General features: G+C 63.9%; 59 protein-coding genes and 1 tRNA gene (1 of these 60 running past the window's edge). 23 read left to right on the top strand and 37 right to left on the bottom strand.

Annotation, left to right across the window (positions count from 1 at the left end; genetic code table 11):
* Both C493_RS05830 and C493_RS05825 read left to right on the top strand, forming a co-directional pair.
* On the top strand, positions 1-1,109 hold the 3' portion of the coding sequence (locus tag C493_RS05830; RefSeq protein WP_007258487.1) for an L-aspartate oxidase. It extends 421 nt beyond the left edge of the window; only the last 1,109 of its 1,530 coding nucleotides appear in the window; its start codon lies beyond the left edge, outside the window; it ends in the stop codon at positions 1,107-1,109.
* Positions 1,110-1,162: 53 nt separating this feature from the next.
* Positions 1,163-1,441: a hypothetical protein gene (locus C493_RS05825; protein WP_206537585.1), complete on the top strand. Its 279-nt coding sequence runs from the start codon at positions 1,163-1,165 to the stop codon at positions 1,439-1,441.
* Positions 1,442-1,491: 50 nt separating this feature from the next.
* Here C493_RS05825 and C493_RS05820 read toward each other — a convergent pair whose 3' ends face one another.
* The 4 genes from C493_RS05820 to C493_RS05805 all read right to left on the bottom strand — a co-directional run bounded on the left by C493_RS05820 (position 1,492) and on the right by C493_RS05805 (position 4,200).
* Entirely contained in the window at positions 1,492-2,592 is a 1,101-nt protein-coding gene (locus tag C493_RS05820; RefSeq protein WP_007258485.1) for an archaeosine biosynthesis radical SAM protein RaSEA, read from the bottom strand.
* A 167-nt stretch (positions 2,593-2,759) separates the two neighbouring features.
* Complete coding sequence (locus tag C493_RS05815; protein ID WP_007258484.1) at positions 2,760-3,029, bottom strand: HalOD1 output domain-containing protein; 270 nt, start codon at positions 3,027-3,029, stop codon at positions 2,760-2,762.
* A gap of 105 nt (positions 3,030-3,134) precedes the next feature.
* Positions 3,135-3,509, bottom strand: a complete 375-nt coding sequence (locus C493_RS23745; protein WP_241430877.1) for a helix-turn-helix domain-containing protein — start codon at positions 3,507-3,509, stop codon at positions 3,135-3,137.
* Positions 3,510-4,008: 499 nt separating this feature from the next.
* Positions 4,009-4,200: an HVO_0649 family zinc finger protein gene (locus C493_RS05805; RefSeq protein ID WP_007258482.1), complete on the bottom strand. Its 192-nt coding sequence runs from the start codon at positions 4,198-4,200 to the stop codon at positions 4,009-4,011.
* A 102-nt stretch (positions 4,201-4,302) separates the two neighbouring features.
* On the opposite strand from C493_RS05805, the gene C493_RS05800 reads away from it, so the two are divergent.
* From C493_RS05800 to C493_RS05790, 3 genes are all read left to right on the top strand, one after another.
* Positions 4,303-6,240 carry a bacterio-opsin activator domain-containing protein gene (locus C493_RS05800; protein WP_007258481.1) on the top strand — a complete coding sequence of 646 codons (1,938 nt, stop codon included), beginning with the start codon at positions 4,303-4,305 and terminating at the stop codon, positions 6,238-6,240.
* A 96-nt stretch (positions 6,241-6,336) separates the two neighbouring features.
* Positions 6,337-6,531, top strand: a complete 195-nt coding sequence (locus tag C493_RS05795; protein WP_007258480.1) for a DUF1328 family protein — start codon at positions 6,337-6,339, stop codon at positions 6,529-6,531.
* A gap of 313 nt (positions 6,532-6,844) precedes the next feature.
* On the top strand, positions 6,845-8,764 hold the full coding sequence (locus tag C493_RS05790) for an aldehyde ferredoxin oxidoreductase family protein (RefSeq protein WP_007258479.1): 1,920 nt from the start codon (positions 6,845-6,847) through the stop codon (positions 8,762-8,764).
* A 61-nt stretch (positions 8,765-8,825) separates the two neighbouring features.
* Here the strand turns inward: C493_RS05790 and C493_RS05785 are convergent, their stop codons facing one another.
* On the bottom strand, positions 8,826-10,175 hold the full coding sequence (locus tag C493_RS05785; protein WP_007258478.1) for a hypothetical protein: 1,350 nt from the start codon (positions 10,173-10,175) through the stop codon (positions 8,826-8,828).
* Between the two features lie 218 nt (positions 10,176-10,393).
* Between C493_RS05785 and C493_RS05780 the strand changes: the two genes are divergently transcribed.
* Positions 10,394-11,050 carry a hypothetical protein gene (locus C493_RS05780; RefSeq protein WP_007258477.1) on the top strand — a complete coding sequence of 219 codons (657 nt, stop codon included), beginning with the start codon at positions 10,394-10,396 and terminating at the stop codon, positions 11,048-11,050.
* 138 nt (positions 11,051-11,188) lie between these two features.
* Here C493_RS05780 and C493_RS05775 read toward each other — a convergent pair whose 3' ends face one another.
* A complete protein-coding gene (locus tag C493_RS05775) occupies positions 11,189-11,578 on the bottom strand; it encodes a winged helix-turn-helix domain-containing protein (protein ID WP_049889168.1) in 390 nt (129 codons plus the stop codon).
* A 204-nt stretch (positions 11,579-11,782) separates the two neighbouring features.
* Between C493_RS05775 and C493_RS05770 the strand changes: the two genes are divergently transcribed.
* Entirely contained in the window at positions 11,783-12,445 is a 663-nt protein-coding gene (locus C493_RS05770) for a helix-turn-helix domain-containing protein (protein WP_007258475.1), read from the top strand.
* A 128-nt stretch (positions 12,446-12,573) separates the two neighbouring features.
* On the top strand, positions 12,574-12,723 hold the full coding sequence (locus C493_RS05765; RefSeq protein ID WP_007258474.1) for a DUF7560 family zinc ribbon protein: 150 nt from the start codon (positions 12,574-12,576) through the stop codon (positions 12,721-12,723).
* Between the two features lie 36 nt (positions 12,724-12,759).
* Here the strand turns inward: C493_RS05765 and C493_RS05760 are convergent, their stop codons facing one another.
* The 11 genes from C493_RS05760 to C493_RS05715 form a co-directional block, all read right to left on the bottom strand.
* Positions 12,760-13,212 (bottom strand): pyridoxamine 5'-phosphate oxidase family protein, encoded by a 453-nt coding sequence (locus tag C493_RS05760; protein ID WP_049889161.1) that lies wholly within the window; start codon positions 13,210-13,212, stop codon positions 12,760-12,762.
* A 98-nt stretch (positions 13,213-13,310) separates the two neighbouring features.
* Positions 13,311-13,685: a hypothetical protein gene (locus C493_RS05755; protein WP_007258472.1), complete on the bottom strand. Its 375-nt coding sequence runs from the start codon at positions 13,683-13,685 to the stop codon at positions 13,311-13,313.
* Entirely contained in the window at positions 13,686-13,952 is a 267-nt protein-coding gene (locus tag C493_RS05750) for a hypothetical protein (protein ID WP_007258471.1), read from the bottom strand.
* 60 nt (positions 13,953-14,012) lie between these two features.
* Positions 14,013-14,357, bottom strand: coding sequence for an AzlD family protein (locus tag C493_RS05745; RefSeq protein ID WP_007258470.1), 345 nt, complete (start codon positions 14,355-14,357; stop codon positions 14,013-14,015).
* Complete coding sequence (locus C493_RS05740; RefSeq protein WP_007258469.1) at positions 14,347-15,183, bottom strand: AzlC family ABC transporter permease; 837 nt, start codon at positions 15,181-15,183, stop codon at positions 14,347-14,349. The genes C493_RS05745 and C493_RS05740 overlap by 11 nt, the downstream gene beginning before the upstream one ends.
* Positions 15,184-15,362: 179 nt before the next feature.
* A complete protein-coding gene (locus tag C493_RS05735) occupies positions 15,363-15,587 on the bottom strand; it encodes a hypothetical protein (RefSeq protein WP_007258468.1) in 225 nt (74 codons plus the stop codon).
* A 61-nt stretch (positions 15,588-15,648) separates the two neighbouring features.
* Positions 15,649-15,954 carry a ubiquitin-like small modifier protein 1 gene (locus tag C493_RS05730; protein ID WP_007258467.1) on the bottom strand — a complete coding sequence of 102 codons (306 nt, stop codon included), beginning with the start codon at positions 15,952-15,954 and terminating at the stop codon, positions 15,649-15,651.
* A gap of 111 nt (positions 15,955-16,065) precedes the next feature.
* Positions 16,066-16,413, bottom strand: a complete 348-nt coding sequence (locus C493_RS05725) for a hypothetical protein (protein ID WP_007258466.1) — start codon at positions 16,411-16,413, stop codon at positions 16,066-16,068.
* Between the two features lie 75 nt (positions 16,414-16,488).
* Positions 16,489-16,650, bottom strand: coding sequence for a hypothetical protein (locus C493_RS22560; RefSeq protein ID WP_007258465.1), 162 nt, complete (start codon positions 16,648-16,650; stop codon positions 16,489-16,491).
* 91 nt (positions 16,651-16,741) lie between these two features.
* Complete coding sequence (locus C493_RS05720) at positions 16,742-17,128, bottom strand: hypothetical protein (RefSeq protein ID WP_007258464.1); 387 nt, start codon at positions 17,126-17,128, stop codon at positions 16,742-16,744.
* A 95-nt stretch (positions 17,129-17,223) separates the two neighbouring features.
* Positions 17,224-18,084 (bottom strand): GNAT family N-acetyltransferase, encoded by an 861-nt coding sequence (locus C493_RS05715; RefSeq protein WP_049889160.1) that lies wholly within the window; start codon positions 18,082-18,084, stop codon positions 17,224-17,226.
* Between the two features lie 1,089 nt (positions 18,085-19,173).
* On the opposite strand from C493_RS05715, the gene C493_RS05710 reads away from it, so the two are divergent.
* The 4 genes from C493_RS05710 to C493_RS05695 all read left to right on the top strand — a co-directional run bounded on the left by C493_RS05710 (position 19,174) and on the right by C493_RS05695 (position 25,061).
* Complete coding sequence (locus tag C493_RS05710; protein WP_007258462.1) at positions 19,174-20,202, top strand: Cdc6/Cdc18 family protein; 1,029 nt, start codon at positions 19,174-19,176, stop codon at positions 20,200-20,202.
* A gap of 170 nt (positions 20,203-20,372) precedes the next feature.
* Positions 20,373-22,931, top strand: coding sequence for a PAS domain-containing protein (locus C493_RS05705; protein WP_007258461.1), 2,559 nt, complete (start codon positions 20,373-20,375; stop codon positions 22,929-22,931).
* Positions 22,924-23,385: a response regulator gene (locus tag C493_RS05700; RefSeq protein WP_007258460.1), complete on the top strand. Its 462-nt coding sequence runs from the start codon at positions 22,924-22,926 to the stop codon at positions 23,383-23,385. Before C493_RS05705 ends, C493_RS05700 begins: the two co-directional genes overlap by 8 nt.
* On the top strand, positions 23,382-25,061 hold the full coding sequence (locus C493_RS05695) for a bacterio-opsin activator domain-containing protein (RefSeq protein WP_007258459.1): 1,680 nt from the start codon (positions 23,382-23,384) through the stop codon (positions 25,059-25,061). Before C493_RS05700 ends, C493_RS05695 begins: the two co-directional genes overlap by 4 nt.
* Before the next feature lie 69 nt (positions 25,062-25,130).
* Here the strand turns inward: C493_RS05695 and C493_RS05690 are convergent, their stop codons facing one another.
* The gene (locus tag C493_RS05690; RefSeq protein ID WP_007258458.1) at positions 25,131-26,048 is read right to left on the bottom strand and encodes a formyltransferase family protein; all 918 of its coding nucleotides are present in this window, start codon (positions 26,046-26,048) and stop codon (positions 25,131-25,133) included.
* A gap of 382 nt (positions 26,049-26,430) precedes the next feature.
* Positions 26,431-28,188, bottom strand: coding sequence for an archaeosine synthase subunit alpha (gene arcS, locus C493_RS05685; protein WP_007258457.1), 1,758 nt, complete (start codon positions 28,186-28,188; stop codon positions 26,431-26,433).
* A gap of 384 nt (positions 28,189-28,572) precedes the next feature.
* On the opposite strand from arcS, the gene C493_RS05680 reads away from it, so the two are divergent.
* Positions 28,573-29,490, top strand: a complete 918-nt coding sequence (locus C493_RS05680; RefSeq protein ID WP_007258456.1) for a DMT family transporter — start codon at positions 28,573-28,575, stop codon at positions 29,488-29,490.
* 27 nt (positions 29,491-29,517) lie between these two features.
* Here the strand turns inward: C493_RS05680 and C493_RS05675 are convergent, their stop codons facing one another.
* A complete protein-coding gene (locus C493_RS05675; RefSeq protein WP_007258455.1) occupies positions 29,518-29,880 on the bottom strand; it encodes a hypothetical protein in 363 nt (120 codons plus the stop codon).
* A gap of 96 nt (positions 29,881-29,976) precedes the next feature.
* Between C493_RS05675 and C493_RS05670 the strand changes: the two genes are divergently transcribed.
* Entirely contained in the window at positions 29,977-30,450 is a 474-nt protein-coding gene (locus C493_RS05670) for an Lrp/AsnC family transcriptional regulator (protein WP_007258454.1), read from the top strand.
* A gap of 110 nt (positions 30,451-30,560) precedes the next feature.
* On the top strand, positions 30,561-30,890 hold the full coding sequence (locus C493_RS05665) for a HalOD1 output domain-containing protein (protein WP_007258453.1): 330 nt from the start codon (positions 30,561-30,563) through the stop codon (positions 30,888-30,890).
* A 101-nt stretch (positions 30,891-30,991) separates the two neighbouring features.
* Here C493_RS05665 and tnpA read toward each other — a convergent pair whose 3' ends face one another.
* Positions 30,992-31,399 carry an IS200/IS605-like element ISNin1 family transposase gene (gene tnpA, locus C493_RS05660; protein WP_049889159.1) on the bottom strand — a complete coding sequence of 136 codons (408 nt, stop codon included), beginning with the start codon at positions 31,397-31,399 and terminating at the stop codon, positions 30,992-30,994.
* A 44-nt stretch (positions 31,400-31,443) separates the two neighbouring features.
* Here tnpA and C493_RS05655 point away from each other — a divergent pair, with 44 nt between their 5' ends.
* Positions 31,444-32,748 carry an RNA-guided endonuclease TnpB family protein gene (locus C493_RS05655; RefSeq protein ID WP_007258451.1) on the top strand — a complete coding sequence of 435 codons (1,305 nt, stop codon included), beginning with the start codon at positions 31,444-31,446 and terminating at the stop codon, positions 32,746-32,748.
* Between the two features lie 157 nt (positions 32,749-32,905).
* Complete coding sequence (locus tag C493_RS05650) at positions 32,906-33,505, top strand: nitrous oxide reductase accessory protein NosL (protein WP_007258450.1); 600 nt, start codon at positions 32,906-32,908, stop codon at positions 33,503-33,505.
* A 145-nt stretch (positions 33,506-33,650) separates the two neighbouring features.
* Here the strand turns inward: C493_RS05650 and C493_RS05645 are convergent, their stop codons facing one another.
* The 4 genes from C493_RS05645 to tgtA form a co-directional block, all read right to left on the bottom strand.
* The gene (locus tag C493_RS05645) at positions 33,651-34,529 is read right to left on the bottom strand and encodes an ABC transporter permease (RefSeq protein WP_007258449.1); all 879 of its coding nucleotides are present in this window, start codon (positions 34,527-34,529) and stop codon (positions 33,651-33,653) included.
* Positions 34,526-35,260, bottom strand: a complete 735-nt coding sequence (locus C493_RS05640) for an ABC transporter ATP-binding protein (protein ID WP_007258448.1) — start codon at positions 35,258-35,260, stop codon at positions 34,526-34,528. The genes C493_RS05645 and C493_RS05640 overlap by 4 nt, the downstream gene beginning before the upstream one ends.
* Entirely contained in the window at positions 35,253-37,190 is a 1,938-nt protein-coding gene (locus tag C493_RS05635; protein WP_007258447.1) for a NosD domain-containing protein, read from the bottom strand. The genes C493_RS05640 and C493_RS05635 overlap by 8 nt, the downstream gene beginning before the upstream one ends.
* Before the next feature lie 159 nt (positions 37,191-37,349).
* The gene (gene tgtA / locus C493_RS05630) at positions 37,350-38,831 is read right to left on the bottom strand and encodes a tRNA guanosine(15) transglycosylase TgtA (protein ID WP_049889167.1); all 1,482 of its coding nucleotides are present in this window, start codon (positions 38,829-38,831) and stop codon (positions 37,350-37,352) included.
* 254 nt (positions 38,832-39,085) lie between these two features.
* On the opposite strand from tgtA, the gene C493_RS05625 reads away from it, so the two are divergent.
* Positions 39,086-40,504: a hypothetical protein gene (locus C493_RS05625; protein WP_007258445.1), complete on the top strand. Its 1,419-nt coding sequence runs from the start codon at positions 39,086-39,088 to the stop codon at positions 40,502-40,504.
* A 369-nt stretch (positions 40,505-40,873) separates the two neighbouring features.
* A complete protein-coding gene (locus C493_RS05620; RefSeq protein WP_007258444.1) occupies positions 40,874-42,169 on the top strand; it encodes a hypothetical protein in 1,296 nt (431 codons plus the stop codon).
* 177 nt (positions 42,170-42,346) lie between these two features.
* Here C493_RS05620 and C493_RS05615 read toward each other — a convergent pair whose 3' ends face one another.
* The gene (locus C493_RS05615; RefSeq protein ID WP_007258443.1) at positions 42,347-42,901 is read right to left on the bottom strand and encodes an NUDIX hydrolase; all 555 of its coding nucleotides are present in this window, start codon (positions 42,899-42,901) and stop codon (positions 42,347-42,349) included.
* 176 nt (positions 42,902-43,077) lie between these two features.
* Between C493_RS05615 and C493_RS05610 the strand changes: the two genes are divergently transcribed.
* Entirely contained in the window at positions 43,078-43,353 is a 276-nt protein-coding gene (locus tag C493_RS05610; RefSeq protein WP_007258442.1) for a PadR family transcriptional regulator, read from the top strand.
* A gap of 434 nt (positions 43,354-43,787) precedes the next feature.
* On the opposite strand, the gene C493_RS05605 is transcribed toward C493_RS05610, so the two are convergent.
* The 5 genes from C493_RS05605 to C493_RS05585 all read right to left on the bottom strand — a co-directional run bounded on the left by C493_RS05605 (position 43,788) and on the right by C493_RS05585 (position 48,277).
* Positions 43,788-45,236, bottom strand: a complete 1,449-nt coding sequence (locus tag C493_RS05605) for a DUF4397 domain-containing protein (RefSeq protein WP_007258441.1) — start codon at positions 45,234-45,236, stop codon at positions 43,788-43,790.
* A gap of 312 nt (positions 45,237-45,548) precedes the next feature.
* On the bottom strand, positions 45,549-46,280 hold the full coding sequence (locus tag C493_RS05600) for a hypothetical protein (RefSeq protein ID WP_007258440.1): 732 nt from the start codon (positions 46,278-46,280) through the stop codon (positions 45,549-45,551).
* 67 nt (positions 46,281-46,347) lie between these two features.
* Positions 46,348-47,595, bottom strand: coding sequence for a polysaccharide deacetylase family protein (locus C493_RS05595; RefSeq protein WP_049889158.1), 1,248 nt, complete (start codon positions 47,593-47,595; stop codon positions 46,348-46,350).
* Between the two features lie 95 nt (positions 47,596-47,690).
* Positions 47,691-47,954 (bottom strand): twin-arginine translocation signal domain-containing protein, encoded by a 264-nt coding sequence (locus C493_RS05590; RefSeq protein ID WP_049889166.1) that lies wholly within the window; start codon positions 47,952-47,954, stop codon positions 47,691-47,693.
* A 74-nt stretch (positions 47,955-48,028) separates the two neighbouring features.
* On the bottom strand, positions 48,029-48,277 hold the full coding sequence (locus C493_RS05585; protein ID WP_007258437.1) for a hypothetical protein: 249 nt from the start codon (positions 48,275-48,277) through the stop codon (positions 48,029-48,031).
* Between the two features lie 124 nt (positions 48,278-48,401).
* Here C493_RS05585 and C493_RS05580 point away from each other — a divergent pair, with 124 nt between their 5' ends.
* Positions 48,402-48,809, top strand: a complete 408-nt coding sequence (locus tag C493_RS05580; protein ID WP_007258436.1) for a TIGR03618 family F420-dependent PPOX class oxidoreductase — start codon at positions 48,402-48,404, stop codon at positions 48,807-48,809.
* A gap of 19 nt (positions 48,810-48,828) precedes the next feature.
* Here the strand turns inward: C493_RS05580 and C493_RS05575 are convergent, their stop codons facing one another.
* From C493_RS05575 to C493_RS05560, 4 genes are all read right to left on the bottom strand, one after another.
* Positions 48,829-49,032, bottom strand: a complete 204-nt coding sequence (locus C493_RS05575; protein ID WP_049889157.1) for a hypothetical protein — start codon at positions 49,030-49,032, stop codon at positions 48,829-48,831.
* 342 nt (positions 49,033-49,374) lie between these two features.
* Positions 49,375-49,851 (bottom strand): Lrp/AsnC family transcriptional regulator, encoded by a 477-nt coding sequence (locus C493_RS05570; RefSeq protein WP_007258434.1) that lies wholly within the window; start codon positions 49,849-49,851, stop codon positions 49,375-49,377.
* A gap of 189 nt (positions 49,852-50,040) precedes the next feature.
* On the bottom strand, positions 50,041-51,270 hold the full coding sequence (locus tag C493_RS05565; RefSeq protein ID WP_007258433.1) for an RNA-guided endonuclease InsQ/TnpB family protein: 1,230 nt from the start codon (positions 51,268-51,270) through the stop codon (positions 50,041-50,043).
* A gap of 171 nt (positions 51,271-51,441) precedes the next feature.
* A complete protein-coding gene (locus tag C493_RS05560; protein ID WP_152421102.1) occupies positions 51,442-52,695 on the bottom strand; it encodes a hypothetical protein in 1,254 nt (417 codons plus the stop codon).
* Positions 52,696-53,200: 505 nt separating this feature from the next.
* Between C493_RS05560 and C493_RS05555 the strand changes: the two genes are divergently transcribed.
* On the top strand, positions 53,201-53,350 hold the full coding sequence (locus C493_RS05555) for a hypothetical protein (protein ID WP_007258431.1): 150 nt from the start codon (positions 53,201-53,203) through the stop codon (positions 53,348-53,350).
* Positions 53,351-53,733: 383 nt separating this feature from the next.
* Here C493_RS05555 and C493_RS05550 read toward each other — a convergent pair.
* Together C493_RS05550 and trmY are read right to left on the bottom strand one after the other, a co-directional pair.
* Positions 53,734-53,806 (bottom strand) — tRNA-Pro (locus C493_RS05550).
* Between the two features lie 103 nt (positions 53,807-53,909).
* Positions 53,910-54,506: a tRNA (pseudouridine(54)-N(1))-methyltransferase TrmY gene (gene trmY / locus C493_RS05545; protein WP_007258430.1), complete on the bottom strand. Its 597-nt coding sequence runs from the start codon at positions 54,504-54,506 to the stop codon at positions 53,910-53,912.
* A gap of 269 nt (positions 54,507-54,775) precedes the next feature.
* Between trmY and C493_RS23350 the strand changes: the two genes are divergently transcribed.
* Entirely contained in the window at positions 54,776-54,949 is a 174-nt protein-coding gene (locus C493_RS23350; protein WP_007258429.1) for an HVO_A0556 family zinc finger protein, read from the top strand.
* Positions 54,950-55,205 lie beyond the last annotated feature (256 nt).

Raw genomic sequence — 55,205 nt, 5'->3', positions numbered from 1 at the left:
TGCGGCCGTTCCTGAACCACGTCGACGGCCACGAGAACATCGACGTGCGCCAGGATACGGCCGCACTGGATCTCGTTACACACGAGGGGCGGGTTCACGGCGTCCTCACCGACGAGGAGCCGACCGGCCACCCGATCTTCGCCGGCGCGACCGTCCTCGCGACCGGAGGGGTCGGCGCGCTCTACACGCGCTCGACCAACCCCGACGACGCGACCGGCGACGGGATCGCCATGGCCGCGCTCGCGGGCGCCGACGTGGCCGACCTCGAGTACGTCCAGTTCCATCCGACGGCGTACGCGGGTGACGATCCGTTCTTGCTCTCCGAAGCCCTGCGCGGCGAGGGTGCGGTCCTGCGAAACGGGGACGGCGAGCGCTTCATGGACGACTACCACCCGCTGGGCGACCTCGCCCCGCGAGACGTCGTCGCCCGCGCCGTCGAAACCGAACGCGAGGAAACCGGCGACGTCGTCCTCGACGTGCGCACCCTCGAGGGCGAGTTCGCCGAAGAGTACCCGGCCATCGCCGAGAAGTGCCGCGACCGCGGAATCGAGGGCGAAGAGATCCCCGTCGCGCCCTGCGAGCACTTCCTCTGTGGCGGGATCGACGTCGACGACCGCGGACGGACCACCCTGGATCGGCTCTACGCTGTCGGCGAGTGCGCCCGCACGGGTGTCCACGGCGCGAACCGGCTGGCGAGCACGAGCCTGCTCGAGGGGCTGGTCTGGGGGCTGCGAGCGGGAGAAGACGCCGCAGAGTTCGACGTCGAGGCGGAAATCGTCGAGGCACCCGACCTCCGAAACAGCGACCCCGACCTGCCCGAGCGCTTCGCCGCCGAGAAGTCGATCCGGTTGAAGCGCACGATGGACGAGTATCTGGGTCTCGAGCGAGATCCCGACGAGATCGCCCGTGCCAGCGCCGTCCTCCGGCGACTCAAGGGCGAGATCGACGCCTATATTCGCACGCGGACGGCTCGAGACCTCTACGAACTCCGCAACGCCTGCGTCACCGCGCTGTTGATCGCCCGCGCCGCGAGCGAGAACGCGGAGTCGACCGGGTGTCATTACGTCGGCGAGGGAGACGAAGAAAAAGCGACTCGAGCGTCGCGGTAGCCAACGACGTTCCGGAGGCGGAATTTTTGGTGCTGGCCGACCACACGGGTATCGTGACGACTGATCCGACGATTCCGATGGGTGACGTTCGGCAGGCGGATCCCGGGAGTGACCGTCAGGGGGCGTTCAAACGAGGGTGGACGGCTGCCGTCAAGGACCTCAACGACGGAGAGGAGTCATCGAAGTACTCCGACGGTCCGCCACCGGAGGAGCTGACGTGGGACAATCTCGGCTATCGTCTCGGAAGCCTGTTCGGCGAAACCGATGATGACCTGCGTCAGGAACTCTTCGAGTGGTGCGTAAAAAAGCAAACCGAAGAACAGGAACGCTAATTCCGTCCACTGGAAGGTGTCAGCTCGATCACTTCCCGCAGTAGCTCGCACTATCGCGTCAGCGGCTGGTTGAAGCTTCGCTCGCGCTCCATTACGGTTTCCCAGGTCAGTTCGCACTCACAGGAGACTTGTTCGAAGACGGTTGGATCCTGCCGGAGGCCGAAGTCCTTGATCGCCTTCTGGACCAGGTCGTCACACTCCTGGCAGTTGTGCGGGCCGCGGTCGGAGCCGTGGCCGACGGGATCTGAGACGACGATGGCGTCGATGTCGGCGGTCTCCTCTAAGACGTGGGCGACCGACCAGAGCCACGGCGGGCGGTAGCCGTCGTTGAAGTAGAGTTCGTCGACCATCGTGTAGCGCTGGACGTTACACGGGTTCATCGAGACGGTGTGACAGCCGTCGACGTCGGCACAGCGCTCGATCGAGGCGATCATGTCCTCGACGGCCTCCGACTCCGTCAGAAACGGCGGCTTCATCAGCAGATACGCCTTGATGCCGGCGTCCGCGTCGTCGCCTGCCTCGGCGTCGGCCGTCGCGGCCTCGGCGCAGGCGTCCTCGAAGTCCGCGAAGTCGAAGTACTTGTTCACGCAGTCGTGACGGACGCGGTCCGTGGCCGTCTCGAGGCCGATCGCGATGTCGGTATCGATCCCGTACTGCGTGAAGTCGCCGATCTTCTCGCGGTCGACGAAATCCGGCAGGGACTCTAAGACGATGCGCTCGCGGTCGGCGAAGGTCTCGGCGATGGCGCGGCGACTCTCGGCGTCGACCTCGCGCTCGTCTAAGAACGAGCCGGAGGTGTAGATCTTGATGAGTTCGGCCGGCTCGTCGGCGTTTTCTGACTCGTGCTCGAGGCAGACGTCGATCTGGTTCATCAGCGCCTCGTGGGAGACGGAGCCGCCGTCGACGCTCTCGGCGACGTACCCGCACATCGTACAGCCGCCGGCGCGGGCCCAGCGACAGCCGCCGGTATTGAGGATGATCGTCAGGCTGTTTTTGACTCCGGTTGGGGTGTTGTCCTCGTCGAGCCAGACGCGCGTCGGTTCGTGGGGGTCGTAGCTCGCTTCCTTGCGCGAGCGGATCTCCCGCATCACCTGATTGTGGGCGTCCATGCCCTTGCCCTGCTCGTAGACCTCGGGCGTGGGTTTACTCATTGGGAGGGGAAAGCGGTCCAGCGCGTAAAGCGCCTTCGTCTGGAGGCTCGCGACCAGCGGCATTCCGTTCGCGTTCGGTCGATGGGGTCGCCTTTGACTATCGTAGCCACCGAAACAATTTACACACTGACCGCGACGCTGTCCTGCGATCAGTTGTGCATTTACTTTCAGTGGCTACTACACGTTTCGGAGACGTCGATCGCGCCGTCGTCTCCGACGCGAACGTCGTACCCGCAGTACGTAAACCGAACCGCCGCTCCGGTCTGCGTGCCGCCGGCCGTCGACTGACTGATCGAATCCAACGCTTCCGGATCGATGGCGTCGTATAGCGGGGGGAGCGATAGCGGGTCCGTTCCCTCGAGGTCGGCGACCCGTTCGACGACGGCCAGACTCGTCGGTTGATCGGAAAGACTCGGAGCGAAGTTCGCGTCACTCATTACTGGACGAATCGGCCTTGCGGTCCTCGAATCTGTCGTCGTATTCTTCTTCCGTTTATATCGGGTCGGGAATCGAACGGCCGCCGTCGGTGTCGAACGCCGATCTCACTCGTCGAATACTTGCGCGAACACTTCGGCCAGAATCCGCCGCAGATGCGTCGACAGCGTCGACGAGGAGATTCCGAGTTCGTCGGCGACCGCTTGCGCGCTGGCTCCGTCCCGCTCGTAGTACCCCATTCGAGCCGCGGTGCGGGCGACCTCCCGCTGGCGTTCGGTCAGGGAGAACTCGTCGCCGTCACCGTAGCTAGTGCGCGCTTGCGGTCCGGTGCTGTACAGTTTCTTGAGATTCCACCGGACGTCCTCCTCGCGGCAGTACTGCCAGTAGTCACCGAGGTGTTCCCTGTCGGCCGCGTGAAGTCGTATCGTCCAACCTCGTTCGGCGTTCTGAATCGAGAGCACCTGCAGACCGATGTCGGCCATTTTCGGGTAGGTGAATTTCGTGGCCGAGCTATGGTATACCTGATACAAGCGACAGTCCGCAAATTCCATCGTCACTTGCCACTCGTCGACGGTGTGATCGGTCGCGAGCGCGGATTCGATCGTCTGGTAACTACAGTCAGATATCGAGTAGAACATGATCGGTCCGGCTCGTTCGTGGAACGGTAGCGGTTGCGATTCGATCGTTATATCCGCGTCCGAAGCGGTCCGAATCGTCGGAGTCAGCGAGAGATTGGGATGAGAAATAGTCATCTCAGCGATGAAATTCTGCGCCACTACTCCCACCTCGAGGTAGCGATCGCGCGGGAAACGGTCCCGACGGGTCCGAAACGCACCGACCGCGACGCTCGAGGGTCCTCGCTCGATTCCGGTTCGGCTCTCGGATCGGCTGACCGATCGAACGGCTGGGTCCGCGCTACCGGTACGAGCCGACGAACGCGTTGCTTCTCGGGGTTACACGACACGATAATAACCGTGGGGGCTACTCGAGTCGCATCTCCCGCGTTTCGACGGCGTCGCAGGCGGGACAGACGAACTGGTACGTGACGCGACCGCCGGTCGTCGTGACGCGCCATCCCCCATCGGCGTCGACGTAGCCACAGGCTCGACAGACGGCCTCCGATTCGTCGAATTTCTCCCGGAGCTGTTCGAACGGTGAGCGGTACGCACTCATATGACACTATACAGCATGGCAGACAATAACATTCACTGTGGGCCAGTTGAACCGTCCGTTCGATCACCGTGGTTCTTAGGGCATCGGCAGCCAATGACGACTATGAACACTGGCGATGCGAGGGATAGCGACGAGGGCGTGAGGTCGCCGGCAGCCGCCGCACTCGAGGCCGTGGTCGACCCCATCGTCGCGATCAGCGAGGGAACGATCACGTACGCCAACGGGGCGGCGCGGGACGCGTTCGATCTCCCGGTGGAATCGAGTGACGGTGAAGACCGCGGCGAAACGTGGGACGCGGCTGCACACCTCCAGTCCTGGCCGCGACTCGAGACGGCGATCGGCGAGACGACGGTCGGCACCGCTCGTCGCGTTTCGTTTCCGGGCGATTGGGACCAGTACGAAGCGCGGGTCCATCGGTCGACCGAGGGCGCGACGATCACGTTCGAACCGGCCCGCGGGGAGACCGAGGGCGCCGTTTCGGGTGGCGGTGCGAGCGTTCTCGGCGCGCGAGACCGTGCGGTCAAAGAACGCACGATCAACGAAGCGCCGGTTGGAATCACCATCTCCGATCCCGCACTCGAGGACAATCCGCTGGTGTACATCAACGACGCCTACCAGGAGATCACCGGCTACGGCTACGACGAGGTCGTCGGCCGAAACTGCCGGTTCCTCCAGGGGGAGGACTCGAGCGAGGCGGCGATCGCCGAGATGGCGGCGGCGATCGACGAAGATCGCCCCGTTACGGTCGAGTTGAAGAACTACCGCAAGGACGGCACCGAGTTCTGGAACGAGGTCACCATCGCGCCCGTTCGCGACGAAACGGGAACGGTGACCCACTACGTCGGCTTCCAGAACGACGTCACCGCCCGCAAGGAGGCCGAACTCGAACTCGAGGCTCGAACCGAGGAACTCGAGTACACCCTCGATCGGGTCGAGGGGCTGATCGGCGACGTGACCGACGCCGTCGCGGGATCGACGGATCGATCCGCGCTCGAGGCGGCCGTCTGCGATCGGATCGTCGACGAAGCGACCTACGACGGCGCGTGGATCGGCGAGCGAAACCCCGCCACGGGAACGATCGGCGTCCGAGCGGCCACCGGCGAGACGCCCGCCGAGCCGGTCGCGATGTCCGGTGACCACCCCGCAGCCGCGGCCCTCGCCGCCGACGACGCCGCGACCGCGACGGTCGAGGGTACCACCCGCGCGGCGTTTCCGCTCACGTACAACGGCATCGAGTACGGCGTCCTCACCGTCCGACTCGGCGACGATCGCGGGATCGACGACCGCGAAGCGGTCGTTCTCTCGGCGCTGGCCCGCGCGGTCGCAAGCGGCGTCAACGCCCGCGAGACGAGCCGCGTCCTCGAGACCGACGCCGTCGTCGCCGTCGATCTCGCGCTGTCCGATCGATCCGTCGCCCCCGTTGCGCTCACTGCAGCCGTCGACTGCCGACTCGCGTACCGACGGTCGGTGCATCGAACCGGCGACGAGACGGCGTCGCTGTTCACCGCGACCGGAGCCGACGCCACGAGCGAGGCGCTCACTGCGGCCGCCGAGGACGCCGGGTTCGACTGTCGCGTCGTCGTCGAACGCGACGACGAGTGTCTGATCGAACTCTCCGGCGGCGACGACCTCGTCGGCTGGCTCTCCGAGCGCGGCGTTCGCACGCAGACGATCGAGAGCGAGGGCGGCCGCGCACGCATCACCCTCGAAATTCCCCGATCGGCGAACGTCCGCTCGATCGTCGAGGCCGTCGAAGACCGCTACGACGGCTTCGACGTCATCTCCTTCCAGCAGCGAGAACGCGACGGCGAGACCCGTCAAGAGTTCGCCGCGCGACTCGAGGACGACCTCACCGAGCGTCAGTTCGTTGCACTCCAGCGGGCGTACCTGAGCGGCTACTTCGAGTGGCCGCGGCCGACGACGGGCGAGGAACTGGCCCGGTCGATGGACGTCTCGCGACCGACGTTTCACGAGCATCTGCGATCGGCGGAGGCCAAACTCTGTCGGGCCTTCTTCGGGGGTCCTGAGAATTCGGGTTGACACTGCCGGGGAACGGTCGGCTTAACGGACTGTAGCCCGGAATTAGACGTTGGACGGTCGCCGAGGTTTATCTATCCGGTCGTGATAGCCCGTCGTATGCTCGATCTCACAGCAGCGGTTCCACTCCAGATGGGCGGCGGCGGCTTTCTGTACTGGGCGCTAATCTTCTTCGTGCTCGCGATCGTCGCCGCAGCCGTCGGGGCCCGCGGCGTCGCCGGGATCTCGATGGAGATCGCACGCATCTTCGTGCTCATCTTCATCATCCTCGCGGTCGTCGCCTTGCTACTGTAGCGGTCGGCGGTCGTCGTCGGTATCGGCGTCGAAACCGAGCGGTTACCTCGTTTTCGATCCACTCGACGGCCGAGTCGCGACTGAAATCAGTTACAATCTGGCAGTGTTTGTGACGTCGTTCGCTCGTCGCGACCGGTTCGTTCAACCGGAGCCCGCTCTCGTCCGTGTCTCCCCGCCGATCGTCGCCTCTCCCACTGCCGTCCGTCGACTGCCTCGCGTCCGCTCGAGTCCCCCGCAACGTAACCACGTTCGGTTTCGTACGCGTGAGAACGACTAACAGGACAGAGGCCGAAGGTATGGGTGAGGAGTTATCATGACTGAACTTGGCGGATTTCAGGACCGGATCGCTCGTGTCGATCTTTCGGAGGGGACGGTCGACTACGAGTCGATCGACGAGGAGGACGCGAAGAAGTATATCGGCGCGCGCGGACTCGGCGTCAAGTACGTCTTCGAACAGGGCGTCGACGTCGATCCGGTCGGCCCGGACAACCTGCTCGCGTTCATGAACGGACCGCTGTCGGGGACGCAGACGACGATGAGCGGTCGGATCGCGGTCTGTACGAAGTCGCCGCTGACAGGCACCGTCACCGACAGCCACCACGGCGGCTGGTCGGGCGCGCGGCTGAAGTGGGCCGGCTTCGACGGCCTGCTGTTCGAGGGACAGGCCGACGACCCCGTCTACGCCTACGTCGAGGACGGCGAGGTCGAACTCCGGGACGCTTCGGAGCTCTGGGGCGAGGGCTTCCACGCCGCTCGAGACGCCATCGAAGACGAGGTAGACGGTGCGTACGGGAAGAACCTCTCGATCATGGGAATCGGCCCAGGCGGCGAAAACGGCGTGAAGTACGCCTGCATTATGAACGAGGACGACCGAGCCTCCGGCCGCGGCGGCACGGGCTGTGTCATGGGGTCGAAGAATCTCAAGGCCGTCGTCGTGAAATCGGGGACGAAGATGCCCCAGCCCGCCGACAAGGAGACGTTCATGGAGGGTCACCAGCAGGCCATGCAGGCCATCCAGGAGTCGGAGGTCACCGCGCCCAACGAGGGCGGGCTCTCGATGTACGGGACGAACGTCCTGATGAACGTCGGCGAAGAGATGGACGGGCTCCCGACGAAAAACGGCCGCTACACCTCGACCGAGGCCATGCGCGACGCCGAGGGCGCGGACGTCGACGCTGAGCGCGTCTCGGGCGAGAACGTCCGCGAGAACATCCTCGTCGACGAACCGACCTGTCACTCCTGTCCCGTCGCCTGCAAGAAAGAAGTCGAGGTCCAACACCAGCACAAGGGCGAGGAGCTGAACGTCCGCACGGAGTCCTACGAGTACGAATCGGCCTACGCCCTCGGTCCGAACTCCGGTCACACCGACCGCGACGCCGTCGCCGTCATGATCGAGCGCTGTAACGACATGGGCGTCGACACCATCGAGACGGGGAACATGATGGCGATGGCGATGGAGATGTCCGAGGAAGGCAAACTCGAGGAGGGCGACCTCGAGTGGGGCGACTACGAGACGATGATCGACATGATCGAGCGCATCGCCCGCCGCGAGGACGACCTCGCGGACCTCCTCGCCGACGGACCGCGCCGCGTCGCGGAGGCGAAAGACGCACGGGACAACTCCCTGGCCGTCAAGGGCCAGACCATCGCCGCCTACGATCCCCGCTGCATGAAGGGAATGGGCATCGGCTACGCCACCTCGAACCGCGGCGCCTGCCACCTGCGTGGCTACACGCCCTCGGCGGAGATCCTCGGCGTTCCCGAGAAGGTCGACCCCTACGAGTACGAGGGGAAAGGCGAACTCACCGCTACCTTCCAGGACCTCCACGCCATCTCCGACAGCTTCGACATCTGCAAGTTCAACGCCTTCGCGGAGGGGATCGAGGAGTACGTCCTCCAGTACAACGGGATGACTGGCCTCGACGTCTCCGAGGACGAACTGCTCGAGGCCGGCGAACGGATCTACAACTTAGAGCGCTACTACAACAACCTCGCCGGCTTCGACGGCGCCGACGACTCGCTGCCAGAGCGCTTCCTGGAAGACGGCATCCCCGGACAGGGAGCGAGCGAAGGCGAGTACTGCGAGCTCGAGGAGATGAAAGACGAGTACTACGACTACCGCGGCTGGGTCGACGGCGTGGTGCCGGACGAGAAGCTAGACGAACTCGGCATCGACCTCGGCCCCGGTACGGGCGTCTCCGCGGGCGACTCGGCGGCCCCGGCCGACGACTGAGCCGCCGGCCGTACCGACTCCCGAACCGACTGATTTTTTGCAAACGCGCCGTCGAATCCGCTCAGTCCGTCGACTCGGCTTCGCTCGAGTCGCTCGACCCGCCGTCGCCGGCGTCGGAGGCGGTCGACGAGCCGTACTCGAGGACGCGCCAGCCCTCGAGCGAGTCGGTAATGTCGTCGGTGAGTTCGGTGAGATACGGCAGTCCCCACAGCGCGGTGATCGTGCCGCCGATCGTGTTGAAGACGATGTCGGTCATCGTGTCGTCGAGGCCGTGCTGGGCCAGGGGCATCTGGAGGCCGGTCGCGGCGGCAATGGCGTCCTGTGCGAACTCGCCGATCTCCCAGAAGACGCCGGCCGAGATCACGAACAGGACGACGAAACTCGGGATGAGTTCGGGCGGGAGGTGGATCTCGTCGCGGTGCTCGTCGAGCGTTCGGATCGCGACGTAGCCGACCGCGCCGACGAGCGTCGCCGACAGCGGGTGGGTGACGTTGTGCCACCAGAACGACCGCTCGTAGATGTACGCCGAGCCGAGCGCGTGGAGGAAGACGACCAGCGTGATCCAGAGTACGAGCCCCGCGTCGAAGGGAAGATCGTACCGCCGGCGAAGCAGCGTCGGAACGAACGTGATCGCGAGCATCGCGCCGACGTTGGTGACGATACCGGTGTCGACCGTCAGCACGCCGTACGCGATCATCGCCGCCATCGCGACCCGCATCGCGTGGACGGCCCATCCCTGGACCGATCCGGAGAGCGGCAGTCGCTCCTCGAGTGACGGCGCGCCGTCGATGTCCGCTTTGACGGCGAACAGTTCCTCGTCGACGCCGTCGACCGGCGCCGAGACGAGTTCCTCGCCGGGAAACTGCCGGTAGTAGAGGTCGAAACAGACGCCCGCGAACAGCCCGACGGTGGTCGCGGCGATCAGCAGCCACATGACCTCGGCGTTCGTCGCGATGACGTCCGTTCCGGCGATCCCGTCCTGTACCCAGGTAAGCGTCGCCCACGTCGCCGCGATCGCCGCCGCGAGCATCGCCACGAACGCGACGGCGAGCCACCGCTCGAGTCGCACTTCGGTCAGCGCGTTCAACTCGAGGGTCAACGCGAGCGCCAGTACACCGGCTCCGCCGTAGAGAACGACCTGCCTGCTCCAGAGGTCAGGCGCGGCGAGCGCCGCGACCAGCGCCGCGATCGCCGCGGCCGTCACCTCCCACGGGAGCGCGGCGCGCGTCGACTCGAGGGCGATCGCGGGAACGAGCGCGATCGTCACCGCGGTCGCCGCGAACAGTACTTCGTGGACGAGTCCCTCCCCGAGCGCCCACGCGCCGACGGCTATCGCGACGGCGACGGTGACCCACGAGAGGGCGGCGTTGGTTCGCTCGCCGTGAAACGCGCGAGTTGGTGTCCGTGACATCGTCGATCTCTCTCGACCCTCGTTCTCGCCGATTCCGCGGCACGAAGCGAGCCGCGGTCCGGTGTGGGGGTATCCACCTTCTCCTTCTATCGAATGCCGCTAAAACGACGGGCTTGCAGTGGACCGGTCCGAGACCGCAGATAGCGCCGTCACGTCCCTCAGCACCCGTCACATGCCGCCGTCGCCCATATCCGGGCGGCGCGGCTAGTCCCGACGTCATGATGGCCACGACCCACGCCCTCGCGGGGCTCGCGCTGGCCGCCGCTCTCGTCTTCATCGCCCCGCAGTTCGCCGCCGTCGTCGCGGTCGCCGCGATCGCCGGCGGACTCGTCCCCGATTTCGACCTCCTCGCGTCCCACCGACGAACGCTTCACTTTCCCGTCTACTACGGCGCGTTCGCTGTTCCCGCCGGTCTGGTCGCCGCGATCGTTCCGACCGACCTCACCGTCGGCGTCGCGGTCTTTCTCGGCGCTGCCGGCCTCCACTCGATCTCTGATCGGTTCGGCGGCGGCCTCGAGCCGAAACCGTGGCGCGAAACCTCCGAACGGGCGGTGTTCAGCCACTACCACGGCCGCTGGCTCGCGCCGCGGCGCTGGATCCGGTACGACGGCGCGCCGGAGGACCTCGCGCTCGCGGTCGTGCTGGCGATACCTGCCCTGCTCGTCTTCGATGGCGTGGTTCAGACGGCGGTGCTCGCCATGCTCGCGGTCTCGCTCGGCTACGCGATCGTTCGAAAACCGATCGTCAGCCTCGGCGAGTGGCTGATCGACCGCCTACCGGCGTCCGTTCTGTCGGTCGTTCCGTCCGCGTTGCTCCCGATCGAGGACGAGTCCGAGCGCGCTCGAGATCGCCGCAAAAACGGCGACGGCGACTAACGGCGAACTCGGCGCTGAGTCGAATACAGAAAAACGGTCGTCAGTTCGCTCGAGAGAAACGGTGTGACGTCCGCGGTCTCGCTGTCGTCCGCTACGAGCCGCCCCGAGCAGTTCGGTCTCGTGGACGGCTGTCGTCGCTCAGTCGTCGGCGACAGCGTAGGAGGCGCCGGCGGCCGGCTCGCCGTCGGCCTCGGGCGCGGTCATCTCGATCGCGACGTCGCCGTCCTCGATCGAGACGCGCACGTCCTCGAAGCACTTGCGGTACTCGGTGGCGTGCTTGCCGGACGTGTTGATGCGGACGCGCTCTTCCACGAGATCGGCCTCGGTCAGCATCTCGACTTTTCGGTAGGCCGTCGACATCGGGATATTACACTGCTCGGATACTTCCGTCGCCGTCAGCGACTCCTCGGTCGTCGCCTCGAGGATGGCTCGGCAGGCGTCGTCGTCCAGCGCGGACAGCACCGCCTGCGCGTCGACTGCGTTTTCGGTTGCGGGCCATCCTCGCTTGGGAGAGTTCGTAGCGGACATCGTCTTCATTTCTACCTACAAACCCGACCCCCTCCAAATGACTCCCACTAAATCTGGGTCCTTTATATGTGGTTTCGAAATCCAGCGCTCGAGACGCTCAGAAGACGCGCAATCGAACCTTCCGTGTTACGTGGTATCGTCGTCCGCTCGCTGATCGTCGCGCGTGCACAGCGTTTAGGTGGCCGGCGCTCCCAGAGGAAGCCAATGGCTTCGGGGATTCGCGCGGAGGTAAAGATCGACGATCCGGACGGCTGCGTCGTAACGTCGGCCGCCGGGACGGCGAGCGGAACGGTTCCATCGGTTTCGAAGAGCACGAACCCCGAGGCACCCGAGCGGGTCACCGAGGAGTTCATGCTCGAGGCCGAGTCCTATCCCGACTCGTTCGACGCCGACGTCGACCTCTCGCCGGTGTTTTCCTACGGCTCGAGCGAGGTCTACCGGTTCAGTCGCGAGCTCGGCCGTGGCTGTCCCTGCGAGTGTATCGAGCGCCACGACTCGCCCGTCACCGACGTCCGCACGAAGGGCTCGGCGCTGTACCTCACGTTCCACGCGCCGGACATGCAGGGCTTGCAGGCGATCATCGGTTCGCTGAAAGAGCGGTGTTCGAACCTCGACGTTCAGCGCCTGCTCCAGTCCCAACAGGACCACGCCGAACAGAACCTCGTCTTCGTCGACCGAAGCACGCTGACCGCACGCCAGCTCGAAGTGCTCGAGACGGCCCACCGGATGGGCTACTTCGAGCACCCGAAGCGGGCCAACGCCGGCGAGGTCGCTGCGGCGCTCGACATCACGACCACGACGTTCACCGAACACCTCGCGGCCGCACAGCGGAAGCTGCTGGACGCGATCCTCGAGTACGATGACTGAACTTCGCTCATACCCCAAGAAAGCTTCGACTACTACTGGAACTCGGTTTCGAACCGCAACCCTATATGTACTGGATGCACAGCTATGAACGTAGACGACATATCGAATAGACGAACTACGACCCTCTCATGAGCAGATACGAATTCACCTGTCCCGAGTGCGGCCAGGAAATCGAGGTCAACGAGGAGATGCGCGAGGCCACGATCGAACACGGCTGTCCGGTCTGTGGGGCCGCCGTTACGGCGGCTGATTTCGCGGCCGAACAGCCGACGAACTGATAGCCCGCCCGTGCGACCGTGCGATGGCTGCACTCGTTACTCTGCTCGATCGACTTCCGTCCGCCGCCCGCTGAGCGATTCCGGATCGAGCTGGTAGAGTTCGATGTCGAGATCCTGTTTCCCTTGCGCCCAGATTTCGAACAGCGGTCGCTTTGCCTCGCCGTACTGTGCGATCTGATCCGGCGTTAACTCCGCCGGCGGAATGTCCTCGAGCGTCCCCGACGCGATGACGCTCCGGTAGGTCGAGTCCGCTTCGTCATAAATGACGAGTCGCGCCGCCGGCGAGGACTCGAGGAACTCCCGCTTCTCGCTTTCGGGCGTCGACACCAGCCGCATGTAGAACACCTGCTCGGCGTCGTCGTAGCCGTACGAGATCGGAATCGCGTAGGGATCGTCGGTACGGGCCAGTGACAACACCCCGGTCTCACGCTGGCGGAGGAACTCGTCGATCTCCGCATCCGTCATATCGGACTCCTGGTCGATAGCCATCGTCTCAGTGCTGTAAGCAAGGGACAACACGCTCTTTATAGTTGCCATCGAATCCCGTCTCGTCCGTGGTTCGCCGGGACGTCGGTACAGGGACGGTCTCAGCGAGTCGCCGCCGTTTCTGCTCCGAGACAGACCGGTTCCCTGATCTCGAGAGCCGTCTCGAACTCCCCTTCGCGGTCGGTCCGCCGGCCGATCCGCAGCAGTTGTTCCTCGTGGGCGCGTCTGACCGCCGTACACTCGCGATCGGTGAGCCCCAGTTCGTCGCCAACGGCTTCCCAGTGGCCCCACTCGACCAGAAACGCCTCGCGCTCGTCGTCCGCGTGAACGCGCTCGTACTCGCGGCGGTAGCGCTCGTGCTCTGAGGCCAGCGCCTTCTGGGCGCGGTCGACGAGTCCCGGCAACCGGTTCGGCGGGACGCTCGCCTTTGCAGCCGTCAACAGGAGCACCTGTCCGTCGATCGGATCGCCCGCCATCTACCCGCCCGCGCGCATCGCCTTCTGTGCGAACCGCTCGATCAGCTCCTCGAGTTGCGCCTCGTCGCCGTCGGTCTCGAAGACGATCGTCACCTCGGTGAGCGTCAGCGTGGGTCCGATGCCGACCGACTCCGAGGAGAGCGTCGCCGTCCAGTCGTCGCCCTCGACCGTGTCCTCGGCGACCTGCTCGCCGCCGAGGTTCGTCAGGTATCGCACGACGAGTCGTTCGGAGATGCCGCGAAAGGAGCGTTCGACGCGCGTCGCCATACCTTGGTTTCGGGTTCCACGCCGATAAACTCGAGCGTAGCGGTTGCTGTCGTCACCGCGTCAGAGCAGCGCCCTGAATCCGACGACGCCGACGACGCCGGCGATCAACGCCAGCAGGATGCTCTCGGTGCGCCACATCACCGCGACGACGACCGCCGCGGCGCCCCACTCGGCCGGCCCGCCGGACGCGAGCTCCGGCGCGAGAACGGCGATCATGATCGCTCCCGGCAGGACGTCCAGTCCGGCCTCGAGGCGCTCGCTCAGTTCGACGTGGCGAATCAGCCAGATGCCGCCGACCTTCGCGATCACGGTGACGACGGTCATCGCGAGGATGACGCCAACGACGACGGGGTCGAGCGAGAGCGCGCCCCCGAGAAATCCCGGCACGGTCGGCTCACCGATCATACCGAACCACCTCCACCGCGGCGGCGGCGAGCCCGCCGATCAAGATATACCACCGACCCGGCAGGACGGTCGCGGCGACGACGCTGGTCCCCAGCGCGACGAGCCACGGAACAAGCGTCGAGGCACCGTCCCAGAGTTCGACCGCGAGGGCGACGAACACCGCCGCGAGGATGAAGTCGAAGCCGTACTGCGCCGGCTCGCCGACGACGTCGCCGGCGAGGACGCCCACGACCGTCGAGCCCACCCAGAGCAGCCAGAGGACGATCCCGCTGCCGAGTAAGAACGCTCCGTAGCCGCTGCCCGATTTCAGCTCGCGCATCGTCAGCGCCCAGTTCTCGTCGGCCATCACCAGCAGGCTGGCGTAGATCTGGCGCGGCTCGAGGTGGCGAAACCACGGCTGGAGCGCCGCTCCCATCAACGAGTAGCGCAGGTTGACGGCGAACGTGGTCGCGACGATCGCGGCGATCGGGATCGGATCCGCCCAGAGTTCGACCGCGATGATCTGAGAGGCCCCGGCGAGGACGGTCGCGCTCATCAGCGCCGCCTCCGCGACGCTCAGCCCGGCCTGGGCCGCGAGCACGCCGAAGGCGATCCCGTAGCCGCCGACGCCGATCGCGATCGGAATCCCGGTGAGAAAGCCGGTTCGGACGCCTTCCCATCCGAAGGAAACGTCCTCGTCGGCCGGCGGTTCCGATCCCGATCCCGGCCCCGACTGCGACTCCGATTTCGACGCTGAGACCGCCGCGCTCGGCGGCTCCGACCCGTCTTCGACCGCAGTGCTCGCCGCTCGAGCGGCCGGCTCGTCGGACTCGGAGTCGTTTCTCATTGCAACTCTAGTGGAATTCGGACGACCGCAGCGTAAATCGTTCTCGGAACCGACGCGGGATGGCTACGCTGTCGCACGGTTTTCGACGCGGCGGGAAACTCACTCGAGTTTCGACTGGGAGCGCTCGCTCGAGTCGTTCCGAATCGGTTTCTCCCGACTCGCTTCTCGCTCGAGTCGATCTACTTGCCGACGGAACGGATCCGGCCTCGATCCCGGCCGTACAGTATCAGAACGCCGCCCAGAATCGCGACGACTGGCCCGTACCACGCCAGCGTGATCGTGATCCACACGCCGACCAACAGCGCGATGAGCCCGACGAAGAGACAACACTGCTGGAACCGCGTTCGGTGTTCCGGGCGGTCGTACACGGCGTGAAGGGCGTCGACGAACAGGTCGAGGACCATTTTTCGCGAGCTACGACGGTCTCGCAAGTAAGGGTTTCTTCCGACGCGTTTCGGCGGAGAGCTACTCCGGACGTTCGCCGCCGCCCGCAACCGGCGGAAACACGGATAGCCGGTCGCCGCCGTCGAGTTCCGTTTCGGGACCCTCCATGTGGGTCACGTCCCGACCGTTTTTGAGTACGCTCAACTGACTGCGGATCGTTACCCGATCGTCCTCGTCGGTGAGCAACTGGCCCTCGAGGCCCTCGTACCGATCCTCGAGAGCGGCGAGAACGTCGCCGACGGTCGAGCCGTCGTCGAACGTCTCGACCCGCTCTTTCTCTCCGACGGCATCCCGAAAGGTCGCGAAAAACCGCAACTCGAGTTCCATACTCGATCACTCCTCGCGCAGGCGCTTAACTCCGGGTGTCCTCGGGTTCCGCGGAGTCGCGCGGACCGTCCGGCAGCGTCGGTCGACCGCTGGGCGATCGTCGCCGCGAATTCAGGCGGCGGCCGCCGTCGGCGCGGAGGTGTAGGTGACCGTTCCCACGTCGGCAGCCTCGAGCGCCTCGTCGATGAGCTCGGCGCCGCGGTCGGCGGCGTCGTCGGCGTCGTCGGCCTCGACGGTGACGGTGACGGCGAAGGCGACGGTGATCGTGTACGGGTCGAACGGCGCCGTCGGGTGTTCGTACACCTCCGCGCCGTCGAGTTCCCACTCGGCGACGACATCGTCCCCGAGCGACTCGAGGCTCGCGGCGACCTGGTCGGTCGCCTCGTCGCAGGCCGTCGTGTCGCTGCCGCCGTGAAGCGTGACGTGCGTCGTTCCGTCTCGCGAGACTGCAAACTCCATGCCAGTAGGTATCGACCGCGGCGAGTTGAACGCTTGGGTTATATTCGCATTCGGAGACGCGCGGGAGCACGGCGCCTACGTCTCGCCTCGAACGTCGCCGTAGATTCCCTGTAACCGCTCGAGGGAGTGCTCGACCGAGAGCATCCGTCGACGGCGTCGACAGAGCGCCGACAACCGGTCGTTCTCGGCGAGCGCGCGTCCGATCGCGTGCTCGTCGCGGTCGTCGATCGTTGCCACGCGTGATCGCTCCGGGGTACGTCGCCATTACCATTGGCCCTTTCGCTGCGCTGGCGGGCAGACGTCCGACCGTCTGCGTCCGGTCGGGACGCTACAGATCCCGCAGCCGAATTCCGTCCTCGACCAGCCGCGCGTTTCGCTCCCGCTCCAGGTGCTCGGCGAGGTCGTCGTGTTCGTAGAGCTGTGCGATCACGTCGGCGTAGAGCGTCCGCCAGGCGATGGCGTAGATCGGCGACTGTCCCCAGGCGCGAAGCTCCGGCACGAGGTCGTCGTAAGTCTGGTACCGCTCCTCGAAGCGCTCGATCGCCTCGAGCACCGAGCCGGCGGCCTCCCGGTCGTCGTCGGCGTCCGCGATCGCCTGGTTCAGCCGCCGTTCCCAACCGGCGACGGCCTGTTGCATGTCCGAGGCCGCGGCGTCGTCGTCCTCGGGAAGCCGTTCGAGTACCGGTTTTGGTACGCCGAGCGAGATTTCGTCCATACCATCGAGTATGCGTCACCGGCGCAAGAAACTACGGGCTCGCGGCCGCCTCGCCGGGGCGACACCACTGCAACGGCGACACCGCGGCGAGCCGATTACGGCCACGCCGCGAGCGTTACTTCGTCGACGAACTCGCCGTCGATCCGATACTGTTCCGTGCGAACGCCCTCACGCTCCCATCCCTCGTCCTCGAGGAACGCGATCGCTCCCTCGTTAGTCGCGGGCAGGCTCTGGTAGACCTTGTGATACCCCGTTCGGGCCGCCCACTCGAGGCCGTACTCGAGGAGGCTCGAGCCGATCCCCTGCCGTCGATAGCCGGGGTCGACGCCGACGGTCAGTTCGGCGGTGTGTGAAAGCGAGGGGAGTTCGTGGACGTCGAGGTGAAGCCAGCCGACGATTTCGGAATCGTCGACGGCAGCTTCGGTCGCCGGATCGTCGCCGTCACCTTCGTCCGTCTCCGACTCGGCATCGCGCTCGAGACTCGCTACGAAACAGACCCGGGAGCGTTCCTCGTTCGCCCGTACGAGCGCCGAATCGCGCTCGAGTTGCGTCGCGACGTTTTCGGCGACGATGTACGTGCTCTCGTCGGCGACCCCGCGCATCGTCTCGAGCAGCCCGTCGCGGTCTGCCTCTCGTGCCGGCCGGATCCGGACGGTGCCGTCGTCGCACTCGAACTCCGTCTCGAGTGCTGAGAGGGCGATCCGAATCTCCTCGTCCGGGCCCGTTAGATAGCCGCGCTCTCGCAGCGTCTCGAGGCAGGCTTCGACGTCCGCCGACGGCGGACAGACCGACTCGGTGTACGTTCCGGATCGAGCGGGCTTCGACTGCGGTGCGTCCGATTCGACCCGGATCGATCGCATCAGTTCGTCGGCGCTGACGGCTCCGTTTCGCTCGACGTACTCGTAGATTCGCCGGTGAAGTTCGTCGTCGAACGACAACGTCGGGTGGACGCTCATACCGCCACGCGCACCGGGTGCGGTCATTAGTATGTTGCCTGTATCGTCCGGTCGGCGCGAGGACTCGAGAGCTGGCGTCGGTATTCGTATTCGGAAGTGTTGCTTTGCCCGTCGTGCCAACACATTCTATATTGCAATATGTGGTTTACGTGGGACGGAATCGATCGCATCGTGGTCTCTCGAGCCCCCTGATTTCGCCCTGCAGGGGACAACGTCGCCGGCTACCGATGCGGTTGCACGTGTCTCGGCGCTGCTCGCGTGGTGCCAGTCGGAACGTCCTTCTCGAGTGAGCGTTTTCGACGCTCGAGGTCGGTATCGGTCGCAGTCGACACTGCGCCACCGTTCCGGGTGGTGATACGCGCGTGAAGCAACGGGCGGTCCAGCAACGGGAGTACGGAAAGCAGCCAGCAAAGAGCAGTAGGGGCGTCGATACGCGACAGTACAGAAACCGGACCAGCGGAGACTGGCGAGGGCGACACACGTCGACCGAGGAGAGAGGTGGCCTCACCGTCGGACGCCAGGGTTCGACACCGCCGACGAGGGTGGTTCCGATACTGTGTGACGGTCCGCAACCCGGCCCCAGCCCGGACGCTGACGACGGACTCGAATCGCGTTTCCGGGGAATCCCGGTTGTGCGATCGAACGCCGTCGACGCCAGCCCAGTGCCGGCCTCGAGTACGTCATCGCCAATTTCTCTTACAGCTCGATGGCCGAGGATCGCTTCGCGCGCTCGTTTCACCGACGGTCGGTTTGCCGTCTTCGGTGGGTACTGCCACGCGAGTGTCCCGACCAAACCGGTTCGAACACCGATCGCGTGGCAGTCGTGCGACGGGCGCGATCCGACGGTCGGTTACGACGATCTCTCATCGGCACGGTCCGAACCCGTTCTCGCGCGTTCGACGACCCGACTCTCGAGCGAGCGCGAGCGATCGACAAATCTGGCCAGAGACGCCAGCTTCCCGTCGAACGACGTCGTCTACGTGTCCGGAGAACTGCAGCCGATAAACCAATATCTACGATACAGAATTTTCGGAAGTTTCGGAACCGGGACGCCATCGTTTATAACGGGGGGCGTAGAACCCAGTCGGTGTGATCGTCGACGGCCGCGTCCTGCGCGAGGATTTCGTGCCAAGCGAGGTGGTCCACCGCCACGACGAGGTGAACCTCCTCTCGGAGTCCCTCGAGCCGCTGCTGTACGACCGGCGGGCCGACCCGGCGTTTCTGTTCGGACCGACGGGCGTCGGCAAGACCTGCATCGCGCGATACACGCTTGCTCGACTCCGCGAGCAGGAGCCGTCGGTCGGCGTCGCCTACGTCAACTGCTGGCAGGAGTACACTCGGTTTCGCGTGCTCTACAGCATCCTCGAGGACGTGGGCCACACGTTCGACATCCACCGCTCGACGCCGAAAGACGAACTGTTCGGCCGGCTCGGCGAGACCGACGACCGACCGATCGTCGCGATTCTCGACGAGGTCGATCAGCTGGAAGAGACCGCCGCGCTGTACGACCTCTACCGGCTCGGACACGTCTCGCTCGTGTTGATCGCCAACCGCGAGGAGGAACTGTTCGCGGGGCTCGACGACCGCGTTCGCTCGCGACTCCGGGCCGGAACCCGGGTTCGGTTCGACCGGTACGGGACCGACGAACTCGAAGCGATCCTCGCCGAGCGAGCCGACAACGCGCTCGAGCCCGGTACCGTCAGCGACGGCCAGTTGCGGACGATCGCCGACGCGGCCTCAGGCGATGCCCGCGTGGGGCTCGGAATCCTCCGGTCGGCCGCCCGTCGAGCGACCCAGCAAAACCACGATTCGATCACCGACGACGTTCTCGCGGACGCGATTCCGGACGCGCGAACGGCGATTCGGCGGAAAACGGTCGAGGGGCTGATCGAACACCAGCGGGTGCTGTACGACGTCATCGCCGAAACCGGTGAGATCGAACCCGGAGAGCTCTACGAGACGTACGAGCGTCGCGTCGACAACCCCAAGACCAAACGGACGCTCCGAAACTACCTGACGAAGATGGTCCACTACGACCTGATCGAGGCGGTCGGCAAGCGCCGCGGTCGGACGTATCGCCCGGTTGGAGACGCTGTGGTCGAACACGACCAGGCGTGAGGGCCCTTCCCCGCGCGCTTGCCGCACTGCCGGTCACTGCGTGCGAACGTTCGTCCATTCTCCATCGCTATTCGAGTTCAGAAAGTATGAAAATTAGTACACTGTGTTCCAGTGGTGCTATCGAACACTACATTTATACACGCCACTCCATTTGTGAATAGCAATCGACTATGGCTACCTCCGACCCGCCGATCGGACGGCTTCGATCTCGTATCCGGCAACAGGAGGTCGTCGCCAAACTCGGCCAGCAGGCCCTCGAGTCCGCCGACCTCGGTCAACTGCTCGACGACGCAGTCTCCGCCGTTATCGAGACGCTCGAGGCGGACCGTGGTCACGTTCTCGAGTACCGCCCCGAAGCGGATGTGGTGGCGTTCCGAAACGGAAGTAACTGGAGTGCTGGCGCTGGTGGTTCGGTAATCTCCCTCGAGAACGCCGGCGAGTCGACGCGGACGGTGATCCGGACGAGAGAGCCGACGAGCGGTACCAATCTCGAGGCGGCGCCGATCCCGGACGATCGGTCGACGGGGACGAAATCGGACGATCTTGGAGCGACGAGCGAAATCGTCGCACCGATCGGATCGGCGGACGATATCTGGGGCGTCCTGGGCGTCTACACCGATGACTCCCGCGAGTTTACGGACCACGACGTCTCGTTCGTCGCGAGCGTCGCCGACGTTATCGACGGCGCGATCGAGAACTATCGCACTCGCCGGAACGGCAAAGCCGAGCGAAGCGCCGGACGCATGCGTCCCGAAACTGACCTCGAGACGACCGTCGATCGAATCACGGACGCCGTCTTCGGACTCGACGACGACTGGCGAGTTACGTACGTCAACGAGCGAGCACAGCGGTTGTTCGACATCGACGCCGCGACGCTGGTCGGAACCTCCTTCTGGGAGGCCTTCCCGTCGATCACCGGCACCGAGTTCGACAGGGAGTTCCGACACGCGGTCGACCGGCAGGAACCGACCGCGTTCGAGGCGTACTTCGAACCGCACTCGACCTGGCTCGAGGTCCGCGCGTATCCGTCGGAGTCGGGGCTCTCGGTGTACGTTCGCGACGTAACCGAGCGAAAGCGGGTCGAAGCGGAACTCCGGGAGAACAACCACACGTTAGCGCGGCTGTACGCGATCACCGCTGACCCCGAGTTGCGCTTCGACGAAAAGGTCGACGAACTGCTCGATCTCGGCCGCGAACGGCTGGGACTCGAGATCGGGTTCGTCGCCGATATCGACCGGGAGGGAAACCGGTTCGAGATCGTCCACTCGAAGGGGCCGGACGAACGACTGCGGCCGGGGTCGGTGACGCCGCTTTCTGATACCTACTGTCGGCGGACGATCGAGTCCGACGAACTGCTCGTGCTCACGGACGGTCCGGTCGCCGACGAGATCGACGATCACGCCTACGAGACGTGGGACTTCGACAGCTACGTCGGCGGGCAGATCCGCGTCGACGGCGATCTCTTCGGGACGCTCTGTTTCGCCGACGAAAATCCCAGCGAACGGTCGTTTACGCCCGCGGAGCGCAGCTTCGTCGAACTCAGTACGCAGTGGCTCAGTTACGAACTCGAGCGCCAGCGGCGCCAGCGGAAACTCGAGCGAGTCACCGCCTACACCGACGCCATACTGGACGCGGTCGACGACATCTTCTACGTCGTCGACGCCGAGGGGACCTTCCGGCGGTGGAACGAAACGATGGAGGACGTAACCGGATACGCCGGCGCGGAGATCGAATCGATGTCCCCGGCGGACTTCTTCGCGGGAGACGACCGAAAGCGGATCGGCGACGCGATCGCCGAGGTCTTCGAGACCGGTCAGGCGCACGTCGAAGCCGACGTCAGGACTCGAGACGGCGACACGATTCCCTACGAGTTCGCCGCGAGTTTGCTCGAGGACCCTTCCGGAACGCCCGTTCTGGCCGGTATCGGCCGCGATATCACCGAACGCCGACGCCAGCAGCGCCGTCTCGAGGAACTGATCTCCGATCTGGAGTCGTCGAACGAACGGTTAGAACAGTTCGCCTACGCGGCGAGTCACGACCTCCAGGAGCCGTTGCGAATGGTTGCGAGCTACCTGACGCTCGTCGAGCGCCGGTACGCCGACGAACTCGACGACGACGCCGAGGAGTTTATCGCCTACGCCGTCGACGGCGCGACGCGAATGCAACAGATGATCGACGGCCTGCTCGCGTACTCCCGCGTCGACACCCAGGGGACGCCGCTCCGAACCGTCGACCTCGAGTGCGTACTCGACGACGTCCGCGAGGATCTGCAGGTTCACATCGAGGAGACGGACGCCGAGGTCGACGTCGGTCCGTTACCGGCGGTCTACGGCGATCCGGGCCAACTCCGACAGCTGTTTCAGAACCTGCTCGATAACGCACTCACGTACGCCGGGACCGATGCCCCACGTATATCAGTGTCCGCGGAGAACGAGGGAGACGAGTGGCGTATCGCAGTTCGCGATCGGGGAATCGGAATCGATCCGGCCGAGTCAGAACGGATCTTTCAGGTGTTCGACCGCCTTCACAGCATCGACGAGTACGACGGAACGGGGATCGGTCTCGCACTCTGCCAGCGGATCATCGAACGTCACGACGGCGAGATCGACGTCGAATCGGCGCCCGGCGAGGGCTCGACGTTTACCGTAACGCTGCCGGCGCCACCGACGACCAACACCGACATCGCGACCGCTCGCACGACCGACGCCAGCGACCCTAGCAATGAGTAATTCGAGACAGTTCAGACCCGAACCAGCACAGATCCTGTTAGTCGAGGACAATCCGGGAGACGTCCGGCTGACCGAAGAAGCGTTCAAACAGGGCCGAATCGAGAACGACCTCCACGTCGTCTCCGACGGCAACGAAGCCCTCGAGTTCCTGTATCAACGCGGCCAGTACGAGGACGTCCCGCGTCCGGATCTCATTTTGCTCGATCTCAACCTGCCGCGAAAGGACGGGGAGGACGTCTTAGAGGAGCTCAAGGGCGATTCGGAGCTCCGCTCGATCCCGGTCATCGTGCTCACGAGTTCGCGCGCCGAAGAGGATGTCGTCCGCTCGTACGAGTTGCACGCCAACGCCTACCTCACGAAACCGGTCGACCCGGACGACTTCATCGAGACGGTTCGCGCGTTCGAGAAGTTCTGGTTCTCGGTCGTTCGACTGCCGCCGGAGGATGAACAATGAGCGAGATGGACGCGCAGTCCGAAACCGACGCGAACGTACTGGAGATCGTCCTGATCGAGGACAATCCGGGAGACGCACGCCTGATCCAGGAGATGCTACGTGGCACCGAGGAGCTCGCACAGCGAGTCAGCCCCGACGACTCGGCGGGACGCACCCCGGAGATCACCCGCGCAAACCGTCTCGAGGACGGCCTCGAGACGCTCGAGCAGCTCTCGGCGGACGTCGTCTTGCTCGACCTGAACTTACCCGACAGCGAGGGCCTCGAGACGCTCGAGACGGTCCACGCCGAAAGCGACGCGACGCCGATCGTTGTCCTGACCGGCGTTCGCGACCAGCAGGTCGGCGTTCAGGCGATCCAGCGAGGTGCACAGGACTTCCTCGTGAAAGACGAGGTGACCAGCGAGTTGCTCGTCCGAACGATCCACCACGCGATCGAGCGCGCCCGACAGGAGCGCGAACGCCGCCGCCAGCGCGAACGACTCGAGTCGCTCAACCGACTCAACCGAATCGGACACGACATCACGCACGCGGTGATCACCACGGAGACGCGGGCCGACCTGGAACAGCGCGTCTGTGAGCGTCTCGCGGAATCAGACGCCTATCGGTTCGCCTGGATCGGCGGCGTCAACCCCGGCAGCGATCGGGTCGTTCCGAAGGCGGCGGCCGGCGTCGAGGACGGCTACCTCGACGCCATCGAAGTTTCTGCCGTCGAAGACGACGATAGCGGACAGGGGCCGTCCGGAACGGCGATCCGTACCGGATCGGTACAGGTCGCAAACGACGTGCTGGACAGCCCTGAGTTCGAGCCGTGGCGCGAGGACGCCCTCGAGCGAGGGTATCGCTCCTCGGCTGCGGTGCCGATCGTCCACGAGGACCTCGTCTACGGCGTGTTGAACATCTACTCGGCGTCTCCGCGGGCCTTCGAGGGTCCGGAGACGACGATCCTCGCTCGGATCGGTGACGTCATCGCCCACGCGATCACGGCCATCGAACGCAAGGACGCCCTGGTCAGCGACGCCGTCATCGAACTCGAGTTCCGCGTCGGCGAGCTGGCGCCGCCGCTGATCGGCCTCTCGACCGAGGAGGAGTGTACGATCGAGTTCGAGCAACTGATCCGCGGCGACGAGACGCTGCTCGCGTACGGATCCGCCGAAGGCGTCGACCAGGAGGCGTTCAGCGAGGCGGTCGAGAAGACCGACGGGTTCGGCGACGTTCGATTCCTCGCCGTCCGCCGCAACGCCTTCGAGTTCGAGCTCGTCGCCCCGGCGGCCGTCTCGCTGTTCGAAACCATCGCGACCCACGGCGGGCGGGTCAAATCCGCGACGATCGACGACGGCGAGTTCCGCTTCGTCGTCGAACTCCCCCGCGGTCGGGACACGCGACAGATGATCGAACTCATCAGAGAACAGCGCGACGACGTCACGTACCTCGCACAGCGCACCCGCGAGCGCAGCGAGCGCAGCGACTCGAACTCCAGTTCCGTCCTCGAGGACGAACTCACCGAGAAACAGCGGGCGGCGCTGGAGACGGCGTACTTCGCGGGCTACTTCGACTGGCCGCGCGAGAGCACCGGCGAGGAGATTTCCGACCGACTCGGAATCGCCCCGGCGACGTTCAACCAGCACCTCCGGACGGCCGAGCGAAAGTTCTTCGACTCCGTACTCGGCGAGCAGTGATTCGTCCGGGCGAGCACTCGATGCGTGCCCGTTTTTCGCTCGCTCGCACTCGAGGTGAGACGCCGACTATCAGTCGGCCGAGTCGTGAGTCGACTCGACGTGGTCGCCAGTCGACCGGCGTCGACCGATGCGCCGCCGGAGGCGGCCGGCGACGTTCTTCGCCAGGACGCGGCCCGCGAACGTAGCCGTGCGGCGCTCCCGACGGTAGTAAAACTCGCCGAGTTGCTCGTCGGGGATCGACTGCGGCTCGAACGACGGATCCTGCAGCGCGGTGATTCCCTCGGTCAACAGTCCGATCTGGCGTTCGGCGACGCGGTCGAAGACCTCCCAGAGCGTGTGACAGCCGGCCAGTGAGACGTCATCAGAGGCGACGATCTCGCCGCCGTCGATCGATTCGTCGAGCCGCTGGAGGGTCGAGCCGGCGCGGTCGCGGCCGTCGTGAAAGATCGCGGGCGGACCCATCCCCCGGTACCGACGGATATCGGCCGGGTGAAAGCTCAAGACGCCGTGCTCCGGGGCCGTCAGCACGTCACCGCGGACGAGTCCGAATCCGAAGCGAATCACGACGTCACAGCGCTCGCCGAGTTCGTCGACGACCGCGGCCGGCAGTTCGTTCCAGTTCCCGTCCGTCTGCGGGACGCACTCGAGGTGGTCGGCGTCGGCGATGGCGTCGACGTTCTCCACGGAGTGGCGCCGCCAGAACTCCCGTTCGTCGCCGAACAGTCGTCCGAGATTTCGCTCTGCGAGGACGAACGTCCAAGCCCTCTCCGTCCCGAGGAGGTCGACGAACTGCCGGAGGTCCTCGAGGCCGACTCGATCCCTGTCGTTCCACGATTCGGCCTGATAGTCGGTGTCGCTCGTGTTGGTGACGACGAGCGGTATCGAGACGTCCGTCTCTCGCTGCAGTCGTTCGATCGCCCGCACCTGCCACTCGAGGAGGTAGGGCTCGGTCAGGAGTCCGACGGTCGCCGGTTCGTCCACGCTCATGACTGGCGACTCTCGCGGTAGTGGTCCTTAGTTACCGACATCGTTTGACTTCGGTACGGCGTGGAAACGGAACGTAGCCGCTCCGTCGGGTGGTCTTAGCGTGATAGAACACTAACAGATAGGCGTTCGAGGGGGTAATAGCGTCCCCGAACGGGATTCGACACGCCGGATTACCACCGAAAGAGCGAGGCCCCCGTCGTGTGAATCCGTGATTGTGTCCGATGGGAGCCGCGGTAATACCGTCAAACAGGAAACCTGTTCGCTCTGCGGTGTGACCGTTCCGGCGGCTGTCTACCGAGAACATCTGCTGAAATCGTGTCCGGGTCGGTGAACGCGGGGGCTCGGTCGACGGGACGGAACGGGGACTCGCGAGTCGAGTCAGCTACTTCTCTTCGACGTGGCGGACCTCGCAGGCCACGCCGCGAGTGCTCTCGTGCATCTCGCGTCCGAACATCTCCGCGCGGCCGACCGCGAAGGCGTTCGGCCCTTCGACGACGACCTCGTCGCCCACGCGGATGTCCTCGTCGGCGTCGACGACGCCCGGTGCGAGCACGCTCCCGTGGGGAACGAAACCGTCGATTTCGACGCGCTTGGTGGGAGCGTCGCTGTCGACCCAGCGACGGGCCCCCTCGAGCGTGAACGAAAGCGTCCCGTACTGGGGGACCATCGTCGCCAGCTGCGTCTCCTCGCCGTCGCGGACCTGGATCTTCGGATACCGGCTGGTGGTCTGAATGTCCTCGAAGAGGTCGTCGCCCGCGCCGTCGCCGAGCAGGTAGTCCGCGATGGCCCGGACGGTGTTGTGTTCGCGCTCGCGTTTAGAGTACTTCAGTTCGCCCGAGAGCGCCGAACCGAGGTTTGCGAGGGACTCGTCGTCGGTCGGGTGGCCGCCCGCCGGAACGGTGTAGGTGATCTCGAGGTCGAGCGCGTCCTCGACGCGGCCGACGATGTCGCGGTAGCCTTCGTCGGGGACGTGGGCGACGATTTTCGGGTACTCGTTGCGCTCGAGGTAGCGCTGGAGCACCTCGGCGACGAACTCCTTCTCGTCTTCCGACCAGCGGCCCGTGACGACGGTGTCGTAGTGTTGGGCCGGATAGGTCGTCTCGAGTTCCTGGGGGACGACGCCGATCGGCGAGGTCATCGAGACGAGGTGGGCGCGCCACTGGATGACGTCGTGGAACTGGCGGTGGCTCTGGGACTCGCTGTAGGGTTTCGTCGCCGAACACGGCACCAGGACGAGCGGGTTCTTAAACCGGTTGCGGTAGCGCGTCGTCACGCGGTCGGCGTACCGTTGAATCTCGACGCGACGAAGGGTGTCCTCGGTCGCCGCGTTGATCTGGGCGTCCCGCAGGATCGGCGTGCGTTCCTCGAGGTAGCCCCATTGCGAATCGAGTTCCCGCATCGCGGCGGTGAGCCACTGGTCGTGGCGGGCCTGTCCCTCGACGTAATCGCGGAGACGGCCGTCGCGGATTCGCCGGCGGACGATGCCGAGTTCCGCTTCGAGGGCGTTTCGGTTGTGTTCGGCGCAGTCCTCGCGGGTGAACTCCTCGCGGGGCTGTTGACAGGCCGAACAGGAACAGGGCAGCTCTTCGAGGTCCTCGAGGAAGTAGGCCTCGTCGGTCGTCAGATATCGTCCTTCGGTGCCTTTCACGACGGCCGCGGTCTCGTCGAAGAGATCGACGCCGGCGTAGGCCAACAGGGCGACGTTACGGGGGGTCGCGACGCCCGAAAAGAGGAGGGCGGTGTCGGCCGGAATCGTCTCGCGGACGGAAACGACAGCCTCGACGAGCGCCGCGCCGTGGCCCCGGATCGACTGGACGTCCGAGACGGCGTAGGCGTCGCTTCCGTGGTCCGTTGCGGTCTCGCTCGAGACGACCGCGACGCTCGGATACTCGACGTCGGGATGGTCGACCGCGAACGAGTCCTGGACTTCCGCGGCGGTGCCGCCGGGGAACGATCGGTGCGGGAGGACGGTGAGCGTCGATTCGTCTCCCTCGGGGAGTTCTCGATCGGCGCTCCACAGCGACCCCGCGTCCTCGAGGACGTCGTCGACGAGCGCGGGGGTCGCCACGGGCGACTCGAGGCGGAGTTCGCCCACGCGCGCGGCCCCGTCGCGCTCGTGAACTTCGAAGTAGTCGGTCATACCCCAACTGGGTGGGGGAGCGCGAAAGAGGCTGTCGGTCGCGGGCCGAGCGGGTCACGCAGGCGGACGCGGCGATTCGCCGCGAGCGTGCCGAGGGTGAGAGCGATCCTGTATGCGGTTACTACGATTGTTATAAATTCGTTACTATGCTCGTGAATACCCCTCACGAAAGGCATATCAGCGTCTCAGACCTGAATCGAATCGATGACGGAGTCCCACTACACGTGTACCGATTGCGGCTCAGCACTGCACTACCGAACGACCAAGCACAACGGCTGTCCCAGCTGCGGACGCGTTCCGTTCCACAGCGCCGACTGAACCGGTTTTCGTCTCTCTGTCGCGTATTTTCGCCGCGGTTATCCGCTGACGAACGAAACGGACCGTATGGTTCTCGAGGTTTCGGACTCGCTGCTGGGCGTCCTCCTGGCGAGCGTCGCCGCCGTCGGCTTCGCGGGGCAGTTTCTATTCGTTCGTCTCGGTACGGAATCCGGCAAGGTCACCGACGGCGTTCTCATCGTACTGTGTTGTAACGTCGCCTTGCTGGCGCCGCCCGCGCTGGTGTTGTATTCGCCGCCCTACGTCGACCTGTTCACTCCCGTCTCGGTCGCCGCCTTCGGCGCTGCGGGCCTCGCCGGGATGTTCGTCGCTCGGCTGTTGACGTTCAAAAGCGTCGAAGAAATCGGGGCGAACCTCTCCTCGCCCGTGATCGCCTCGAACGTCTTCTTTGCGACGGTGTTCGCGATCGTCTTCCTCGAGGAGCGACTGACGGCGCTTCACCTCGCGGGGATCGTCCTGGTCGTCGCCGGGATCGCCGTCGTCTCGTGGGAGACCGCGGCCGACTCGAGCGGAGAGACGTCGCTGCGCGAGACCGGCGCGTTGCTCGCCGTGCCGCTGGCTGCGGCCGCCGCGATCGGCATCGAACCGATCTTCATCTCGATCGGGCTCGCCGCGGGGACGCCGACGCTGCCCGGTATCGTCGTCATGGCGACCACCGCAACGGTAGCGTTCGTGGGCTACCTCCGCTGGACCGGCTCGCTGCGGTCGATTCCGCTTCGCCGCGCCTCGACCGGCTGGTTCGTCGCCGGCGGCGTCTCGACGACGGTCGCGTTCGTCGCCTACTTCGCGGCTCTCGAGGTCGCGCCCGTAGTCGTCGTCATGCCGCTGTTACAACTGACGCCGCTGATCGTCGTCGTCTGCTCCGCACTGTTCTTGCCGCGGCGACTCGAGCGCGTCACCTGGCGCGTCGGCGCCGCGGCGCTGGTCGTCGTGGCCGGTGCGACGCTCGTCTCGGTATCGGGGTGACGCGGTGGCAGCGAAAAATCGCCGGTGTCAGACTCGCCCGTCGTAGGTACCCGTCGCGGAGGTGTGTCCGCGGTTGAACGAGAGGATCGTGAACTCGATCGCATCGCCGACCTCGAGGCCGGCCGGAATATCCTCGACGAAGACGACGAACCCCTCGATCTTGCAGACGGCCTGTCGCTCGCCCGTGTGGTGTTCGGTAAACTCGTGAACCCCGGCCGTTACGCTGTCGCCGATCCCGACCGGTGGCTCCCGCCCCTGTGCTTCCTGATGGCGCTCGTAGGACTCCCGACGGTCTCCGCGTTCGTCCCCGCCGCGAAACCGCCTGACGAGCCACGACGTGAAGACGACGAAGACGATCAGTCCAAGTACGAGCGAGGTCGCCCCGAGCATGGTCGACTCTGGCCGGGCGCGGACCTTTGCTGTTCTGTTTTCCAGAGCGGTGGCGCCGACCCAAAGCGGCTTGGTTGTGCCAGCGAAACGAACGGTATGGGGTTCGAATTCGACGATATCGACAGGGGGATCCTCCATCGACTACAGGACGACGCCAGACACACGACGGCGACGGACATCGCCGGCGAGGTCGGCGTCACGGCCAACACCGTCCGCAACCGCATCGACAGACTCGAGGAGGCCGGCGTGATCACGGGCTACGTGCCGCTACTCGAGTACGAGCGAACCGAGCGGCCGATGCGCGTCGTCGTCGAGTGTACGGCACCGGTCGACGAGCGCGAAACGTTGGCGGAGGCTGCACTCGAGACGGGTGGTGTCGTCCTCGTTCGCGAACTCGTTACCGGTCGCGGGAACCTCCGAATCGACGTCGTCGCCGCCGACACCGACGAAATTACGGCGACCGTGAGCCAGCTCGCGGCACACGGTCTCGAGATCGAACGGGAGGAACTCGTCAAAACGGAGTACCGCCAGCCGTTCGATCACTTCGGGACGACAGAGACGTCCTCCTGAACGTCACTAAAGACGAAGTTCATTTCGGAAACCGAAATAAATAACTGCTTTACTTCGCCGAAGCTGCATTTGCCGCTACCCTTTTATGTGCTCGACCGTTGGCGTCTAGTGTGAGTAATTCATCTATCGGTTCGACCACCGACAGCCCCGACGGAGACGTCAGCGTCGCCGTCGTCACGGCCGTCGCGACGAAACGCGGCGTCGAACCGACCGACCTGCCGCCGCTGTACGAGTGGATCGAGCCCGACGCGCTCGATTCGCTGTTCGAACCGACCCGGACCGCCGGTCCGCGATGCGGACGACTGGAGTTCGTCTACGCCGGACACGAGATCGTCGTCGAGCGAGACGAGACGCTCGAGCTGACGGTCGACGGAACGTCGGTCTCTGAATCGACGGGCGCTCGCACCGAGTCACGCGACGGTGCTCGAATCGACGTCTAAACGAAAAACAGCGCGAGTTCCCCGCCCTTCCGAAAACCTGCGGTTTTCGGCTTTCGCAAATCTTCGATTTGCGTCAACACCGTGGGCGGGGGTGAAGCGCGTCACTCCAGCGCGTGTTCCGTCTCTTCTGTATACCGCTCAACCACTTCCTCCGATACCGCACCTGTCGTTCCCACGTAGTACCCAACCTTCCAGAATCCACCGCCCCAGAAATACGACTCCCGAATCTCGGGATACCGCTCCAGCAAGTGCTTACCCGAGTACGACTTGAACTGCCGGGCGAGGTCGGCTGGACTGTGTTTTGGGTCGCACTGGACGAACAGGTGTACGTGGTCGTCTGCAATCTCCAACGCCAGAATTTTATGCCCGAAGTGGTCGGAGGTCTCACCAAACAACTCTCGCACATCGTCTTCAACCACGTTGAGAATCGGGTGGCGGTACTTGGGACACCAGACAAAATAACACTTACAGGAACTAACCGAATGTGCATGACTGCGGTACTCTTCCATCCCTAATCCCTATATTTATGATGAGTTAGAACGAGTGTCAAAGCATGGGTGAAGAAGCCACGAAGACGATCCGGACGCGCCTCCACATAGCGTCTGGTGAACGATCGTGGCTTCACAATGCCCGCCTCGCCTCACGCGAAATATTCAACCAAACCATCCGCCTCAAACAACAAGGGTACAATCGCACCGAGATACAGAAGGAGGTTGACCGCGACGACTTCCTACGGAACAACAAGTGCGCGGTCGTCGGCAAAGCCCTCCAAACATGGGACTCCTACCAATCACTCAAAGACTGGTGGGAGAACCAAGACGAGCCTGACGGAGGGAAGCCGACTCCGCCGAGTACGGACAAATCTGGTGCGTATCCGCTTGTGATGGCGCACACAGAAGGGTACCGCCTCACCGTAGATGACGACACGAACCGCGTCCAGTTCCGCATCAGCCCGAAACCCTACAAGAAGGTGAAAGGACACCTGCGCGGCGAACCGGACGCAATGGACGAACTGCGAGACGCCCTCACGTCTGAAGAAGTGGATATTGGGCAGGCCGAACTCCTGTACCGCGATGGCGTGTACTACCTACACGTCACGGTCACACGCGAGTTCGACGTCCCCGAACCTGACACCGCCGATACTGTGATTGGCGTGGACATCAACGAGCGCAACGTTGCTTTCACCGCCCTCGACCGCGACACGATGCAGACGAAAGGGACACTCGTCCTCGACTACGGACGAGTCAAGCAGGAACGCCAACGCTACCACACTATCACCACTCGCTGTCAAGAACACGGCAAAACGAGCATCCACCACAGACTCGGTGACAAGGAGGAGCGGTTCACCGAGTGGGTGTTGCATCGGCTTTCCCGTGCTGTCGTGGAGTTTGCAGAGCAGTTCTCGAACCCGGTTATCGTGTTCGAGAATATGAGCGGTATCCGCGACGAAATTAAGTATGGATCGTATATGAACCGTCGGTTGCACAAACTGCCGTTCCACAAGTTCGAGAAGTTCGTCTCGTACAAGGCGACGTGGCGAGAGATTCCTACGGATACGGTAGACGCGTACTACAACTCGAAGACGTGTTCGTGCTGTGGTGAACGTGGCAGTCGGCAGGGGCGGCGGTTTCGGTGTACGAACGACGAGTGTGATGTGGTGCAAGACCACGCTGACCGGAATGCGTCGGTGAACATCGCGTGGCGCGAGAAGGCGAAGCTTGACGGTAACGAATCGAATTACCGGACTCACAAAACCCAACCTCAGGTTCGGTTGGTGCGTTTGTCCGGGTCGGGGCGTGTAAGCCGCCCAACCTCATCCCGCTCGCTTGCCGAGCAGGGAGTGCTAGCGCACGGCTGAGGGAATTAGAAAAGCCTCGGGCCACCGCGCCCGAGGTTGTTTACTTTTCGGCGGGTCGGTACGGTCGCTGCACGATGGGCCACGTACGCGTCCGTTCACTCCGAGCGTTCGTGAACTGTACCAGACCGAGTATATTGTCGACCGCCCACTAGTACATATGGACCAGTCGACTTCATCGACCGTTCCCGAATCGCTCGTTTCCCGTCGAGTCGTCCTCGGCGGCGTCGCAACCGTTTCCCTCGGCGCGATCGCGGGGTGTCTCGACGGCGACGACGAGGACGTCCCCGAAGCGATCGAAATCGAGGACGACCAGGACTGCGACCAGTGTTCGATGCGTATCGTCGACCATCCCGGACCCGCCGGACAGGCTCACTACGAGGACCCGTCGGACGTCGAAATCGAGGATCGACCGGCGCTGTTCTGCAGTTCGCTCTGTGCGTACGCGTTCACGTTCACCAACGAAGACGACGCTGAACCCGACGTGATCTACCTGACCGACTACTCGGCCGTCGACGAGACGGTCGAGCAAGGCGACGACTCGCTCGTCATCAGCCGCCACCTCGAGGCCGACGCGTTCGAAGATGCGACGGGGCTCACGATGGTGGTCGATAGCGATGTCGAAGGCGCGATGGGTGCGTCGATTATTCCATTCGGTGACGGCGACGACGCCGACGCGTTCGCCGACGAGTACGGCGGCGACAGGGAAGAACACGACGACATTACACAGGAACTGGTGATGTCGTTGATGCAGAGTTAACCGACTCTCCGGTCCGTTCAGTTCCAACTTGATTTCGGCTCGGCTCCCGTTTTACCCCAATAATCAGTCGCTCACTATCGGACAGATTCGAGCGACGATTCCGTTCTCTGCCATCCCGGTTCGTCGCCGCGACTGGGTCTGATCACTACCGATCCAGCGCCCACGTCGCGAGGGCGAGCGATCCGACCGTCCAGCCCACGAGACTCACCAGACTCGAGAGTGGCGCGGCGACGTCCGGCCCGGTGCCGGAAGCGACGACGACGGCGCTTTCGAAGACGAGGCCGCGAAACGCACTGAGCGGACTGACCGCGAGTGTGTAGACGAGTTCCGAGTCGCCGATAACGCCGATCGAGAAGCCGTACGCGATCGCCAGATCGATCCCGACGAGCAAGACTACGAGGGCGACGACGGCGAGCGCGAGCGCGCTGCGGGTCCCGCTGACGACCGACGAAATCGCGATCGCGACCGCGAGGACCGAGAGCGCGAACAACGCCGTTAGCACGACGAACCGGCCGAACAGCACCGGAGAATCGGCTCCGGAGTGTGTCGCGTAGATGGACAGCCAACTGCCTTCGGTCACGGCGACCGCGACCGCGACGATCGCAAGCGGCACGACAACCGTGACGACGAGTCCGATCGCGCGACCCAGATAGACCCCGAGGACGAGTTCGCGGCTCGAAACGGGGTACGTCTCGAGGACGTCGAGTTCGCCTCGCTGCTCGTCGCCGAGGATCGCGCGATAGCCGAACGCGACGGCGAGTACGGGAACGAGCAACTCGAGCGGCGTGAGGAGGTCGACGAGCGTCGGCACGTAGCCCGCCTGGATGCTCTCTCCGACCGCGGCGATCCCGAGGACGACGGCGGCGAACGCCAGCGCCAGCACGAAAAACGTCCGCGTTCGAACGACCGTCCGCAGTTCCCGCCCGACGATCGTTTTGAGGCGGTGTCTCGAATCCGGCGCTGTCCGCGTCTCGGCTTCCTGTACCGGTGTCGATCGACTCGACGTCGAGAGTTCGTCACTCATGCGTGCTCACCCTGAACGCGGACGGTATCGAGGTCGCCTTCGATCGCGTTTTCGTAGACCGACCACAGCGAGTCGGCGTTGAAGCGCGCCCGGAGTTCGGCCGTCGATCCGTGCTGGACGAACTGGCCGTCGGACAACACGAACACTTCGTCGGCGATGCGCTCGACTAACTCGAGGTCGTGAGACGTCAGTAGAATCGAAACCCCCTCGTCGGCGAGCGCAGACGCGACGTCGAAGACGTGCATGCTCATCCCCGGGTCGAGACCGCTTCCGGGTTCGTCGAGGACGATTATCGGCGGGTCGCCGATCGTCGCCTGGGCGACTCCGAGCAGTCGCGTCATCCCGCCGGAGAGCGCTTCGACGTTCCGGTCGGCCGCATCTTCGAGACCGACGCGAGCGAGTTTCTCCATCGCGGCGTCGTCGTCGCCGACGAGCGACGCGTAGAACTGGAGCGTCTCGCGGCACGTGAACCCGGGTCGAAACGCGGGGTGTTGGGGCAAATAGCCGATCTGCCTGGCCGTCTCGGGCCCGTGGTACGTGATCTCTCCTTCGGTCGGTTCGTGGAGTCCCGCGAGTGCGCGAATCAGCGTCGTCTTGCCGGCCCCGTTCGGGCCGATGATCGCCGTTACGCTCCCCCGCGGAACCGTCAGTGAAATGTCCTGGAGGACGGAGACCGTCCCGTAATCGTGATCGATTCCCGTCGCCTCGAGTATCGGTTGTGTCTCAGTCATCGGTCGGTGTGCGCGTCGTTTCGTAGCACGTCCATGCTTGGTCGTCCCAGCCGGTCGCTTCGAGTCGGTCCGCGTTGATCGGTTCACAGGCCGGGTAGTTGTCGGCGATACTGCCGGTCCGCATTCCGGGGACCGTTCCCTCGAGTCCGGCGAGGGCGCCGAGGGCCGGCGCCCGAACGAGCGTCGGCGTTCCGTCGGTCGTGTGGAGTCGCTTGTCGACGTCGTCCGTCGGGGTGTACGATCGATCGGCGTAGTCGCCGCTGGCGACGCCAGCAGCGCCCTGCCAGTAGTTTCCTTCTCCCTCGTCGCTCCAGATTCGCAGCGGTCCGGTGGCGGTTGTCGCGTGTTCGCCGTTCCCGACGAAGTCGTTCCCGATGACGCGGTTCGTCGGTAACATCCCGGTCACGTCCGCTCCGACCTCGTTGCCGACGATGACGTTCCCCTCGTAGATCGACGAGGCCGTATCGATGCGAAGACCGACGCTCGTGTTCGCGATGCGGTTGTCCGCGACGTAGGTGTCGCTGCCGCCCGGAGTGAGGCCGGTGTCGGTGTCTCGAATCGTGTTTCCGACGATCGCGTTTCGCTCCGGTCCCGTCATGATGTACACGCCGGTGTTGGCCTGGCCGTGTACCTCGTTGTCCGCGAGAAGCGAATCGTCCGTGTGCATCAGGTGGATACCTAGCTGGTTGTTCGTAACCGTGTTCGATCGGACGACCGTCGTCGGCGACCGGAACAGGTACACGCCGTTGGGTGTGCCGTCGAACGTGGAGTGTTCGATCACGCCGTTGGACTGGAGCAACAACACGCCGCCGAGACCGTCCGACGGGTCGTCCGGGCCGATGACCGTCGCGTTTCGAACGGCGGCGTCGTCGGTTCCGTACTCGAGGATTCCGCTCGCCGGAGTGTCGATGTGGACGTCCTGAACGAGCAGTTCGTCGGCGTTGTAGGCCGTGATTCCTGCGTCAGTGCTGACGTAGTTTCGCATGAACGTCGAGCCGAACTCCTCGTCGTCGACACCGATGTCGACGTCGCCGTCGCCTCTCGTCGTCTCGCCGACGCCGTCGATCGCGACGTTTCGGACCGCGACGCGCTCGGTGGTGACGGTGACGACCGAGCTGTTTCCGTCGCCACGGATCGTCACGTCCCCGTCGCCGGCGATCGTCATCGGTCGGTCGATCTCGACGGTTTCTTCGTACGTTCCGTTCGGGACGCGGATCGTCGTCTCGGCTGGTGCTTCGTCGACCGCCTCTTGAATCGTCTCTGCGTCGGAACCGACGACCATCGACGTCGGTCGCTCCGTGAGGTCTGCCGTCTGTTCGACTCGATCGTCGGCGACCGCTTGGTGGCCGTCGACGCGGTCGCGTGCGACCGCCGCATCGTCGCGGTCGTACGTGGCTTCGAGCACCGCCTCCCAGTCGCGAACGTCGCCGCCGTGTTCGTCGGCGAACGCGTCGGCGTCGTCGCGGTCGGTAAACGGAACGACGGTCGTTCCGGCCGGCGTCTCCGCGTCGCTCTCGAGGACGTACCACGCCGTTTCGGCGTCGGTCCACTCCGGAGCGCTGTCCGTCGTCGGATACCCGTCGTCGTTCAGTTCGACGCCGGTCCCGCTGTAGTCGGTGACGTACACCGTCAGCGGATGGCCGAACCGCTGTTCGTGTTCGGGTTGTTGTTGATCGTGGGCGAACGTCTCGACGCCGTAGTAGCCGACGACGTACTGATACTGCGAATAGAACACCTGCGCTTGGGGCAACTCGACGTCGTCGTCGAGTTCACGTTCGGCTTCGAGCGTAATTCCGCTGTGAACCGTGTCGTCGAACGCAACGGGATCGGGTGCTGTCGATCCAGCATCGACGACGAACAGTCCGGCGGCGCCGAGGACGATGACGACGAACGCGCCCAGCGCGATCCTGGTCGTGGAGAGAGCGGGCACAACTAGTGGTTGACGGCACGCCGGAATATACCGTCTGGTCCGTCTCTAGAACGCGCACAACTAATGGTACTGACGGTAAGCCGGAATATATCGTCTGGTCCGTCTCTAGAACGCGTCTGAGCGAGGCGGATGTGGGGCGGTTGTCGACTCACTGTACAATCAGGACCGATCGCTCGAGAGGTCGGTCAGCGCCACGTCGTCGGGGAGTCGCTCGAGTACCCCGTCTGGCCAACTACGGTGGCCAAGCGTGAGATCCGTCTCCGGATTCGCCTCGGCGAGGCGGGCGACGCCGTCGGCCGCCGCCTCGAGTGCCGCCCTGTCGGTTCGTGCCGGCACTTCCGCGGTGAGCGGATAGCTCTTCGAGAGCGCCCGCGGGAACGGTCCGAACGGCGGTTCGACGCGCCAGGAGTCGTCGAACTCGTCGCCGCGTGCCGGCTGTCCTTCGGTGAGAAACAGCGAGTCCGGAACCGACAGCCGCTCGAGTCGCCGGTGGTGGCGCAACACTTCGGGTCGACGGGCGCTCTCGTGGGAGGTGTAGAAGAACGCGCCCTTCGAGACGGGGTCGCTGCGCTCGAGTTGGGCGGCGTGGTCGAGCAGGGTGCGGTAGCCGTCGAGCATCGTCGGGTGGGCGCGAGCGCGCTGTTCGACCAGTTCGAGCAGGTTGCCCGCGCGGATCGCCTGTTTGATCCGGCGAATCTCCTCGAAGGTGACGTGGAGGTTGTGCGCACCGAGTTCCGTCTCGCGTTCGTCGTCGGGCAGCGCACGCAACTCGTCGGGCGAGTGGCTCGTACAGACGGGACACGAACACGGGAGGTACTCGAGGTCCTCGAGGTTGCGGGTCCCCCGAACCGTGAGGTAGCGGTCGTCGCGCGCGTAGAGCGCGTAGGCGGCCGAATCGAACAGATCGCAGCCCATCGCGACGCCCAGCGCGAACATCATCGGGTGGCCGGCGCCGAAGAGGTGAACCGGCGCGTCGGCGCTCAGCCCGCGCTTGGCGCCGGCGACGGCGTCGACCATATCGTCGTACCGGTAGTCGTTCATCAACGGGACGACCGCGCCGACGGGGAAGACGTCGAGTTCGGTCGAGTCGGCGTGACGGCCGGCCTCCTCGCGGAGGTCCGGATACGTCGAACCCTGGACGGGCGCGCTGACGAGCATCTCGCCCGTCTCGACGGTTTCGGCGAGTTCGAGTCGCTCCTGAGTCGTCTCGAGTTCCCGCTCCGCCCGCTCGCGGGAGACGTCCGGCGGCGTCGGGATGTCGACCGGCGTGGCGATGTCGGAGCCGATCGCGCGCTGGAACTCGAGGATCTCTTCGGTGGTGACGTCGATGTCGCCGTACTCGGAGAGCTGAAATGATCCGGAATCCGTCATGATGGCGCCGGGGAACTCGAGCAGTTCGTGGAGACCGTCCTCGAGGGCGCGCTCGCGGACGTCGTCGGTGCCGTGGATGATGTAGGAGTTGGTGATGAGGATCTCGGCGCCGAACTCCTCGGCCAGCCGCCGGGGAGCGATCGTATCGAGGTTCGGGTTGATCACCGGCAACAGCGCCGGCGTCTCGACGGTGACGCCCGCTCGCGGAACGGTGAGTTCCCCGATTCGCCCGCCGGCGTCGGTGTCTCGGAGTTCGAAGTGCTCGCGCATTCGGCCGGACATTGGCGAGCGCGGCGGTAAACGTTCCGTTCTCCACCGGGTGGGATAAGGCGGTAGCGATCGCAGGCACAAGGGAATTTCTCCCGAAATCGGGCCCGAGAACCGATCTCGTGACCGTCATCGGCGTCGATACGATGAATCAGCGATTATGGACTGTTCCACGAGTACTAACTGTCGGTTTCGTCGAGATAATCTCGAAACAGTCGGCTCGTTTTAGCCGGACAGAGTCAGAAGCGTCGAGTGCAATGGTGTCACGAAAGCTCGGAGTCGTATTCGTCGCGCTAATGGTTGCGATGTCGGGAGGGCCCGCCCTCGCCAGCGCATCGGCCGGCGCGACAGACGATGGAGACGTGAGCGCAACGATCCAAGACGCAGATGTAGAGACACTCGAACTGGATAACGTTACCGTCGAAGACGCGACGATCGAGGAACTGAACGTCGAGGAGTTCGACGCTGACGTCGAGGAACTCCAGGACGAACTGGACGAGGCTGACGAAGACGCGGATGCGGATGACGAGGACGACGCTGAAACCGCATCGGCCATCCAGGACGACGCTGACGACGACGAGATGACCGATGACGACGAGATGGACGAGGAGGACGCTGACGACGCTGACGCAGAAGAAGTGACGATCTCCGACATCCAGATCGAACACCTCGAACTCGAGGACGTCTCGATCGAGGACCTCGAGCTAGAGGAGGATGACGAGCTCGAGGCTGACGACGAAGACGAAATGGATGACGACGAGGCCGACGACGAAGAGAACGGCCTCGCTGACGACGAAGACGAAATGAATGACGACGAGGCCGACGACGAGGAGAACGGCCTCGAAGATGACGACGCCGCCGAGCAGGATCTGATCGACGAGGACGCTGACGAGCTCACCGTCGAGGAGCTCACCATCGAAGAACTGAACGTCGAGACGCTGACCATCGACGAACTGACCGTCGAGGACGACGAAGCTGACGACGACGACGCACTCGACGCTGACGACGAAGACGAGACTGACGACGAAGAGAACGGCCTCGCTGACGACGAAGACGACGAGGCTGAGACCGCCGCAGTGATCCAGGACGACGCTGACGACGAGGACGAAATGGATGACGACGAGGCCGACGAAGAGAACGGCCTCGAGGACGACGAAGCTGACGACGAAGAAACTGAAGAACAAGAAATCGAGTCGCTAACCATCGAGACGTTCGACGTTGACGAGATCACCGTCGACTCGATGACCGTCGAGCAGGTCGAGGAAGCGGAGCTTGACGACGACGAAATGGATGACGACGAGGCCGACGATGAAGAGAACGGCCTCGCTGACGACGAAGACGACGAGGCTGACGACGAAGACGAGATGAACGATGACGAGATGGACGACGACGAGGCTGACGACGAGGAGACCGTCTCCCAGGCCTCTGCCAGCTCCATCGACATCGGTGACGCAACCGCCGAATCGCTGACCATCGCTGACGCCGAGGACCTCGAGGACGTCGAGGATGAGGAAGCCGACGAAACGGATGACGAAGACGAAGCAGATGACGACGACGGCCTGATGGATGACGACGAGGACGACGAGGCTGACGACGACGAGGAAGACGCTGAAGACGACGCTGACGACGAAGAGGAAGAGGAGGATGACGACGGACTCCTCCCCGACCTCTTCTAAGCGCTGATCCACAACTGATCGGCGTCGAGCGATACGACGCCCGATTCAGCCGCGCACTGCCGTATCCTTTTTTGCTGCGCCACTGAGTACCAACACGGTGACCCCCTGACGGTCCGCGACCGAACGTCTCAACACCGAGACCAGTAACGAAGCGTTCTCGGGGCCGGATAGTAAGTCAACAGCGATCGCAGGCACAAGTCGTATTTTGGCCCGACAGAGCTCAATACTCGGCGCTGTACTGGTCTCTGATTCGGAGACGATGAACGCTCGATTAGCGCACGCGACGTGATTTCAAACTGTGCGTTTCTCGAACCCAACGCTGTAACAGTCGGCCCACTTTAGCGCCGTGTCGCCGGTAGTGTCGACCGCATGGTTTCACGACTGCAGCAAAGCGGCGTCGTTCTCGTCGCCCTGCTGGTCGCGCTCTCGGGGGGTCCCGCCCTCGCTGGTGCCGCGACCGCGACCGGGGCGAACGACGACGCCGGAGACGTGGGCGAAGCGACACTCGAAAACGTACAGGTCGGTGAACTCGAACTCGACGACGTCACCATCGAGGACGCGACGATCGAGGAACTGAACGCCGAAACCTTCGACGTCGACGAGGACCTCGACGAGGAACTCGAGGACGTTGAGACGGACGACGAAGACGAGGACGCGAACGATGGCGACGCTGCTGACGACGATGCTGCCGACGACGAAGACGCGATGGACGACACGGCGGACGGTGACGTGACGATCTCGGACATCCAGATCGAACAACTCGAGTTCGAGACCGTCTCGATCGAGGATCTCGAGCTAGAGGAGGATGACGAGATGGCTGACGACGAGGCCGACGAGGAGAACGGCCTCGCTGACGACGAAGACGACGAGGCCGAAACCGCCGCAGTGATCCAGGACGACGCTGACGACGACGAGATGGCTGACGACGAGGCCGACGAGGAGAACGGCCTCGCTGACGACGCCGGCGAGCAGGATCTGATCGACGAGGACGCTGACGAACTCACCATCGAAAACCTCACCATCGAGTCGATGACCGTCGAGCAGCTGTCGATCGACGATCTCGAGGTCGACGACGGCGGGCTCCTCGACGACATCAGCGACTGGTTCGACGGCCTCTTCAACGACGACGATGAGAACGACGAGGCCGACGAGGAGGCGGCCGTCCAGGAAGAGGAAGAGCCTGAAGACGAGGCCGCTGACGAGGACGAAGAAGACGCTGACGCCGACGACGAGGAGGCACAGACCCAACAGATCGACGACCTCACGATCGAGGAGTTCGACGTCGAGGCGGTCTCGATCGATTCGATGACGATCGAGGAACTCGAGGAAGCTGACGACGAAGACGCGGACGACGAAGACGCGGACGACGAAGCGCCTGACGACGAAGACGCGGACGAGAACGCAAACGACGCTGACGAGGCGGCCGCCGTGCAGGACGACCCCGACGAGGACGCCGAGGACGATGCTGACGCCGAAATCGTCTCACAGGCGTCGGCAACCGCGATCTCGATCGACACCGCGAACGCCGAGTCGATGACGATCGCCGATGCGAGCGACCTCGAGGACATCGAGGAAGACACCGACGACGGTGACGAGGACGAAGACGACGCCGACAACGCCGACGCTGACGACGACCCTGCTGACGGAGACGAAGACGCCGAGTAATCGATGATCGGCGCGCCGGCCTGATCGAGTCGACCGCTCGTTCGGCCCTCGGTCCGGTCGAGTGCCGACCGGCAACCGACCGAGAGCGAAAACGAGCCGGCTCACACCCGTCTCAGTTCGATTTTTTAGTACCCGAGTCGAGACTGGTGGCAGCGGCCCCGTCGACCCGTTGGGCCGCTACGAGTCGGCTTCGAACAGCTGATAGTAGGAGACGGCCAGCACGGTCCGGCCGTCGCGAATCTCGCCCGCGCGGACCGACTCGAGGAGGTCGTCGAACGCCGTCGGCGTCACGCGGATGCTCTCGTTGTGATCGAGTCGTTGTTCGGCGGTCGGCCGACAGCCGCGGGCGACGACGAAGTGCATCACCGAGTCGGCGAGGCCGTTCGCCGGTTCCACGGTCACCAGCGACTCGAGCGTCTCGGCCTCGTGGCCCGTTTCTTCGGCCAGTTCGCGACGGGCCGCCGCCTCGAGGTCGTCGTCTTCGGGTTCGGTTCCGCCAACCGGGAGTCCGTAGTTGACGCGGTCGACGGCCTGGCGCCACTCCTCGATACAGACGACGTCGCCGTTGGGGGTAAACGGAAGCACGCAGACGCTCGCGGGCTCGGAGAGGTAATCGAACTCGGTCTCGGTGCCGTCGGGAAGCCGAACGCGGTCGTTAACGACGTTGAAGCCCGGACAACTGTAGGCTACTTCGCTCTCGAGCGTCTCCCAGGCGAGCGGATCGGTGGGCATGTCGGGTCGTACGGCGGTTGCTGTCAAAAACGCCGCGTCACCGACGCACGAACGCGGCGGTCCATAATGGGGAGGGTTACCCCGTCCTATGCCGTGCGTTCTGCGCTCCGGGACGTCCGTACCGGCTCTATAACAAAGTCACAGATGAGTGAAGGTCGTCACTCAGAGGGTGATCCATGGATCAGCTAACCGGATTTCAGCGTGACTTGCTGTACGTAATTGCAGGGAAGGATCGACCGTCGGGACAGGAGATTCTCGACGACATCAACAACTACATCGATCAACCGGTCACACACGGCCGGCTGTATCCCAACCTCGATACGCTCGTCGAAAAAGAGCTCGTCGAGAAGGGACAGCTCGATCGACGGACGAATTACTACGCGCTGACGCCGAAAGGTCGTCGAGCGTTGCAACGACGCCAGGAGTGGGTTAACCAGTACGTCGACGTCTGACACCCCTGGCAGTTCTCTCATCATCGCTCGGACGCCGTCCGCTCTCTCCTACCAGTCGCTGCGTCGAACCGACGAGCAGCGCACTCGATCAGCGACGTCCGTCGTTTCGACGGGCCGTCTCGAGTATCCGCGCCGACGTACAACGACGGTCTCGAGTCGACGGCTACTGCGGTCAGGGGCGCGTCTCCGGAATTGCGATAGGAGCCACTGACAGTCGCTGCACGCCCGGTCACAGGACTGCGTTGCGCTCGGGATCTTCTGTTCGTTTCAGTGGCTCCTATCGCGCTCTCGGTCGACGAGTGTCGCTCTCGAGACGGTCTCGACGGCCCACTGACCAGGTCGTCCTATCGAGAAACTGACGGCTCCGCGTCGTCGATCACGCTAAAAAAGCGGCGTTCGAATCGGCGGGTGGATGGCGCGTCGACGGTCGCCGATCAGTCGTCCGCGGTTAGCGGATCTTCCTCTTCGGCGTCGTCGTAGTCGTCGTCCTCATCGTAGTCGTCGTCTTCGAGGTCGTCGTCTTCGAGGTCGTCGTCATCGTCGTAGTCGTCATCGAGCTCGTCCTCGTCATCGTCATCCTCGAGCTCGTCGTCCTCGTCGTCCGGTTCCTCGATTTCTTCCTCGTCAGGATCGGCTTCCTCCGGTTCCTCGTCGGCCTCTTCTTCTTCCGTGCCGTCGACGACGAGACGGATTTCGAACGGTCGGTCGTCCTCGTCATCGTCGTCGTCGTAGTCGTCCTGGACGAGCGATCCGGTCTCCGGTTCGTCGACGTCGTCTTCCTCCTCGTCTTCGTCTTCGAGACCGTTTTCGAGATCCTCGTCGTCGAACTGCTCGAAGTAGCCGATCGCGAACGCCGTGTAGGCCGTTCCCTCCTCGAACTCGACGTCGACTGACGTGAGGGGGTCTGGCTGATCGATTACTTCGTCGTCTCCGAGTTCGGCGTCGTCCTCGTCGTCATCGTCGTCTTCGAGGTCGTCGTCGTCCTCGAGGCCGTTCTCGAGGTCGTCATCGTCGTCGTCCTGGATCGCCGACGCGGTTTCGGGCTCGGCGTCCTCGTCGTCTCCCTCTCCGTCGGGTGCCGCGCCCAGATCGTTTTCGTCAGCTTCGAAGATGTCGAGCGTCTGCTCGCCGGGACCGACGGGAGCGTAGCCGGAGGGTTCGGCGAAGGCGACGTCCTCGAACAGCGAGAGTCCCTCTTCGACGCCGATGTCGACCGTCGGTGCGTCGGGTGACGCGTGAACGATCCGCAGCTGTGCGGTTTCTTCTTCGACCTCGTCGGGCTGGGCGTCGTACAGCAACAGGACGTCGAACGTTCCCGTGTCGGGCTCGTCGTCGTCGTCGTCCTCGGGATCGTCCTCGAGACCGTTTTCGAGATCGTCGTCGTCCTCGAGGTCGTCATCGTCGTCGTCTTCGAGGCCGTTCTCGAGGTCGTCGTCCTGTACGGCCGACGCGGTTTCGGGCTCGTCGACGTCCTCGTCGTCTCCGGTGACCGGATCGTCTTCGTCGGCTTCGAGCTCGCCGATCGCAGCGGCCGTATAGAAGTCCGTGTCGACCGAGAGGGAGTCCTCGTAGACCGGTTCGTCGTCGCCGGCGGCCGTAATCGTCAGCGTGTACGTGCCGGGTGCGATCTCGAGGTACGGCGAGAGTTCGTCGTAGCCGACGTCCGAGAGGATCTGCTGGTCGTCGACGTAGACGTCCACCTCGGGTGCGTCGGGCGAGAAGTGTCCGACGCGGATCGCGCCGACCTCCTCGTCGTCGGGGACCTCGTCGGCGTCGCGCTCGTCGTCTTCGTGTTCGTTGACGGCCAGTGCGGATCCGGTGACGGCTGTTCCCGCACCGACTACGCCGATCGCCTTGATCGTCGAACGTCGTGATAGAGTCATGCTACGTTCAGAAAGGGGGGCGAAATCGGGAAAAACGGCTCAGTCAGTTCTCCTGATTGTCGTCGCGTTTATTCGAAACGGATTCGCGTAGTTCGCTCGTAACGTTCGAAACGCGACCCTACAGCCCGGTACGGACGCCGAACACCGAGTCGCTTATACCGACGGCTGGTGGGCCGGCGAGGAACGGTCGCTGCGCTGAACCGTCAGCGTCGACGACTGCAAAACGCGTCCGCGCTGAGAATCGAAACGTCCCGAGTCGCTCGACGGCCGCGAGTTCACGACCGACGTCGCATCGACTACTTGTCGGCGGTATCACTCGTTCTCGGCGAACGAAACGGTAGCGAGGTCGGCCTCGAGTTCGTCGACGTGCTCGTTGAACGACTCGACGAACAGCGGGACGTCCTCCGCGAGGCGTCGGACTTCGGTCGCCGCGGGCGGACCGTACTGTGAGATGAGGTACGTGCCGTCCGAGCCGCCGACCCGGAGGTAGGAGGCGACGTCACCGTCGTACTTGAGCTCCCAGCGGGTGCCGCCGATCGTCGTCGCGTACGTGCCGTACTCTCCCTCGTAGCGGTAGAGTTCGCTCGCCATCGCGTTTCCGACCTCGCGAATCCGCTCGATGATGCGGTCGCGTTCGGCGACCAGTTCGGCCGTCGTCTCTATCTCGGGGAACGTCTCGGGGACGTCCACGAGCAGTCCGTCCATCGAACGAACGTACGCGTTGTAGGCCGCGACGAACGCGCCGTAGTCGGCGAGCGCCGTCTCGAGCGCCTCGGGTTCGGGCGGGTGTTTGCTCGAGACGACGTAGATTTCGTCGCCCGATCGCGGATCGAAACGGAGGTACTGAACGTCGCCGGCTTCGTACTTCAGCGTCCACGAGCCGTCCTCGGTCTCGAAGGTCTCCTGTCCGTAGTCTCCGCCCTGGAAGACGGCCAGTTCGCGCGCGATTTCGCCGGCGTGGGTGCGGATGCGACTCGCCAGTTCGTCGCGCCGCGTCGCGACGTCGCCCAACTCCTCGACGTCCGCTTCGAGTCCCTCGGTCATCAGTCGGGAGAGGGACTCGAGACCGATACCCGTTGCGCTCGCGGCCGCCGTCTCGGTCGGGGACGCGTCACTCCCCGTCCGCGTCGAAGACGTACTCGGATTCGATGTCGGCGAGCGTGATGACCTCGAGATCGCCGTTCTCGACGTGGTCGGCGAGCAGCGCCATCGTTTCTTCGAACCGCTCGACGACGTCGCCCTCGAGCGCGTAGTAACAAAGCGAGGTGATGCCACCCAGTTCGGCCGTCCGTTCGAGCAATTCCTCGGCGTCCTCGACCTCAGGGTCGACGACGCGTGGGTAGCGGGCCGGATCGGCGACGTAGCCCTGGACGGGGTAGCCGAGTTCGAAGCCCAGATCGTAGGTTTCGGCGGCGTATTCGAGAGAGCTCCCGTCGTATCGACCGACCGGATACGAGACGTAGCCGGCGCCGTCGTCGTACCCTTCCGCCTCGAGCCACTCGCGAGCCTCCGCGAGCTGGTCGGCCTGGTCGTCCGGCTCGAGGTCCGGAAGCTGGTGGGCGTTTGCCGTGTGGCTGGCGATCGTCCAGCCGGCGTCCGACAGCTCCTCGAGCTGTGCTTCGGTAAACCGCTCGCCCTCGTGATCGTCGAGGGCACGAATCAGGTCCGTCGGGACGAACGCCGTAGCGGGGTAGCCGTACTCCTCGAGGACGGGAAATCCCTCGTCGTAGATGGATTCGTGACCGTTGTCGAACTGGATCGTCACCAGCCCCGTCTCGGGACGGGGAACGAGGTGGAGATCGTCGAGCAGGAGTTCCTGTTCGGCGTCTTCGCCGGCGAAGAAGGCGACGTGGATCGTCGTAATGTCGGTCGGATCGACGTCGTCGGCGGCGGTGTCGATGCCGAAGTTACACCGCCGTGGTTCGTCGGCCTCGTGGACCGTCGTTCGAAAGTCGAGGACGTTGCCACTGTCGTCGAACAACTGCAGGAGGACCGTGACGGTGTCGTCGGGCGCAACTGCCAGTCCGGGGCTCGCTTCCGAGCAGTCGAGCGGTTCGGGCAGTTCCCGGACCATTCGCGCTCCGTCGTCGTCGCTACCGGCCGCGAGTCTGACGGCCGTCTCCCCGACGCCCGCGTCCTCGTCGACCAGCGACGCGTTCCCCGAGACGACCGTCCAGGCCTCGAGATCCGCGAACTCGTCGATCGTGCCGTCGTCGCCGGCGGCTTCGAGTGCGGGCGGGTCGTCGCCGTCGTCGGGTTCGTCGTCGGGTTCGTCGTCCTCGGCATCCGGTCGGACGAAGTCCATGCAGCCGGCGATCGAGGCCGCTGCTGCCGTCGCTAGATAGATCCGACGTCTCATGCCGGTCGAGTTTATCGTCGAACGAGTTTGTTATGGAATGGATAGCGGGCCGAACACGTGTCCGCTTTCGGTAGTGACTCGACCGATACCGCTCGTCAGTCTCCGTTTTCGCCTTCGTCTTCGTCGTCTGTGACTTCTGGCTCGTCGGGGTCGTCGCCCTCGTCTTTCATGTCCTGTCCGTTTCCGGTCCCCTCTTCGGCGTCGGGATCCGTTTCGTCTTCGGGACCGTCCGGCGGTCCCTCATCGTCGTCTCCGTTTTCTTCCTCGCCAGGTCCGCCACAGCCGGCGACCAGCGCGGCCGCAGCTGCTGCACCCGATACCTGTAGCAGCCGCCGTCGCGTTCGCCGTGTTCGGTTCACGGCGAATTCGTTGCCGTCGCGGGCGGATAAGCCGATAGCCGACACTCGCCGGCGTCGACCCGACGGCGACGCGGTTACCAGTAACCGCGACGCGACGTGGGGCCGCTCGCATCGAACCGTTCGACTCGCGGCCCCGGTTCGAAAAAATCACCGCGGGCGTCGTACTCGACCCACCCCTCGAGAACCATCGTCTCGAGGACGTCACGAACGAGCCCGGGGTCGTAGCCGTCGATCTCGCGGGGACGAAGCGGGAGCCCGCGACAGATCATCCATTCGAGGACGTCGTTCCAGATGGCGTCGCGCTCCGGATTGCGCGCGTACATGCGTTATCTGGCGATACCGGACGACGGTCATCAATCTTCTGACCACATTGGACAACGGGTCACGCGTTTCGTCCCTCCACATGGAGGCAGTAGACGGAAGCGACGGGCCGTCAAACCGTGGGCTATGGCCTCGATTCCTGGGTCGTTCCACGATCTGTTCGAAACGGAAACGTTCGCACACGTCGCGACGCTCACTGGAGACGCAGACCCCCACGTCACGCCGGTCTGGGTCGACTACGACGCCGACGACGAGCGGCTCCTGATCAACACCGAGCGCGGTCGTCGCAAGGAGCGAAACGTCCGCGAAGATCCCTCGGTCGGCGTCAGCATGATCGATCCCGAGAACCCGTATCGACGGCTCTCGATCATCGGGACGGTCGACGAAATCACTACCGAGGGCGCTCGAGCGCACATCGACGAACTCGCGCGGCGATACACGGACAACGACGAGTACACGACCCCGATCGAAACCGAACGGGTCCTCCTCCGGATCCGAATCGACGACGTCGTCGACGCCCAGGATACGAGTTGAGAACTGCTCGCGGTTCGGTTCACCCGTCGTCTCCGTCGGTCGTCTCGGCCCAATTGGAGTAAGACGGTCTCGGGTCGTACCGTCGCGTCCGGTGGTTGAGAAGTTCTACTTCGTGGGTACGTTCGGCGTGATCGTTGAACACCGCCTGTGCGTCCTCGAGTCCCTCGACGAGTCGATCCATTCCACAGGTGTGACAGACGCACCTGTAGCAGTCGTCACTCATCGCTCGCCGATCGTCGGGTGTGGTGTGGTGGTTGGCCGCTACGTCTAGCCGCTGGTTTGGTAACGATCGAGAGGGGCGTGTCGATGCTGGCTCTTTGGTGTGCGGTGCTGGTACCGTCGAAAGATGATACACGTGTTCGTAAGGACATATAGTGCGTCTCTGGGTGATTGCTCTCTGGCAACTGCTCGGTGCGAGTCGACTCGACTCGGTAGACATCGTGAACGACTCGTTCGAGGATACAAAAACACACTACCTAAGCTATTTGGAAACAAAGGCGGTCTTTATTGGCGCTTGTATTTTCGAATGTGATCAGATGGAATTTGACCACAGACAAAGCGCGATTCAGTCGTCGACGACGTGCTGACCAAAGTGACCGAACGGTCGTCGCCGCTCCTCGCGGAGGAGGCTCTCCCGCTCGATCGTCAGCGGCAGATCGTCTAACCCGGCAGTAATCTCGTTGACCTCTTCGGTAGTCTTGGCGACCGCCAGCACCTGGACGTTCTCACGCGCACTCAGCATCTCGTCGACTTTGACGACGTGTGGCAACTCGAGCGCCTGGCCGGCAACCTGGTGGCGCTTTTTCGTCGGAGCCGTACAGGAAAACTGGAGTCGAATCGGGAACCCGGCCTTCTCGTAGTTGACGATCGGTACGTACCCCTCGATGACTCCCTCTTCCTCGAGTCGGTCGATTCGGTTTCGGATCGTCGTGTCCGTCACCGGGAGTTGTTCGGCCATGTCGACCGGCGTCGTCGAGCGCGCGTTCTGCTGGAGGAGATGCAAGATCCCGTAATCGATTTCGTCGAGTCCGTCGGCAGCCATACACGGGATATCCGAACAGGAAATAAAGGATCTTCGGGTCTCGCGGCGAGTATACGGTGCGTACGTGGCTGGCAATGCCGAACTCGTTCGGGCGCGAACGACGTCCGCCACTCGAGCGCTGTCGGTACGCGCGTCGTTCCGTCGGGGAGTCGCTCCTCGTTGAGATACCCACGACTGAAGTCGTGGGATTCAGCGTGGACTCCCGTTCTGGCCACTAACAGTGGCAGGAGAATAGCCTCCATTCACGTTCAACATCCCGCTGTTCAAGCGCACGCCCAAGGGTGCGCCTCCGTCGCCGCCAGTCTGGTTACGACGGAGATACCGCAAGCCGATGTTCTTCGCGGCGTTGTAATCCGCGTGGTTTTCGTACCCGCACTTCAGACACTCGAACTCCTCGCCATCACGGTTGTCAGGGTGCGTGAACCCACAGTTCGAGCAACGCCGTGACGTGTTCTCAGGGTCAACCTGCTCCACCGTGATGGCGTATTCCTCGGCTTTGTACTCAACGTAGTCGTAGAGGCGGTCGAACGCCCACTTATGCCCCCACGACGCGCCAGTCCGTTCACGAATGCCGGTTAAATCCTCGAACGCGATGACCGTACACTCGTTCTCACGAGCCTCAGCGACGAGTTCGTTGCTGATGCGGTGCATCAACAACTTGAACCGACCTTCCTCTTTCCGTCCGACTGACTGGATGTTCTGGTGTGCCCAGCGCGTCCCGCACTGTTGGAGCGAGCCACGGCGTTTCTCGTATTCATGTCGCCAGTGGTCGAACTCGTCGCCCGTCCAGAATGTGCCCGTCGAGGTGACAGCGAGGTTGTTCACGCCGAGGTCAACCCCGAGAACCGTTCCGTTCTCAGGTGTTGGCTGTTCCGACGTGTCAGACACCACTTCCATCTTGCAGTGGATGTGAAGCACCCAGTCGCCGTCACGGTAGTGTAGTTCCGCACCCGTCGTTTCGTATTCGTCTGAAAACAGGTACTCCGAATGCGGTGTGTCACTATCCTCGTCGGGCAGTATGTAGTCGGCTTCGATGCGACCGTCGGTCGTGGCCAGACTCACGTACTCGTCGTAGAAGGTGGCGGTACGTTTGTCGTAGACGACGTGTGGACTGGTGAACGTCGGCTTCGAAGCTTTCTTGCCGTTTTTCCAGCGTGCGACGACGCTCTTGCAGGCTTCAGCGGCCTTGTTCCGAGCGGCTTGGACCAGTCCACCGTTGAATCCGTCCGTTTGCTCGCGTATGTCGTCGTAGGTTTCGTCGTCGAGCGTGGTTTTGTTGGTGGTAACGTATTCGCCTTTGAAAGCGTGGTCTACGACGGACTGGGCCGACCAGAGGAATGTGTCTACGGTGTCTTCGAGGAGTACGGCGTCGTCGCTATCCACGTCGAGTGCAACGGGGACGGTGCGCCGTACTCCCATATGTTATATCTATAACTAGTGTTTCTTAAACGTTGGAGAGTCGGCTTGCTACTGTAGCGTGGTTTGGTTCAGCAGTGACGGATTCATCCCACGGCTAAAGCCGTGGGTTTTCTCCTCGATTTCGTATAACCGACGCGATCGAGGGGAATCGTCAGCAGTTCGGTCGAATCGTTACGTATTGCAGTCGTCGTCGCACTCGGTATCCGCGGGCTTCTCCGAGGCGATTTCTTTGCCGTCGTCGGTGAGCGTCACGTACGTCTTGCGGTCGTTGTGCTCGGTCACGCGGAACGTCGTCGACTCCTTTCCGTCGAGGTAGAGCTTGCCACCCTGGCCGTCGCCTTCGACGGACCAGTTGACTTTGACCTCCTTCTTGCTGCGGTTGTGAACCCGGAACTTCGCTTCGCGGACCGTCGCGGTTCCCTCGAGCCCATCGAGGTCGTCCGTCGAGAACCCGCTGTCGTCGATGACATTGTTCTCGGCGTCCACGGCGCCGTCGTAATCGTCCTCGTCGACTTCCTCGCCGTCGACGATCATCTCGCCGTCGGGGTCGAAGTCCTCGTCGACACCCGTCACGTCGCTACCGACGGTGTTCCCGACGGTGGTGTCGTCCAGGTCGGCGATGTCGGTCTCCGCGTCCTTATAACAGACCGGCTCGAGTTCGATGTAGTCGCCGTTCTTTTTCTTCGAATCGTCGCCCTTGCAGTCGGCCTCGTCGACCTTCACGGAGTCGACCTTTTTGCCGTCGTAGTAGAGGTCGACGTTACTGTCCTTGGAGATGATGCCGGCCCAGAAGGTCTCGTCGGCGTTTTTCGGCACGGTGAGCGTGCCGCTCAGCTTGTCGACGTCGATCCCCATCTCTTTGAGTCGCTTCTCGCTGACGACCTGGCGCAGGTCGAACATGCGCTTGCCCACGTCGAGCGTGGTTCCCTCGAGGGTGACCTGTTTGCCCTCGAGATCCTCGAGATCGAGGTCGCCGACGTCGAACGCGTCTTCGAAGCCGTTGTCGTCCGGAACGTCCTCGATTCCGTTGGCGTCGGTGATATCATCGAGGTCGTCGATATCCTCGAAGCCGTTGTCGTCCGGAATGTCTTCGATCCCGTTGGCGTCGGTGAGGTCGTCCAGATCCTCGAAGTCGAAGTCGTCGATACTGACCTTCCAGTCGACCTTCGCGTTCTTCGTATCGTCGTTCACGACACGGAACTCGGCATCACCCTTGCCGTGACAGACGAGCTCGAGCGTGAGCGTCCCCTTGGGATCGTCGTTTTTCTTATCCTTGGTATCCGTGTCGTCCGTTCCCTTCTCTTTGGACTGGTCGTCGCCCGCGAACACGTTCGAAACCCCGAGCGCCGCCCCGCCGAGGGCAGTCCCTGCAGCGCCGATTCCAAACAAGCTCTGACGTCGTGAAAGTCGGTTTTCCTCTGACATGATCTGTCCGCCCACGGACCGGCCGTCGTGACCGTCGCAGGCACTGAACACTCACAGCGCACCGACTATTGTTATCCCGTAGCTGTAGCCTACGCTAAGAAACAGGACGAGATGACTGTTCTGCAGTGATGACTGTACAAATTTCCCCGTTGGATTACCGCTCGACGCACCGAAATAAGAGTCCCATATCGACGGTACTCGATACCTTCGGCAGCTACCTTCGGGTATTGCTGGCTCTTCAGCGTCGTTCGGTCGTCGTGTCTAGCCGTTGAACGGCACACACGACGACACGAGAGATGGGGGAGGGGTGCCGAGATAATAACCCCCTTCACCAGTTCGATTGGGACTCGAGACGATAAGGGAGGGACGTCCCGCCACGCTTTCGGCGCCGCGGTCGTTCGTCGCCCTCATTCTTCGAATCGAAACAGTCATTCGAGGTGGCCCACCTCTCTTTCAGTGACGTATGGCGAACAGTGATGATGCCAATAGGGTGTTAGCGTCGTGTGTGGAGTGCAGTTCCGTCTACGCCGCACGACAGTGGCCAGACGGCGAGATCCAGGCGATCGGCAACGACGGCTGCAGTTGCGGATCGACCGATTTCGAACTCGTACAGACGGTCGACGAGTCTTCGGCGGGCGAAACGGGCGCCGAGTGATCGGCCGCACTCGCGTCTCGGACTCGAGTCAGACGGCCGCTACACTCTGTCTCTGGTGACGGGGAAGGGAAGAGAGGAGAGGGAAAACTGGGATCGGTGCAAATCTCGAACAGATGCGAGACGGTCGCGCTCACTTTGTTCACGCGCTGCGACTCGCGTGCTTGAAGCTGCGGGACCACGTTTCGGTATCAGATACCCGTCGCTGACGCTCCTCGTATTTCGTTGCGGGGGAAGTTGGCCGGCGCAGATTACGAACCACGCCCAGAGGTTCCTGCTCGCTTCGCTGCGCGGGCTGCCTCTGGTCTACTTCGAATCTGCTTGGGTCCATTCCCCCGCATCGCAGACCGCTCGCTGCGCTCGCGGATTTTGCGATGCGGGAAAAGTGGGCCGGCGCAGATTCGAACTGCGGTTACGGCCACCCGAAGGCCGAAGGATACCAAGCTACCCCACCGGCCCGCATTCGAACAGTGCGCGTCCGTTCGTTTAACGCTTGCGAAAGGTGTGCTGTGGTCGTGTGCAAGCAGTTCTCAGCCTCGAGCCACCCGTTCGAGCCCCCGCCTCAGAATTCAGTGTAGCCGTCCGTATCGAGGTAGTGGTGGGCGACCGTAATTGCCTGGTCGGCGTGCAGTCGCGTCGGCCCGAGTCGAACGCGCCGGTCGGCGGCGTCGGCCACCGTCGCCGCTTCCGCATCGGTGAAATTACGGTGATCAGAGAGTACGAACGCGGGATTGTCGAGACCGTCGACGTCGGTCACGGCGTCTCCGTCTTCGTGGAGTTGGACGACCGTCCCCGCTTCGGCAACGTCCTCGAGCGTGGCCTCGAGACCGCGGCGATAGACGGAGACGCCGGGACTGGGTTCGGCCGGCAGCGCGCCGATGGCCTCGTCGCGGTGCTCGAGGGCGTTGCGAATCAGCGCGGCGGTGCTTCGCTCGTCGGGATTTAGCCGTCGAAGCTCGCTTCCGTCGAACGTGATCGTGAACGTATCCTGGGCGACGAGGTGCGTGCGAACGTCTTCACGAATTCCGTGGGAGGTGACGAACGACGACGTGATCGATCGACAGAGGGCGTCGAGTCGACCGGCTCCGCCGGCGAGGTCGTCGAGCGAGAAGTCGGCGTCGAGCGGCACGTCGTGGCCGAGACAGACGAACTGGCGCATATCGGTACGGCGTGGCGCATCGAGTTAGCCCCCACGGTTCGCGCCGCCCGGGTAGCGGGCCCCAACGAATTGTTCGGTGATCGATTCGATCCGCGTTCGCCGTTCCGCTCGGTTTCGAGCCCGCGGTCGAGAACGGCCGCATCGAACGAACGCCGCTGACGTGTCTCTTCGCCGGACAGTCAGGTGGTTTGATAGTAGCCGTTCGGTCGACAATGACATTGCATAGGCATGGCCAACCGTTTCGAGTATCTCGGGTATGGGTTCCCTATATGGCGAAATCACAGTCGTCTCCGTCGGACGGTGCAGATCGGCAGTTACTCGCGGCACTCGACGGTCGCCCCTGTTCGTACTGCTCGGCGGGAACGCTCGAGCGTGCCGTCTACAAGGGCAACGAAGCAGTCGTCTGTGACAGCTGCGACACCCCGCAGGCACAGCTGTGGTGACGGTCCGCGGGTCCGGACACCCGTTCGAGCCACTCGCCCCACTCTGCCTGTAGACCATCGACGCCCTCGTCTACGAAATCGGGACGTATCCGAGCGTAAGTAGCGGTGCGATCGCAACCACGCTCAGCTGTCACTGTCGCGTTCCGGCTCGAGTCACCGCCGGCTCCGGCTGTCGATCACGCGGTCCGTCGGTACGGACGACTCGCGCTACCGTCGGTCTGTCTCTTATACACATCTCTGAGCGGGCTGGCAAGGC

Source organism: Natronolimnohabitans innermongolicus JCM 12255 (assembly GCF_000337215.1).
Taxonomy (GTDB): domain Archaea; phylum Halobacteriota; class Halobacteria; order Halobacteriales; family Natrialbaceae; genus Natronolimnohabitans; species Natronolimnohabitans innermongolicus.
Note: the sequence above shows the minus strand (reverse complement) of the source record. Positions and strands in the feature narration are given on the sequence as shown.

Excerpts from the sequence above, each read along its gene's own strand:
- C493_RS05820 (WP_007258485.1), bottom strand. The coding sequence starts at position 2,592 with ATGAGTAAACCCACGCCCGAGGTCTACGAGCAGGGCAAGGGCATGGAC.
- C493_RS05815 (WP_007258484.1), bottom strand. The coding sequence starts at position 3,029 with ATGAGTGACGCGAACTTCGCTCCGAGTCTTTCCGATCAACCGACGAGT.
- C493_RS23745 (WP_241430877.1), bottom strand. The coding sequence starts at position 3,509 with ATGGCCGACATCGGTCTGCAGGTGCTCTCGATTCAGAACGCCGAACGA.
- C493_RS05805 (WP_007258482.1), bottom strand. The coding sequence starts at position 4,200 with ATGAGTGCGTACCGCTCACCGTTCGAACAGCTCCGGGAGAAATTCGAC.
- C493_RS05800 (WP_007258481.1), top strand. The coding sequence starts at position 4,303 with ATGAACACTGGCGATGCGAGGGATAGCGACGAGGGCGTGAGGTCGCCG.
- C493_RS05795 (WP_007258480.1), top strand. The coding sequence starts at position 6,337 with ATGCTCGATCTCACAGCAGCGGTTCCACTCCAGATGGGCGGCGGCGGC.
- C493_RS05790 (WP_007258479.1), top strand. The coding sequence starts at position 6,845 with ATGACTGAACTTGGCGGATTTCAGGACCGGATCGCTCGTGTCGATCTT.
- C493_RS05785 (WP_007258478.1), bottom strand. The coding sequence starts at position 10,175 with ATGTCACGGACACCAACTCGCGCGTTTCACGGCGAGCGAACCAACGCC.
- C493_RS05780 (WP_007258477.1), top strand. The coding sequence starts at position 10,394 with ATGATGGCCACGACCCACGCCCTCGCGGGGCTCGCGCTGGCCGCCGCT.
- C493_RS05775 (WP_049889168.1), bottom strand. The coding sequence starts at position 11,578 with ATGTCCGCTACGAACTCTCCCAAGCGAGGATGGCCCGCAACCGAAAAC.
- C493_RS05770 (WP_007258475.1), top strand. The coding sequence starts at position 11,783 with ATGGCTTCGGGGATTCGCGCGGAGGTAAAGATCGACGATCCGGACGGC.
- C493_RS05765 (WP_007258474.1), top strand. The coding sequence starts at position 12,574 with ATGAGCAGATACGAATTCACCTGTCCCGAGTGCGGCCAGGAAATCGAG.
- C493_RS05760 (WP_049889161.1), bottom strand. The coding sequence starts at position 13,212 with ATGGCTATCGACCAGGAGTCCGATATGACGGATGCGGAGATCGACGAG.
- C493_RS05755 (WP_007258472.1), bottom strand. The coding sequence starts at position 13,685 with ATGGCGGGCGATCCGATCGACGGACAGGTGCTCCTGTTGACGGCTGCA.
- C493_RS05750 (WP_007258471.1), bottom strand. The coding sequence starts at position 13,952 with ATGGCGACGCGCGTCGAACGCTCCTTTCGCGGCATCTCCGAACGACTC.
- C493_RS05745 (WP_007258470.1), bottom strand. The coding sequence starts at position 14,357 with ATGATCGGTGAGCCGACCGTGCCGGGATTTCTCGGGGGCGCGCTCTCG.
- C493_RS05740 (WP_007258469.1), bottom strand. The coding sequence starts at position 15,183 with ATGAGAAACGACTCCGAGTCCGACGAGCCGGCCGCTCGAGCGGCGAGC.
- C493_RS05735 (WP_007258468.1), bottom strand. The coding sequence starts at position 15,587 with ATGGTCCTCGACCTGTTCGTCGACGCCCTTCACGCCGTGTACGACCGC.
- C493_RS05730 (WP_007258467.1), bottom strand. The coding sequence starts at position 15,954 with ATGGAACTCGAGTTGCGGTTTTTCGCGACCTTTCGGGATGCCGTCGGA.
- C493_RS05725 (WP_007258466.1), bottom strand. The coding sequence starts at position 16,413 with ATGGAGTTTGCAGTCTCGCGAGACGGAACGACGCACGTCACGCTTCAC.
- C493_RS05720 (WP_007258464.1), bottom strand. The coding sequence starts at position 17,128 with ATGGACGAAATCTCGCTCGGCGTACCAAAACCGGTACTCGAACGGCTT.
- C493_RS05715 (WP_049889160.1), bottom strand. The coding sequence starts at position 18,084 with ATGAGCGTCCACCCGACGTTGTCGTTCGACGACGAACTTCACCGGCGA.
- C493_RS05705 (WP_007258461.1), top strand. The coding sequence starts at position 20,373 with ATGGCTACCTCCGACCCGCCGATCGGACGGCTTCGATCTCGTATCCGG.
- C493_RS05700 (WP_007258460.1), top strand. The coding sequence starts at position 22,924 with ATGAGTAATTCGAGACAGTTCAGACCCGAACCAGCACAGATCCTGTTA.
- C493_RS05695 (WP_007258459.1), top strand. The coding sequence starts at position 23,382 with ATGAGCGAGATGGACGCGCAGTCCGAAACCGACGCGAACGTACTGGAG.
- C493_RS05690 (WP_007258458.1), bottom strand. The coding sequence starts at position 26,048 with ATGAGCGTGGACGAACCGGCGACCGTCGGACTCCTGACCGAGCCCTAC.
- arcS (WP_007258457.1), bottom strand. The coding sequence starts at position 28,188 with ATGACCGACTACTTCGAAGTTCACGAGCGCGACGGGGCCGCGCGCGTG.
- C493_RS05680 (WP_007258456.1), top strand. The coding sequence starts at position 28,573 with ATGGTTCTCGAGGTTTCGGACTCGCTGCTGGGCGTCCTCCTGGCGAGC.
- C493_RS05675 (WP_007258455.1), bottom strand. The coding sequence starts at position 29,880 with ATGCTCGGGGCGACCTCGCTCGTACTTGGACTGATCGTCTTCGTCGTC.
- C493_RS05670 (WP_007258454.1), top strand. The coding sequence starts at position 29,977 with ATGGGGTTCGAATTCGACGATATCGACAGGGGGATCCTCCATCGACTA.
- tnpA (WP_049889159.1), bottom strand. The coding sequence starts at position 31,399 with ATGGAAGAGTACCGCAGTCATGCACATTCGGTTAGTTCCTGTAAGTGT.
- C493_RS05655 (WP_007258451.1), top strand. The coding sequence starts at position 31,444 with ATGGGTGAAGAAGCCACGAAGACGATCCGGACGCGCCTCCACATAGCG.
- C493_RS05650 (WP_007258450.1), top strand. The coding sequence starts at position 32,906 with ATGGACCAGTCGACTTCATCGACCGTTCCCGAATCGCTCGTTTCCCGT.
- C493_RS05645 (WP_007258449.1), bottom strand. The coding sequence starts at position 34,529 with ATGAGTGACGAACTCTCGACGTCGAGTCGATCGACACCGGTACAGGAA.
- C493_RS05640 (WP_007258448.1), bottom strand. The coding sequence starts at position 35,260 with ATGACTGAGACACAACCGATACTCGAGGCGACGGGAATCGATCACGAT.
- tgtA (WP_049889167.1), bottom strand. The coding sequence starts at position 38,831 with ATGCGCGAGCACTTCGAACTCCGAGACACCGACGCCGGCGGGCGAATC.
- C493_RS05625 (WP_007258445.1), top strand. The coding sequence starts at position 39,086 with ATGGTGTCACGAAAGCTCGGAGTCGTATTCGTCGCGCTAATGGTTGCG.
- C493_RS05620 (WP_007258444.1), top strand. The coding sequence starts at position 40,874 with ATGGTTTCACGACTGCAGCAAAGCGGCGTCGTTCTCGTCGCCCTGCTG.
- C493_RS05615 (WP_007258443.1), bottom strand. The coding sequence starts at position 42,901 with ATGCCCACCGATCCGCTCGCCTGGGAGACGCTCGAGAGCGAAGTAGCC.
- C493_RS05610 (WP_007258442.1), top strand. The coding sequence starts at position 43,078 with ATGGATCAGCTAACCGGATTTCAGCGTGACTTGCTGTACGTAATTGCA.
- C493_RS05605 (WP_007258441.1), bottom strand. The coding sequence starts at position 45,236 with ATGACTCTATCACGACGTTCGACGATCAAGGCGATCGGCGTAGTCGGT.
- C493_RS05600 (WP_007258440.1), bottom strand. The coding sequence starts at position 46,280 with ATGACCGAGGGACTCGAAGCGGACGTCGAGGAGTTGGGCGACGTCGCG.
- C493_RS05595 (WP_049889158.1), bottom strand. The coding sequence starts at position 47,595 with ATGAGACGTCGGATCTATCTAGCGACGGCAGCAGCGGCCTCGATCGCC.
- C493_RS05585 (WP_007258437.1), bottom strand. The coding sequence starts at position 48,277 with ATGTACGCGCGCAATCCGGAGCGCGACGCCATCTGGAACGACGTCCTC.
- C493_RS05580 (WP_007258436.1), top strand. The coding sequence starts at position 48,402 with ATGGCCTCGATTCCTGGGTCGTTCCACGATCTGTTCGAAACGGAAACG.
- C493_RS05575 (WP_049889157.1), bottom strand. The coding sequence starts at position 49,032 with ATGAGTGACGACTGCTACAGGTGCGTCTGTCACACCTGTGGAATGGAT.
- C493_RS05570 (WP_007258434.1), bottom strand. The coding sequence starts at position 49,851 with ATGGCTGCCGACGGACTCGACGAAATCGATTACGGGATCTTGCATCTC.
- C493_RS05565 (WP_007258433.1), bottom strand. The coding sequence starts at position 51,270 with ATGGGAGTACGGCGCACCGTCCCCGTTGCACTCGACGTGGATAGCGAC.
- C493_RS05560 (WP_152421102.1), bottom strand. The coding sequence starts at position 52,695 with ATGTCAGAGGAAAACCGACTTTCACGACGTCAGAGCTTGTTTGGAATC.
- trmY (WP_007258430.1), bottom strand. The coding sequence starts at position 54,506 with ATGCGCCAGTTCGTCTGTCTCGGCCACGACGTGCCGCTCGACGCCGAC.
- C493_RS23350 (WP_007258429.1), top strand. The coding sequence starts at position 54,776 with ATGGCGAAATCACAGTCGTCTCCGTCGGACGGTGCAGATCGGCAGTTA.